The 56,145-nt window shown below is 45.3% G+C and carries 70 protein-coding genes, 1 rRNA gene and 1 other annotated feature (1 of these 72 only partly in view); of the genes, 70 read left to right on the plus strand and 1 reads right to left on the minus strand.

Going from position 1 to position 56,145, the window contains the following annotated elements:
* The first annotated feature begins 224 nt into the window (after positions 1–224).
* The 68 genes from rrf (at position 225) to rpsI (ending at position 54,110) form a co-directional block, all read left to right on the plus strand.
* Positions 225–341, plus strand: a 5S ribosomal RNA gene (gene rrf, locus AC5ELV_RS24805).
* Between the two features lie 164 nt (positions 342–505).
* Entirely contained in the window at positions 506–1,693 is a 1,188-nt protein-coding gene (locus AC5ELV_RS24810; protein WP_493432296.1) for a GNAT family N-acetyltransferase, read from the plus strand.
* Between the two features lie 538 nt (positions 1,694–2,231).
* Complete coding sequence (locus AC5ELV_RS24815) at positions 2,232–2,696, plus strand: CtsR family transcriptional regulator (protein ID WP_274482868.1); 465 nt, start codon at positions 2,232–2,234, stop codon at positions 2,694–2,696.
* An 83-nt stretch (positions 2,697–2,779) separates the two neighbouring features.
* Positions 2,780–3,304, plus strand: a complete 525-nt coding sequence (gene mcsA, locus AC5ELV_RS24820; protein ID WP_493432297.1) for a protein-arginine kinase activator protein McsA — start codon at positions 2,780–2,782, stop codon at positions 3,302–3,304.
* A gap of 28 nt (positions 3,305–3,332) precedes the next feature.
* Complete coding sequence (gene mcsB, locus AC5ELV_RS24825) at positions 3,333–4,397, plus strand: protein-arginine kinase McsB (protein WP_322158412.1); 1,065 nt, start codon at positions 3,333–3,335, stop codon at positions 4,395–4,397.
* 44 nt (positions 4,398–4,441) lie between these two features.
* A complete protein-coding gene (gene clpC, locus AC5ELV_RS24830; protein WP_023990572.1) occupies positions 4,442–6,886 on the plus strand; it encodes an ATP-dependent protease ATP-binding subunit ClpC in 2,445 nt (814 codons plus the stop codon).
* Between the two features lie 240 nt (positions 6,887–7,126).
* On the plus strand, positions 7,127–8,500 hold the full coding sequence (radA, locus tag AC5ELV_RS24835; RefSeq protein WP_013312184.1) for a DNA repair protein RadA: 1,374 nt from the start codon (positions 7,127–7,129) through the stop codon (positions 8,498–8,500).
* Between the two features lie 12 nt (positions 8,501–8,512).
* Positions 8,513–9,589 carry a DNA integrity scanning diadenylate cyclase DisA gene (disA, locus tag AC5ELV_RS24840; RefSeq protein WP_013312183.1) on the plus strand — a complete coding sequence of 359 codons (1,077 nt, stop codon included), beginning with the start codon at positions 8,513–8,515 and terminating at the stop codon, positions 9,587–9,589.
* A gap of 54 nt (positions 9,590–9,643) precedes the next feature.
* Complete coding sequence (gene pssA / locus AC5ELV_RS24845) at positions 9,644–10,390, plus strand: CDP-diacylglycerol--serine O-phosphatidyltransferase (RefSeq protein ID WP_013312182.1); 747 nt, start codon at positions 9,644–9,646, stop codon at positions 10,388–10,390.
* 192 nt (positions 10,391–10,582) lie between these two features.
* On the plus strand, positions 10,583–11,668 hold the full coding sequence (locus AC5ELV_RS24850; protein WP_023990569.1) for a PIN/TRAM domain-containing protein: 1,086 nt from the start codon (positions 10,583–10,585) through the stop codon (positions 11,666–11,668).
* Between the two features lie 70 nt (positions 11,669–11,738).
* Complete coding sequence (ispD, locus tag AC5ELV_RS24855; protein WP_493432298.1) at positions 11,739–12,437, plus strand: 2-C-methyl-D-erythritol 4-phosphate cytidylyltransferase; 699 nt, start codon at positions 11,739–11,741, stop codon at positions 12,435–12,437.
* A complete protein-coding gene (gene ispF / locus AC5ELV_RS24860) occupies positions 12,434–12,910 on the plus strand; it encodes a 2-C-methyl-D-erythritol 2,4-cyclodiphosphate synthase (protein WP_025723806.1) in 477 nt (158 codons plus the stop codon). The genes ispD and ispF overlap by 4 nt, the downstream gene beginning before the upstream one ends.
* 39 nt (positions 12,911–12,949) lie before the next feature.
* The gene (gene gltX, locus AC5ELV_RS24865) at positions 12,950–14,410 is read left to right on the plus strand and encodes a glutamate--tRNA ligase (protein ID WP_493432299.1); all 1,461 of its coding nucleotides are present in this window, start codon (positions 12,950–12,952) and stop codon (positions 14,408–14,410) included.
* A 487-nt stretch (positions 14,411–14,897) separates the two neighbouring features.
* On the plus strand, positions 14,898–15,578 hold the full coding sequence (cysE, locus tag AC5ELV_RS24870) for a serine O-acetyltransferase (protein WP_493432300.1): 681 nt from the start codon (positions 14,898–14,900) through the stop codon (positions 15,576–15,578).
* Between the two features lie 24 nt (positions 15,579–15,602).
* Entirely contained in the window at positions 15,603–17,006 is a 1,404-nt protein-coding gene (gene cysS / locus AC5ELV_RS24875; RefSeq protein ID WP_493432301.1) for a cysteine--tRNA ligase, read from the plus strand.
* The gene (locus AC5ELV_RS24880) at positions 17,003–17,461 is read left to right on the plus strand and encodes a Mini-ribonuclease 3 (RefSeq protein ID WP_493432302.1); all 459 of its coding nucleotides are present in this window, start codon (positions 17,003–17,005) and stop codon (positions 17,459–17,461) included. Before cysS ends, AC5ELV_RS24880 begins: the two co-directional genes overlap by 4 nt.
* Positions 17,462–17,516: 55 nt before the next feature.
* On the plus strand, positions 17,517–18,263 hold the full coding sequence (rlmB, locus tag AC5ELV_RS24885) for a 23S rRNA (guanosine(2251)-2'-O)-methyltransferase RlmB (RefSeq protein ID WP_493432303.1): 747 nt from the start codon (positions 17,517–17,519) through the stop codon (positions 18,261–18,263).
* 4 nt (positions 18,264–18,267) lie between these two features.
* Positions 18,268–18,789, plus strand: coding sequence for an NYN domain-containing protein (locus tag AC5ELV_RS24890; RefSeq protein ID WP_007432599.1), 522 nt, complete (start codon positions 18,268–18,270; stop codon positions 18,787–18,789).
* 162 nt (positions 18,790–18,951) lie between these two features.
* A complete protein-coding gene (gene sigH, locus AC5ELV_RS24895; RefSeq protein WP_016324748.1) occupies positions 18,952–19,596 on the plus strand; it encodes an RNA polymerase sporulation sigma factor SigH in 645 nt (214 codons plus the stop codon).
* A gap of 334 nt (positions 19,597–19,930) precedes the next feature.
* Positions 19,931–20,080 (plus strand): 50S ribosomal protein L33, encoded by a 150-nt coding sequence (rpmG, locus tag AC5ELV_RS24900; protein ID WP_023990562.1) that lies wholly within the window; start codon positions 19,931–19,933, stop codon positions 20,078–20,080.
* A gap of 20 nt (positions 20,081–20,100) precedes the next feature.
* On the plus strand, positions 20,101–20,292 hold the full coding sequence (gene secE, locus AC5ELV_RS24905) for a preprotein translocase subunit SecE (protein WP_013312170.1): 192 nt from the start codon (positions 20,101–20,103) through the stop codon (positions 20,290–20,292).
* A gap of 22 nt (positions 20,293–20,314) precedes the next feature.
* Entirely contained in the window at positions 20,315–20,848 is a 534-nt protein-coding gene (gene nusG, locus AC5ELV_RS24910) for a transcription termination/antitermination protein NusG (protein WP_007432596.1), read from the plus strand.
* A 73-nt stretch (positions 20,849–20,921) separates the two neighbouring features.
* Complete coding sequence (gene rplK / locus AC5ELV_RS24915; protein ID WP_007432595.1) at positions 20,922–21,347, plus strand: 50S ribosomal protein L11; 426 nt, start codon at positions 20,922–20,924, stop codon at positions 21,345–21,347.
* An 87-nt stretch (positions 21,348–21,434) separates the two neighbouring features.
* Positions 21,435–22,127, plus strand: coding sequence for a 50S ribosomal protein L1 (gene rplA, locus AC5ELV_RS24920; RefSeq protein WP_013312169.1), 693 nt, complete (start codon positions 21,435–21,437; stop codon positions 22,125–22,127).
* Between the two features lie 68 nt (positions 22,128–22,195).
* Positions 22,196–22,347, plus strand: a sequence feature (ribosomal protein L10 leader region).
* A 74-nt stretch (positions 22,348–22,421) separates the two neighbouring features.
* A complete protein-coding gene (gene rplJ / locus AC5ELV_RS24925; protein ID WP_013312168.1) occupies positions 22,422–22,925 on the plus strand; it encodes a 50S ribosomal protein L10 in 504 nt (167 codons plus the stop codon).
* A 68-nt stretch (positions 22,926–22,993) separates the two neighbouring features.
* Positions 22,994–23,359, plus strand: coding sequence for a 50S ribosomal protein L7/L12 (gene rplL, locus AC5ELV_RS24930; protein WP_010348819.1), 366 nt, complete (start codon positions 22,994–22,996; stop codon positions 23,357–23,359).
* Positions 23,360–23,507: 148 nt separating this feature from the next.
* Positions 23,508–24,110 carry a class I SAM-dependent methyltransferase gene (locus AC5ELV_RS24935; RefSeq protein ID WP_493432304.1) on the plus strand — a complete coding sequence of 201 codons (603 nt, stop codon included), beginning with the start codon at positions 23,508–23,510 and terminating at the stop codon, positions 24,108–24,110.
* Positions 24,111–24,465: 355 nt separating this feature from the next.
* Complete coding sequence (rpoB, locus tag AC5ELV_RS24940) at positions 24,466–28,011, plus strand: DNA-directed RNA polymerase subunit beta (protein ID WP_061831396.1); 3,546 nt, start codon at positions 24,466–24,468, stop codon at positions 28,009–28,011.
* A gap of 140 nt (positions 28,012–28,151) precedes the next feature.
* Entirely contained in the window at positions 28,152–31,766 is a 3,615-nt protein-coding gene (gene rpoC, locus AC5ELV_RS24945; RefSeq protein WP_013312165.1) for a DNA-directed RNA polymerase subunit beta', read from the plus strand.
* Between the two features lie 218 nt (positions 31,767–31,984).
* Positions 31,985–32,236 (plus strand): ribosomal L7Ae/L30e/S12e/Gadd45 family protein, encoded by a 252-nt coding sequence (locus AC5ELV_RS24950; RefSeq protein ID WP_007432588.1) that lies wholly within the window; start codon positions 31,985–31,987, stop codon positions 32,234–32,236.
* Positions 32,237–32,382: 146 nt separating this feature from the next.
* Entirely contained in the window at positions 32,383–32,805 is a 423-nt protein-coding gene (gene rpsL, locus AC5ELV_RS24955) for a 30S ribosomal protein S12 (protein WP_007432587.1), read from the plus strand.
* 50 nt (positions 32,806–32,855) lie between these two features.
* A complete protein-coding gene (gene rpsG / locus AC5ELV_RS24960; protein ID WP_007432586.1) occupies positions 32,856–33,326 on the plus strand; it encodes a 30S ribosomal protein S7 in 471 nt (156 codons plus the stop codon).
* Between the two features lie 47 nt (positions 33,327–33,373).
* Complete coding sequence (gene fusA, locus AC5ELV_RS24965) at positions 33,374–35,452, plus strand: elongation factor G (RefSeq protein WP_029514491.1); 2,079 nt, start codon at positions 33,374–33,376, stop codon at positions 35,450–35,452.
* Positions 35,453–35,546: 94 nt separating this feature from the next.
* Positions 35,547–36,737 carry an elongation factor Tu gene (gene tuf, locus AC5ELV_RS24970; protein WP_013312162.1) on the plus strand — a complete coding sequence of 397 codons (1,191 nt, stop codon included), beginning with the start codon at positions 35,547–35,549 and terminating at the stop codon, positions 36,735–36,737.
* Between the two features lie 339 nt (positions 36,738–37,076).
* On the plus strand, positions 37,077–37,385 hold the full coding sequence (gene rpsJ / locus AC5ELV_RS24975) for a 30S ribosomal protein S10 (RefSeq protein WP_005544556.1): 309 nt from the start codon (positions 37,077–37,079) through the stop codon (positions 37,383–37,385).
* A gap of 32 nt (positions 37,386–37,417) precedes the next feature.
* Entirely contained in the window at positions 37,418–38,041 is a 624-nt protein-coding gene (rplC, locus tag AC5ELV_RS24980; RefSeq protein WP_013312161.1) for a 50S ribosomal protein L3, read from the plus strand.
* 26 nt (positions 38,042–38,067) lie between these two features.
* Entirely contained in the window at positions 38,068–38,691 is a 624-nt protein-coding gene (rplD, locus tag AC5ELV_RS24985) for a 50S ribosomal protein L4 (protein ID WP_013312160.1), read from the plus strand.
* Positions 38,691–38,981, plus strand: coding sequence for a 50S ribosomal protein L23 (gene rplW / locus AC5ELV_RS24990; RefSeq protein WP_014278314.1), 291 nt, complete (start codon positions 38,691–38,693; stop codon positions 38,979–38,981). The genes rplD and rplW overlap by 1 nt, the downstream gene beginning before the upstream one ends.
* A gap of 30 nt (positions 38,982–39,011) precedes the next feature.
* Positions 39,012–39,842, plus strand: a complete 831-nt coding sequence (gene rplB / locus AC5ELV_RS24995; RefSeq protein WP_013312158.1) for a 50S ribosomal protein L2 — start codon at positions 39,012–39,014, stop codon at positions 39,840–39,842.
* Between the two features lie 72 nt (positions 39,843–39,914).
* Positions 39,915–40,193, plus strand: coding sequence for a 30S ribosomal protein S19 (gene rpsS / locus AC5ELV_RS25000; protein ID WP_007432579.1), 279 nt, complete (start codon positions 39,915–39,917; stop codon positions 40,191–40,193).
* Between the two features lie 36 nt (positions 40,194–40,229).
* The gene (gene rplV / locus AC5ELV_RS25005; RefSeq protein ID WP_013312157.1) at positions 40,230–40,562 is read left to right on the plus strand and encodes a 50S ribosomal protein L22; all 333 of its coding nucleotides are present in this window, start codon (positions 40,230–40,232) and stop codon (positions 40,560–40,562) included.
* 13 nt (positions 40,563–40,575) lie between these two features.
* On the plus strand, positions 40,576–41,241 hold the full coding sequence (rpsC, locus tag AC5ELV_RS25010) for a 30S ribosomal protein S3 (protein WP_013312156.1): 666 nt from the start codon (positions 40,576–40,578) through the stop codon (positions 41,239–41,241).
* 2 nt (positions 41,242–41,243) lie between these two features.
* The gene (gene rplP, locus AC5ELV_RS25015; RefSeq protein WP_007432576.1) at positions 41,244–41,678 is read left to right on the plus strand and encodes a 50S ribosomal protein L16; all 435 of its coding nucleotides are present in this window, start codon (positions 41,244–41,246) and stop codon (positions 41,676–41,678) included.
* Positions 41,668–41,865, plus strand: a complete 198-nt coding sequence (rpmC, locus tag AC5ELV_RS25020) for a 50S ribosomal protein L29 (protein WP_007432575.1) — start codon at positions 41,668–41,670, stop codon at positions 41,863–41,865. Before rplP ends, rpmC begins: the two co-directional genes overlap by 11 nt.
* 50 nt (positions 41,866–41,915) lie before the next feature.
* Positions 41,916–42,179 (plus strand): 30S ribosomal protein S17, encoded by a 264-nt coding sequence (gene rpsQ, locus AC5ELV_RS25025; protein ID WP_007432574.1) that lies wholly within the window; start codon positions 41,916–41,918, stop codon positions 42,177–42,179.
* A gap of 34 nt (positions 42,180–42,213) precedes the next feature.
* A complete protein-coding gene (gene rplN / locus AC5ELV_RS25030) occupies positions 42,214–42,582 on the plus strand; it encodes a 50S ribosomal protein L14 (RefSeq protein WP_007432573.1) in 369 nt (122 codons plus the stop codon).
* 36 nt (positions 42,583–42,618) lie between these two features.
* Positions 42,619–42,972, plus strand: a complete 354-nt coding sequence (gene rplX, locus AC5ELV_RS25035) for a 50S ribosomal protein L24 (protein WP_013312155.1) — start codon at positions 42,619–42,621, stop codon at positions 42,970–42,972.
* Positions 42,973–43,003: 31 nt separating this feature from the next.
* Positions 43,004–43,549 (plus strand): 50S ribosomal protein L5, encoded by a 546-nt coding sequence (gene rplE / locus AC5ELV_RS25040; protein ID WP_007432571.1) that lies wholly within the window; start codon positions 43,004–43,006, stop codon positions 43,547–43,549.
* Positions 43,550–43,625: 76 nt separating this feature from the next.
* Positions 43,626–43,811: a type Z 30S ribosomal protein S14 gene (locus AC5ELV_RS25045; RefSeq protein WP_010348808.1), complete on the plus strand. Its 186-nt coding sequence runs from the start codon at positions 43,626–43,628 to the stop codon at positions 43,809–43,811.
* Between the two features lie 32 nt (positions 43,812–43,843).
* Complete coding sequence (gene rpsH, locus AC5ELV_RS25050) at positions 43,844–44,242, plus strand: 30S ribosomal protein S8 (protein WP_007432570.1); 399 nt, start codon at positions 43,844–43,846, stop codon at positions 44,240–44,242.
* Between the two features lie 33 nt (positions 44,243–44,275).
* Positions 44,276–44,818 carry a 50S ribosomal protein L6 gene (gene rplF, locus AC5ELV_RS25055; RefSeq protein WP_013312152.1) on the plus strand — a complete coding sequence of 181 codons (543 nt, stop codon included), beginning with the start codon at positions 44,276–44,278 and terminating at the stop codon, positions 44,816–44,818.
* Between the two features lie 115 nt (positions 44,819–44,933).
* Positions 44,934–45,302 (plus strand): 50S ribosomal protein L18, encoded by a 369-nt coding sequence (rplR, locus tag AC5ELV_RS25060; RefSeq protein ID WP_007432568.1) that lies wholly within the window; start codon positions 44,934–44,936, stop codon positions 45,300–45,302.
* Between the two features lie 27 nt (positions 45,303–45,329).
* On the plus strand, positions 45,330–45,827 hold the full coding sequence (gene rpsE, locus AC5ELV_RS25065; RefSeq protein ID WP_013312151.1) for a 30S ribosomal protein S5: 498 nt from the start codon (positions 45,330–45,332) through the stop codon (positions 45,825–45,827).
* A gap of 12 nt (positions 45,828–45,839) precedes the next feature.
* Positions 45,840–46,025 carry a 50S ribosomal protein L30 gene (gene rpmD, locus AC5ELV_RS25070; protein ID WP_013312150.1) on the plus strand — a complete coding sequence of 62 codons (186 nt, stop codon included), beginning with the start codon at positions 45,840–45,842 and terminating at the stop codon, positions 46,023–46,025.
* A gap of 43 nt (positions 46,026–46,068) precedes the next feature.
* Positions 46,069–46,509: a 50S ribosomal protein L15 gene (gene rplO / locus AC5ELV_RS25075; protein ID WP_013312149.1), complete on the plus strand. Its 441-nt coding sequence runs from the start codon at positions 46,069–46,071 to the stop codon at positions 46,507–46,509.
* Positions 46,509–47,807 carry a preprotein translocase subunit SecY gene (gene secY, locus AC5ELV_RS25080; protein ID WP_061831397.1) on the plus strand — a complete coding sequence of 433 codons (1,299 nt, stop codon included), beginning with the start codon at positions 46,509–46,511 and terminating at the stop codon, positions 47,805–47,807. Before rplO ends, secY begins: the two co-directional genes overlap by 1 nt.
* A gap of 90 nt (positions 47,808–47,897) precedes the next feature.
* Positions 47,898–48,542, plus strand: a complete 645-nt coding sequence (locus AC5ELV_RS25085) for an adenylate kinase (RefSeq protein ID WP_013312147.1) — start codon at positions 47,898–47,900, stop codon at positions 48,540–48,542.
* A 5-nt stretch (positions 48,543–48,547) separates the two neighbouring features.
* Positions 48,548–49,087: a M24 family metallopeptidase gene (locus tag AC5ELV_RS25090; RefSeq protein WP_493432305.1), complete on the plus strand. Its 540-nt coding sequence runs from the start codon at positions 48,548–48,550 to the stop codon at positions 49,085–49,087.
* A gap of 9 nt (positions 49,088–49,096) precedes the next feature.
* Positions 49,097–49,405 (plus strand): KOW domain-containing RNA-binding protein, encoded by a 309-nt coding sequence (locus AC5ELV_RS25095; RefSeq protein WP_013312145.1) that lies wholly within the window; start codon positions 49,097–49,099, stop codon positions 49,403–49,405.
* Positions 49,406–49,407: 2 nt separating this feature from the next.
* Positions 49,408–49,623 carry a translation initiation factor IF-1 gene (infA, locus tag AC5ELV_RS25100; protein ID WP_006212898.1) on the plus strand — a complete coding sequence of 72 codons (216 nt, stop codon included), beginning with the start codon at positions 49,408–49,410 and terminating at the stop codon, positions 49,621–49,623.
* Between the two features lie 118 nt (positions 49,624–49,741).
* Entirely contained in the window at positions 49,742–49,855 is a 114-nt protein-coding gene (gene rpmJ, locus AC5ELV_RS25105) for a 50S ribosomal protein L36 (protein ID WP_003333770.1), read from the plus strand.
* Positions 49,856–49,876: 21 nt separating this feature from the next.
* Positions 49,877–50,245, plus strand: a complete 369-nt coding sequence (gene rpsM, locus AC5ELV_RS25110; RefSeq protein ID WP_007432560.1) for a 30S ribosomal protein S13 — start codon at positions 49,877–49,879, stop codon at positions 50,243–50,245.
* A 19-nt stretch (positions 50,246–50,264) separates the two neighbouring features.
* A complete protein-coding gene (gene rpsK, locus AC5ELV_RS25115; RefSeq protein ID WP_013312144.1) occupies positions 50,265–50,660 on the plus strand; it encodes a 30S ribosomal protein S11 in 396 nt (131 codons plus the stop codon).
* A 135-nt stretch (positions 50,661–50,795) separates the two neighbouring features.
* Positions 50,796–51,740 (plus strand): DNA-directed RNA polymerase subunit alpha, encoded by a 945-nt coding sequence (locus AC5ELV_RS25120; protein WP_007432558.1) that lies wholly within the window; start codon positions 50,796–50,798, stop codon positions 51,738–51,740.
* Between the two features lie 34 nt (positions 51,741–51,774).
* Positions 51,775–52,140 (plus strand): 50S ribosomal protein L17, encoded by a 366-nt coding sequence (gene rplQ / locus AC5ELV_RS25125; RefSeq protein ID WP_013312143.1) that lies wholly within the window; start codon positions 51,775–51,777, stop codon positions 52,138–52,140.
* Between the two features lie 150 nt (positions 52,141–52,290).
* Positions 52,291–53,076, plus strand: coding sequence for a tRNA pseudouridine(38-40) synthase TruA (gene truA / locus AC5ELV_RS25130; protein ID WP_493432306.1), 786 nt, complete (start codon positions 52,291–52,293; stop codon positions 53,074–53,076).
* A 183-nt stretch (positions 53,077–53,259) separates the two neighbouring features.
* Positions 53,260–53,697 carry a 50S ribosomal protein L13 gene (gene rplM, locus AC5ELV_RS25135; RefSeq protein ID WP_311080126.1) on the plus strand — a complete coding sequence of 146 codons (438 nt, stop codon included), beginning with the start codon at positions 53,260–53,262 and terminating at the stop codon, positions 53,695–53,697.
* Between the two features lie 20 nt (positions 53,698–53,717).
* A complete protein-coding gene (rpsI, locus tag AC5ELV_RS25140; RefSeq protein ID WP_013312140.1) occupies positions 53,718–54,110 on the plus strand; it encodes a 30S ribosomal protein S9 in 393 nt (130 codons plus the stop codon).
* Between the two features lie 473 nt (positions 54,111–54,583).
* Here rpsI and AC5ELV_RS25145 read toward each other — a convergent pair whose 3' ends face one another.
* Positions 54,584–54,823 (minus strand): malic enzyme-like NAD(P)-binding protein, encoded by a 240-nt coding sequence (locus AC5ELV_RS25145; protein ID WP_493432307.1) that lies wholly within the window; start codon positions 54,821–54,823, stop codon positions 54,584–54,586.
* 550 nt (positions 54,824–55,373) lie between these two features.
* On the opposite strand from AC5ELV_RS25145, the gene AC5ELV_RS25150 reads away from it, so the two are divergent.
* Complete coding sequence (locus AC5ELV_RS25150; protein WP_493432308.1) at positions 55,374–56,066, plus strand: phosphoadenylyl-sulfate reductase; 693 nt, start codon at positions 55,374–55,376, stop codon at positions 56,064–56,066.
* 52 nt (positions 56,067–56,118) lie between these two features.
* Positions 56,119–56,145 carry the 5' portion of a sulfate adenylyltransferase gene (gene sat / locus AC5ELV_RS25155; RefSeq protein WP_493432309.1) on the plus strand. 1,143 nt of this gene lie beyond the right edge of the window, so 27 of the gene's 1,170 nt are visible here — the first part of the coding sequence; it begins with the start codon at positions 56,119–56,121; its stop codon lies beyond the right edge, outside the window.

Genomic DNA, 56,145 nt, shown 5'->3' on the forward strand with positions numbered 1-56,145 from the left:
GGTAGATAGGTTGGGGGTGGAAGTGCAGTAATGCATGGAGCTGACCAATACTAATCGGTCGAGGGCTTATCCTAAAAATAAAACGCAAATAAGTTTCGGATCCAGTTTTCAGGGTGTAACCTTGAAGGTATGTAGAAGTACATACGAAATACGCATTGAAATTCATTCACACAGCTGTGATGAACCGAGTTTCAATACGGAAGAATTTGCGTAGCAAATTCATGTTTGGTGGCGATAGCGGAGGGGTTCCACACGTACCCATCCCGAACACGACCGTTAAGCCCTCCAGCGCCGATGGTACTTGGACCGCAGGGTCCTGGGAGAGTAGGACGTCGCCAAGCAAAAGTGAAAAGGATGATAATCTCACTGAGATTATCATCCTTTTTTTATGCGTTTTTGGATGACCAGTTGCTTCGAAGGTTGACAGAGAGACTGGGGTTTGCCACACTCTAAGTGTGTAACCTTTTTTTTGGACGCCCAAGTATACAAGCGAGGTGACGAAGTTATGGAGATCAGACAATTACAACGTGAGGAATTTGAAGCGGCTATTGAATTATCTCAATATGCTTTTCAGTTTACAATGTCCCTAGAGGATCTAGAAAAATCCAAGAAGAAATTCAAACCAGAGCAAACATGGGGAATATTCGACGGACATGAATTAAATGCTAAACTGACTTTGTTACCGCTTCAGGTATACATAAACGGTCAGGTTTTTGATATGGGGGGCATTGCTGGTGTGGCAACATGGCCAGAAAAGCGTCGCGGAGGCATGGTGTCACGTTTGTTGACGCATGCGCTTGAAGAGATGAAGTCTGCGGGACAAAGCCTTTCTTTTTTGCATCCATTCTCCTTTGCCTTCTATCGTAAATTTGGATGGGAAACGTATACAGAGTACAAAAAATACGTCATTTCCATTGATAAATTCCCTACAAAACTTAAAACAGAAGGTACAGTCAAACGCGATATCAAAGATATTTCAGAACTGGACCAAGTGTATCAAGCGTATGCATCTCGTTATAATGGTACGCTGGTACGAGATAAGGAATGGTGGCAAGAGCGGATTTTAAATGAGAATTATCGAACTGCGGTATACTACTCAGAAACAGGTGATCCTCAGGGATATGCACTATACAAAATTGAAGATAAACAGTTGAATTGTGATGAGTTGGTATATGAAAATGAGATGGCTCGTCGGGCTTTATGGACTTATTTTGCAAATCATGACTCAATGATAACCCAAGGTAAATTTATTTACGTTCCAGCAGATGATAATTTGCCATTTTTACTTGATGATCCACGAATTCAACAGGAAACTGTGCCTTATTTTATGGGCCGTATTGTGGATGCAGCTGCTTTTGTAGAAAGATACCCTTTTGAGCAAGTTGGAGAGGAAACACGTTTAAGCTTAAATCTGACAGATCGGTATGCTCCATGGAATGAAGGAGTATGGAGATTAACAATTACTACGGAAGGGAAAGGACATTTGGAGAGAGTGGATACAAGCAATTCATCTGAAAATGCTATGGTAGCTGACTTGAAACTTGGGATTCAGTCACTGACGACTCTGATGCTTGGCTACCAGCAGGCTGATGATCTGTATAAGTGGGGACGTATTGAAGGCAGCAGTGAGTCTGTGTCTGCCCTTAAACGCGTAATACCAGTAAAACAAACATTTTTATTGGATTTTTTCTGATAAAGGCCTATTTAGATCGTCTAAGCTCATCTTTCAGAGAATATAACTTGTGTGGTTATCATTATTTTCAAAACTCTTTCTGTAATGGGAAGAGTTTTTTTATGGTATTGTATAAAACATAATTAGATTGCGAAAAATGGTATTGACCCCTTGGCAAAAATGAATAATGTGCTATAATGTGAATATAGTCAAAGAAAGTCAAAGTCAATCAAACCTAGTGTGATTCTGTAGAAGTATTATGCTGATGGATTGGCCGTATGAAGTAATTTCGATAGCAAAGAAGCAAACGAGGATTGAAATGATTTGCGTATAGTTAGGAGCTGACTCTTATGAACATAAGAGAAGTGTATGATTAATCGCAAATAAAGGCCACACTAGAGACAAAACGGTACAATTCCAATGGATGTAGAACAGGCAATAGCCTGAATACAGCTCAGATTCGTGACTTTACCGTTTGGTTAAGTTCAATATACGGCGGACTCTGTGGAGCGTGAAATGTACTTGAATACTTGCGTTTCCGTTAGTGGAGGATGATGAAATGCGCAATGTTTCCGATATTATTGAACAATATTTGAAGAGTATATTGCTGGAAAGTCCCCAAGGTTTAGTGGAGATTCAGCGCAATGATCTGGCTGACCGCTTTTCCTGCGTACCGTCGCAAATTAATTATGTAATTAGCACCCGGTTTACGCTGGAAAAAGGCTATGTGGTGGAAAGTAAACGCGGTGGCGGGGGTTACATTCGCATTCAGCGAATTCAGCTGCCTGCACAGCATGCCATTCATACACATCTTCATCAGAGCATCGGGGAAGAAATTAGCCAATCGGCAGCAGAAGGACTGATTTATCAGTTAGAGGAAGCTCATTTTTTAAGCAAAAGGGAAGCTAGTCTAATGAAGGCTGCTTTATCGAGGGATACATTATTACTGAAGCTTCCCTATCGTGATCAACTGCGAGCAAGATTGCTTAAGGCTATGCTGATCTCGTTGCTGGCGACCAAATAGCCAATAGCCATTAACCAGTAAATAGAGACTAACGTTTGGATGTAGGGATGGGTATAAATCCTGACATTGAAGGAGGTGCTTTTATGCTGTGCCAAGAATGTAATATGCGGCCGGCAACTTTGCATTTCACCAAAATTGTGAATGGCGAAAAGACAGAGTTTCATATTTGTGAGACGTGTGCCAAGGAAAAAGGGGAGATGATCCCTGGAACACCTAACGGCTTTTCGATTCATAGCTTGTTGTCGGGGATGCTGGATTTTGACTCCAGTACAAAGAGCCAGTCTCCAGGCCACAGTGGTCCGCAGAACCTGCAATGCAAGGATTGTGGCATGACCTATGCACAGTTTAGTAAGTTGGGACGTTTCGGATGCCCGTCGTGCTATCAATATTTTGATAGTCGTCTGGACCCTCTGTTCAAGCGTGTGCATGGCAGTACGAGTCATGTTGGTAAAGTTCCGGTTCGCACTGGAGGCCGACTGAAGGTTAAACGGCAAATTGACGATTTGAAAAAAGAGATGCAACAGCATATTGTACAGGAAGAATTCGAATCAGCTGCTGAGCTTAGGGATCAAATCAGAGAGCTTGAAAAAGAAATGACTGAAGAGTAAAGTTTGTGAAGAGTAGGAGGGATGCGTAATGCCCAATATTCGGTTTACGGAAAAGCCGCTAAGTGACTGGATGCGTGGCGATGCTGCGGATTCGGAGATTGTCATTAGCAGCCGGGTGAGAATTGCGCGTAACTTGCAGCATCTGCCTTTTCCCATGCTTGCTACCAATCAGCAGTCGGAAGAAGCACTTCAACGCTTGACGGATATCCTTCAGTATGATGATTTAGGCGGTTTTGGTACTTTTCATACGTTGAAAATATCCGAGTTGGATGAGATCGACAAGCAGGTGCTGGTTGAGAAGCATTTGATTAGTCCTAATTTGGCGAACGAATCTCGTAACGGTGCTGTCTTAATTAGCGATGATGAATCGGTTAGTGTTATGATAAACGAAGAGGATCATCTGCGTATCCAGTGCTTATATCCGGGATGTCAGGTTAGAGAAGCTTGGGAACGTGCTATGGTTATTGATGATGCATTTGAAGCGCATGTTGATTATGCATTTGATGATCGGAGAGGTTTTCTGACCAGTTGTCCGACGAATGTCGGCACAGGTATGAGAGCTTCGGTGATGATGCATTTGCCTGCATTAGTCATGACTCATCAAATCAATCGTATATTGTCTGCTGTTTCACAGGTAGGTCTTACAGTTCGTGGCATTTACGGTGAAGGCAGCGAAGCGGTCGGAAATTTGTTTCAGGTGTCTAATCAGATTACACTGGGACAAACCGAAGCGGAGATTATTGAGAATCTACATGGCGTGGTGCTACAAATTATTGAGCACGAGCGTTCTGCCAGAGAAAGGCTAATGAATGAATCTATGCTGCGAATTACAGATCGGGTGATGCGTTCATTCGGTATTTTGTCATATGCAGCAGTATTGGATTCCAAGGAGGCTGCACAGCGGCTGTCCGATGTACGTCTTGGCGTAGATTTAGGAATTTTGGAGCGTCCTTCCACCGCAGCGATGAATGAGCTGAATGTGATGACACAACCCGGATTCCTGCAAAAAAGTTTTGGAGATAAAATGAATACCGGTGAGCGCGATATGTACCGGGCGAAGCTGATCCGGCAAAAATTAGGCACAACCCTTTAATATATAGAATGATCTGAAATACACACTGTGGAGGTGCAGGATATATGATGTTTGGAAGATTTACGGAACGTGCACAGAAAGTGCTTGCTTTGGCTCAGGAAGAAGCTGTTCGATTGGGACACAACAACATTGGCACAGAGCACATTTTGCTAGGCCTCATTCGTGAAGGTGAAGGAATAGCAGCGAAAGCCTTAATCGGTTTAGGGCTGGGACTGGAAAAAATCCAGGATGAAGTGGAAACGCTGATTGGACGCGGTCAAGAGCAACCGACGAACATTGCCTATACTCCACGCGCCAAAAAAGTCATTGAACTGTCCATGGATGAAGCCCGCAAACTGGGTCATACCTATGTAGGTACAGAACATATTTTGCTTGGTCTTATTCGTGAAGGCGAAGGCGTAGCAGCACGTGTACTGAACAACCTGGGCATCAGTCTGAATAAAGCGCGTCAGCAAGTGCTTCAATTGCTCGGCAGCAGCGAGGCGGTTTCCAGCCATCACGGTGCTCCAGCTAATGTCAGCACGCCAACCCTGGACAGTCTGGCACGCGATCTGACGGCATCTGCGAAGGAAAACAACCTGGACCCTGTTATTGGGCGTAGCAAGGAAATTGAACGCGTAATTCAGGTGCTCAGCCGCCGTACAAAGAACAATCCGGTTCTGATTGGTGAGCCTGGGGTAGGTAAAACGGCAATTGCTGAAGGATTGGCACAAAAAATCATAGCGAATGAGATTCCCGAAACGTTGCGTGACAAGCGCGTAATGACACTGGATATGGGTTCTGTGGTAGCAGGCACCAAGTATCGTGGTGAATTCGAGGATCGTTTGAAAAAAATTATGGACGAGATTCGTCAAGCGGGAAATATCGTGTTGTTCATTGATGAGCTGCATACGTTGATTGGCGCTGGTGGAGCGGAAGGCGCAATTGATGCGTCCAACATCCTGAAACCTGCTCTGGCACGTGGCGAGCTGCAATGTATCGGTGCGACCACGCTGGATGAATATCGCAAATATATTGAGAAAGATGCTGCCTTGGAGCGTCGTTTTCAACCAATTACAGTGGATCAACCTTCTCCAGAAGAGGCGATTCAAATCTTGTATGGTCTGCGTGATCGTTACGAAGCGCATCACCGTGTAAAGATCACAGATGAGGCTATTGAAGCGGCCGTAAAATTGTCAGATCGTTATATCACCGACCGCTTCCTGCCAGATAAGGCCATTGACCTTATTGATGAAGCGGGCTCCAAAGTAAGGCTGAATTCTTACACTGTACCGCCAAACCTGAAACAGCTGGAAAACCGTCTGGAAGATATCCGTAAGGAAAAGGACTCAGCGGTACAAAGTCAGGAGTTTGAAAAAGCGGCAGCGTTGCGTGATACAGAGCAAAAAATCCGTGAAGAACTAGACGTGACGAAAAACCAATGGAAAGAACAACAGGGTCGTACAGATTCTGAAGTTACGCCAGAGGATATCGCTCAAGTCGTTGCAATCTGGACAGGTGTTCCAGTCAGCAAACTGAAAGAGGAAGAAACACACCGCTTGTTGAATATGGAAGAGTTGCTGCATGAGCGGGTAATTGGACAGGATGAAGCAGTTAAGGCAGTAAGCCGGGCGATTCGCCGGGCACGTGCCGGACTGAAAGATCCGAAGCGTCCAATCGGTTCCTTTATTTTCCTCGGTCCAACTGGGGTCGGTAAAACAGAGTTGGCACGCGCCTTGGCTGAATCCATGTTTGGAGATGAAAATGCGGTTATCCGTATCGATATGTCCGAGTATATGGAGAAGCACTCCACGTCCCGTCTGGTAGGAGCACCTCCAGGGTACGTTGGATATGAAGAAGGCGGTCAACTGACTGAGAAGGTACGTCGTAAGCCATACTCTGTTGTGTTGCTGGATGAAATTGAAAAGGCACACCCAGAAGTATTCAATATTCTTCTGCAAGTGCTGGAAGATGGTCGTCTAACAGATTCCAAAGGGCGTGTCGTCGATTTCCGTAACACACTCATCATCCTAACATCTAATGTTGGTGCACAGGCGATTAAACGTAACTCCACGCTTGGCTTTACAGCTGTAGTGGACGCTGGGGCGGATTACGATAATATGAAGGGCAAAGTGATGGATGAACTGAAGAAAAGCTTCCGTCCTGAGTTCTTGAACCGGATTGATGAAATTATCGTTTTCCATTCTCTCGAAGAAAAACATATTGCCGAAATTGTGTCACTCATGTCTGAGGAGCTGCGTAAGCGCCTAAATGAGTATGAGGTGGACTTCGAGTTGACAGACAACGCTAAAAAATTCCTTGCCAAGGAAGGCTTTGATCCAGCGTATGGTGCGCGTCCATTGCGTCGTGCAATCCAGAAGCATATTGAAGATCGCCTGTCCGAGGAACTGTTGACTGGCAACATTACTAAAGGTGATTCTCTCTTTATTGATGAGGAGAACGGTGCATTGACTGTAACGAAAAAGGATAATGTATCTGCCAAGTCCTAAAGCAGTTTACTAAATAAATAGTAGAAAAGGGTGTCTCGCAGGCTGGAAAGCTATTGCGAAGACACCCTTTTTGTGTATAAAACACGGTGAAAAGGTTGGGTAAATGCTTTGGGAAAGTTTGTGATATTGCTTTACGTCCGCCAAGCTTCAATGGTAAACTTTTATTGTTACAGCTCTTTCTGGGCTGTATGAACATAAATTTGACATCATCGTCGTCAATAAGGAGCCAGGGAACAAAGTATGGCTAAAGTGAAAACTAAATTTTCCTGTACGGAATGTGGTTATGAATCGCCCAAATGGTACGGAAAATGTCCTGGATGCCAGGCATGGAATTCCATGGTCGAAGAAACGGAAAGCGTTGTAAAAACTCAAGGAATGGGGTCTTCCCTTCTTACTCATAGCACAAAAGACAAGCCACTCCCTATTATAGAGGTGGAGAGTGGCAAAGAAACACGAATTTTGACGGGGATTGGCGAATTGAATCGAGTACTCGGTGGAGGTGTGGTGCCGGGTTCACTCGTTTTGGTGGGCGGTGATCCGGGAATCGGTAAATCTACGCTTATGCTGCAAACATCTAATGAGCTGGCTTTAACGGGTTTAAAGGTGCTGTACGTGTCTGGTGAGGAATCTGTCCGTCAAACAAAACTACGTGCAGATCGGCTCGGTGCCTTGTCCCCCAGTCTATACGTATTATGTGAGACGAATTTGGAGACGATTGAAGAAGCGGTGGACAGCCTGAAGCCAGAGTTTCTGGTCATCGACTCGATACAGACCGTATATTTACCTGAGGTGACGAGTGCACCAGGTAGTGTGGCTCAGGTGCGGGAGTGTACTTCACGCTTTATGCGAATTGCCAAGGGACTAGGTATTGCTACGGTATTGGTAGGACATGTGACCAAGGAAGGGGCCATTGCAGGCCCACGTTTGTTGGAACATATGGTTGATTGTGTGCTTTATTTTGAAGGAGAGCGTCATCATACGTATCGGCTTTTGCGTGCAGTTAAAAACCGTTTCGGTTCTACAAATGAAATCGGTATTTTTGAAATGGCTGAAAGCGGTTTGCGTGAGGTGTCAAATCCTTCTGAACTTTTCCTGTCTGAACGACCACTGGGGGTGGCGGGTTCTACTGTTGTCGCCAGTATGGAAGGAACCCGACCTGTATTGGTTGAACTGCAAGCATTGATTGCAGCTACGCATTTTCCATCTCCACGCCGAATGGGCACAGGAGTCGACCATCATCGAATGGGATTAATCATAGCCGTGCTAGAAAAGCGGATGGGCATGTTTTTGCAAAACCAGGACGCTTATCTCAACGTAGCCGGAGGCGTAAAGTTGGATGAACCGGCGGTGGATTTGGCTATAGCTGTGAGCATTGCTTCCAGCTTTAGGGATGCTCCTACAAAGCCGTATGATGTGATTTTTGGCGAGGTGGGACTGACAGGTGAGGTGCGCGCGGTATCCCGAGCAGAACAGCGAGTACGGGAAGCGGAGAAACTAGGTTTCAAACGGGTGATCATGCCGGAGAAAAGCTTGAAGGGCTGGACACATCCGAAAGGGATACAAATTATAGGAGTAGGAACGGTGGCAGATGCACTGGCAGCCGCATTAGATTAGGGGGCATTGAGAATGAAAGAAGCGAGCCAACTGGATAAAATGAACGATTTGCTGCGGCTTGTGGCACCGGGAACTCCCTTTCGCGACGGGTTGGAAAACGTTTTGCGTGCCAAAACGGGTGCTCTTCTGGTCGTTGGTTATAGCCCAGAAGTTATGGAAGTCGTGGATGGCGGTTTTTCCATTAATTGTGATTTTTCGCCGAACTATTTGTATGAGTTGGCTAAAATGGACGGCGCAATCATATTGAGCGAGGATTTAAAACGAATTTTATATGCCAATACGCAATTGATTCCGGACTCCTCCATTTCTTCAATTGAAACAGGAATTCGGCACCGGACAGCAGAACGAGTTGCAAAGCAGACTGGCAAACTAGTGGTGTCTATTTCCCAGCGGCGTAATATTATTACCTTGTATCAGGGGACATTACGGTATGCGCTCAAGGAAATCGGGGTTATTTTAACCAAAGCCAATCAGGCTATTCAGACATTAGAAAAATATAGATCCGTGTTGGGGCAAGCCTCTACGAATTTGACAGCATCTGAATTCGAAGAGCTGGTTACCATGCCGGAGGTCGTTAATGTCATCCAGCGGATCGAAATGGTGCTGCGCATCAAAATGGAAATCAAACGATTTATTAACGAGCTCGGAAATGAGGGCCGTCTGATTAGTATGCAGATGGAAGAGCTTGTCAGCAACATTGAGGAAGAAGCATGGTTGCTGTATAAGGATTATGCCAAAGACGATAGCGACGAGAAGATTCGTGAAATTATATTGGGACTCAAACGTTCTACGGACGACGAATTGTTGGATGTGAATCATATTGTACGTTTACTAGGCTACCCTTCTTCAGCTGCGACATCAGAGGAGTATATTGCTGCACGCGGCTATCGGGTACTGAACAAGATACCGCGTTTGCCGAATGTGATTATTCATAATCTGGTGGAGCGGTTTGGACGTTTTCCACATGTCATCACAGCAACGATAGAAGAACTGGATGAAGTGGATGGTATTGGAGAGGTTCGTGCGCGTACGATTAAAGAAGGTCTTAAACGTTTGCAGGAACAAGTTTTCATTGACAGGCAAATGTAAATGTAATACAGTGAAAGGATTATAATGGAACAATTCATACATTGAGGTGAAGAGATGATTACCAAATCAATTCCGAACATGTGTACCTTAGGTAACTTGTTTCTCGGAATGATCGCCATTTTATTGGCTGTAGACGGAAAATACAGTCTTGCCGCTATTATGGTTATTGTCGCCATGTTGTTGGACGGACTGGATGGAAGAATGGCCCGGGTCCTGAATGCCCAAAGCGAATTCGGTAAAGAACTGGACTCCTTATCAGATATGATATCTTTTGGTGTTGCTCCCGCAGTTATTATGTACATGGTTGCTTTTCATGATGCGAATTCGGCTCTCGCTTGGACGGTTACTGCCATTTTCCCGATGTGCGGAGCGTTGCGTTTGGCTCGATTTAACGTACGTCCTGGTGTACCAGGTTATTTTACGGGTTTGCCAATTCCGGCAGCAGGTGGCGTATTAGCTACTTTGTCCTTATTCCATAACGATATTTCATTGTTATACATGTCGATTGCCATGTTGCTGGTTTCTTATTTGATGGTCAGCTCCATGAAATATCCGAATTTTAAAAAGGTCGGCCTCCCGAAAAAAGCGATCTGGGTTGCTCCATGGGTCGTAATTGCAGCGGTGGTGTTGGCTGTTAAATTCCCTGACCAGCTGTCGAAGCTGATTTTTGTACCGCTGGTGCTGTATGCATTGTATGGTATGAAGCTGAACATTCGTAAGCTGTCACGCAGACGTGGACGTGATCGGGAGCGTTCCAGTCAGGAAGAACAGGACGATCAATATCGCCATTCACAGCGTTAGTATCAAGCAAGAACAAGAATAAGCATTTATTTCCTTGAAGCATTTCAGGGAGATAAATGCTTTTTTTATGCATAAAAAGTGAAAACACAGGGTTAGTTACGTGGGAAATGGATCATACTGGTAAGAGAAATGCTATGTATCCAACAAATAGCAGACTATATGAAAAGAAAATAAAGGAGGTATAGAGACTCAATGTGGAGAAAGGCTATTTTAACTTTTACAGGATTGTGCGGAGCATGGTTTGGCTATACGTTATACCAGCGGGTAGGAGGCATTGTAACGTGGATGCCGCAATGGTTGAGTGATGGGTCTTTACCGGGAATGATTGTTTGGATGATGGCGGGAGCAGTGCTATTTATGGCTGGGTGTTCATTCGCAGGGGCATCCGTGGCGAATCGATTGCAGCAGGGCATTGAAGGCTTGGTACGAATTCCGATGAACGAGATGATGGCAGGTGTGATTGGTTTAGCGGTGGGATTGATACTTTCCTTAGCAGTTTACCCGCTTTTTTCATGGTTGGGGGCCCCGGGTCAACTTATCCAGACCGCTGTTACCGTGATATGCGGATATGTAGGATTAATGGTTGGGCTAGAAAAGCGGGACGAGCTGTCATCCTTTTGGAGTTCTGGTTTTTTTGGTCGGGGAACGGGTGTAGAAGAACGCAAGCTGGAGGAACATAAAATATTGGACACCAGCGTCATTATAGATGGGCGTATTGCGGATATTTGCAAGACAGGTTTTATTGAAGGAACAATTGTGATTCCTGAATTTGTGCTGGAGGAGCTTCAGCATATTGCAGATTCATCAGATTTACTTAAGCGTAATCGTGGACGGCGAGGTCTGGATATTTTGAATAAAATCCAAAAAGAACTGGATGTAAATGTGCTCATTTACGAAGGTGATTTTGAGGAAATTTCAGAGGTCGACAGTAAGTTGGTCAAGCTGGCAAAGGTGTTGCAGGGTAAAGTTGTAACTAATGATTTTAACCTGAATAAAGTATGCGAACTGCAAGGTGTATCAGTGCTGAATATTAACGATTTGGCGAACGCAGTGAAGCCTGTCGTACTGCCTGGTGAGGAAATTATGGTGCAGATTATTAAAGACGGCAAGGAGCATGGGCAGGGTGTAGCCTATCTGGATGATGGCACGATGATTGTTGTAGAAGGCGGACGTGACTATATTGGTTCTCTGATGGAGGTGCTGGTCACGAGTGTACTTCAGACCTCGGCCGGACGTATGATCTTTGCCAAACCGAAATTATTGGAAAAAGCTCAATAAACGCGGTATGATGAAGTAGATGTGTTATCATACGGATCGTCCAAGTGCGATCAAGGCAGGAGTTATTTGAATGAACAATCGGGTAGGAGTTGTCATTGTGGCAGCAGGGCGCGGCTCCCGTATGGGGACGCAGGAGAGCAAGCAATTTCTGCTTTTGCGGGACAAGCCCATCTTCATACATACACTTGAAATATTTGCAGCTATGCCCGAAGTGGATGAAATGGTGATGGTGACTGGGACAGAAGATGTGGAACGCTGCCGAGATTGGATTCATCAATACAAAATCGGTAAAAATGTACGGGTGGTGGCTGGTGGTAGTGAACGTCAGCATTCGGTTTATCGCGGTCTGCGCCACTTACAAGCGGATTGGGTGATGGTGCATGATGGTGTGCGTCCACTCATTCAACCTGAGCTTGTACGTTCATGCCTTGAGGCAGCCCAGCGTACTGGTGCTTCTGTAGCGGCAGTACCTGTAAAGGATACGGTCAAGCAAGTGAACGGGGATGGTATCATTACAGCAACGCCGGATCGCCGAAGTCTGTGGAGTATTCAAACGCCACAGACTTTTCGTCTTTCCGATCTGCTGCAAGCCTATGAGGAAGCGGAGCAGTCGGGATTCTTGGGAACAGATGATTCTATGCTGATAGAGCGGCTAGGAATTCCGGTTACTGTCGTTCAAGGCAGCTACAAGAACATCAAAATTACTACGCCTGAGGATTTGGATATGGCGGCGTTATGGGTAAAAACAGAGGGAGAGGATATCAAATGATCAGAGTGGGACAAGGATTTGACGTCCATCAGCTGGTGGAAGGAAGGCCATGCATCATCGGAGGTGTGAATATTCCGTATGAAAAAGGTTTGTTGGGCCATTCCGATGCAGACGTGCTGCTGCATGCCATTAGCGATGCTATCCTGGGCGCGCTTGGCTTGGGAGACATCGGGAAGCATTTTCCGGATAACGACCCAGAATTTAAGGATGCCGACAGTCTTAAGCTACTGGAGCATGTGTGGGGACTAGCTAAAGAGCGAGGATATCGCTTGGGGAATATTGATTCTACGATTATCGCACAAAAGCCCAAAATGGCATCGTATATTCCGCAGATGAATGAGGTCATCGCACGGGCGCTGGAAGCAGAGGAGCTATCTCAGGTGAACGTCAAGGCGACCACGACAGAGCAACTCGGGTTTCCCGGACGGGGTGAAGGAATCGCGGCTCAATCGGTTGTCTGTCTTATCAAGTAAATGCTATCATCTTGAGTAATTCAATTTGGAGGAGATTATATGAGCACGGAAGTTCGTGTACGCTATGCACCAAGCCCTACAGGGCATCTGCACATTGGAAATGCCAGAACGGCATTATTTAATTATTTGTTTGCCCGCAATCAAGGTGGGAAATTTATTATTCGCATTGAAGACACAGATGTGAAGCGCAATATTGAGGGCGGAGAAGAAAGCCAACTTAAATATTTGAAATGGTTGGGTATGGACTGGGATGAGAGCGTAGACGTGGGAGGCGAGTTTGGACCTTACCGTCAGACTGAACGCTTGGACATATATAAAACATACTGGCAGGATTTGCTGGATCGTGGTTTGGCTTACCGCTGTTACTGCACTGAAGAAGAGCTGGAGCGCGAGCGTGAAGAGCAGACGGAACGTGGGGAGACACCACGCTATTCTGGAAAACATCGTAATCTAACAGAAGAACAGTGCCAGGCATTTGAAGCAGAGGGCCGTGTACCAAGTATTCGTTTTCGCGTACCGGAAGATCGTGAATATACGTTTGACGATATCGTGAAAGGTCAAATTACGTTCAATTCCAAGGAAAGCGGCGATTTTGTAATCGTCAAAAAGGACGGTATTCCGACATATAACTTCGCTGTAGCGGTTGACGATTATTTGATGAAAATATCGCATGTATTACGGGGCGAAGACCATGTTTCTAATACACCGCGGCAGTTGATGATCTTTGAAGCTCTCGGCTGGGAGCCGCCGCGCTTCGGTCATATGACGCTGATTGTAGGCGAGGATCACAAAAAGCTCAGTAAACGTAACGAATCCATTATTCAGTTCATGGAGCAGTATGACAAGTTGGGCTATTTGCCAGAAGCTATATTCAACTTCATTGCACTGCTGGGTTGGTCCCCGGAAGGCGAAGAAGAGATCTATGATCGGGAACAACTGATTTCGATTTTTGATCCTAATCGTTTGTCCAAAAGTCCAGCTGTGTTTGATACAAATAAGCTTGCTTACCTGAACAATCACTATATTAAAAAGGCTGATCCAGAACGAATTGCCAGTATGGCGATTCCACATCTCCAGGCAGCCGGGCTGTTGCCGACTGAACTGTCTGCGGAACAACTGGATTGGGCTAAGGCCCTCGTTCGCTTATACCAGGAACAGATGACTTCTGCGTCCGATATTGTAGCGTTGTCTGAGTTGTTTTTCCGTTCACATCTGGAACTGGATGCTGAAGCAGCAGCTGTATTGGCCGAAGAGCAGGTTCCTGAGGTACTTAGAGCTTTTGCAGGTAAAGTTGAAACGAGCGAGGAATTTACAGCTTCACAAATGGCTAAGCTGATTAAGGAAGTTCAAAAGGAAACCGGTTTTAAAGGAAAACAACTATTCATGCCGATTCGTGTGGCCCTTACAGGCCAAACTCATGGACGGGATCTGAATGAAACCATCTTTTTGCTCGGACGTGACAAGGTACTGGATCGTCTCAAGGCACAAATTAAAGGCTGATATTTCTTGTCAATTTGTTGTCTTTTCGCTATAATGACTCCATTGATACGGATTGATATTTACGTGTAAAGGCTGCGAACAGGAGAAGTACACTGCATATGGGCATCTGCCAGAGAGGACGGTCGAGGGGAAATCCCTGGCTGAGAGCCGTCCAGATGACCTGCGGAGGAAATGCGCCTGGGAGCCGTGCGCCCGAACTCTCATTAGCGTCAAATGCTGATGTGGCAAGGGCGTGCCGAGTCGTTCCCGTTACAGGACGTCAAAGACGAACTGCTCTGCTTTTTATACAGCAGATATGTTCGAAGCAGAGTGGGACCACGTTCATGCGTCTCTGCAGCTTAGGCTGCGGAGGCGCTTTTTCTTTTTTATCAGACTCAGACTCGGTATAGATTGAAAAATGTCGAAGAGTACTGGTGGATGCGGAAATTGGCGAAACGTGAAGTGTTGTGAAGATGCGGCAAGGATATGAAGGGAATAGGAGGGCGACATGTTCAGACATTTCAAATCCGACATTCAGACTGTTTTGGATAATGATCCGGCCGCCCGAAGTAAGCTGGAGGTCATTTTTACGTATTCCGGCGTTCATGCCCTTTGGGCACACCGAATCGCACATTGGTTTTATTTGCGAAACTGGTGTACTCTAGCCCGTGTTATATCCCAGGTATCGAGGTTTATGACAGGTATTGAAATTCATCCTGGCGCTCGTATCGGAGAGAGGCTGTTCATTGACCATGGCATGGGAGTTGTCATCGGTGAAACCTGTGAGATTGGCGACGATGTCGTATTGTATCAGGGGGTCACACTCGGCGGGACTGGGAAAGAGAAAGGGAAGCGCCATCCGACCATTGGGAATAATGTTGTTATCGGCTCGGGTGCGAAGATATTGGGCTCTTTCACGATTGGGGCACAGTCCAACATTGGCTCCAACTCGGTTGTGCTCAAAGAAGTTCCACCAAACAGTACGGTGGTGGGCATCCCGGGACGAGTTGTCAGACAGGATGGTAGGCGTCCAGACCGACTTAGTCATCAATTGCCTGATCCGGTTGTGGACTCTATGCGAGAGCTTCAACGGGAAATAGAACGTTTGCGTGCAGAAATGTCTGATTTGAAGGATGGGGCATCCGCTCAGAAACATCACGCGACCCAAGAGAATAAATTAGAAAAATGATTTTCATGAGGGAGGAACATAACAATGCCGCTTCAAATTTATAATACAATGACCAGGAGTCGGGAGCCTTTTGTGCCACTGGAGCCTGGAAAGGTTAAAATGTATGTATGCGGACCTACCGTGTATGATTACATTCATATTGGCAATGCACGACCTGTAATTGTATTTGACGTGGTGCGCAGCTACCTGGAGTACTTGGGCTATGATGTAAACTACGTGGTGAATTTTACGGATGTCGATGATAAATTAATCCGCAAAGCTCGGGAACTTGATATGGAGGTTTCGGCAGTTGCTGAGAAATTTATTGCTGCCTACCATGAGGATCTTTCAGGATTGAATGTTCCTGCTGCCAGCATGAACCCTCGTGTAACAGAGAGCATGGACCTGATTATTGATTTTATTAAGGAATTGGTAGACAAAGACTATGCCTATGAAAATGATGGCGATGTGTTCTATCGAACCAAAAAGTTCAAAGATTACGGACAACTATCAGGTCAAAATCTGGAAGAACTTCAGTTCGGAATTCGTATCAATGTGGATGAACGCAAGGAAAATGCCGAGGACTTTGTACTCTGGAAGGCAGCGAAGCCGGGCGAAATTCATTGGTCGAGCCCTTGGGGAGATGGACGACCAGGCTGGCATATCGAATGCTCTGCTATGGCTCGCCATTATTTGGGGGATACACTGGATATTCATGGGGGCGGACAGGATCTGCAATTTCCGCATCATGAATGTGAATGCGCACAATCCGAAGTGATTACAGGTAAGCCATTATCTCGCTACTGGATGCATAACGGATATATTCGCATAGATAATGAAAAAATGTCGAAATCACTCGGTAATGGTATTTTGGTTAAAGATTTGCGCGCTCATCACAAGCCGGAGGCTTTACGTTATTTTATGTTGTCGACGCATTACCGAAATCCGTTGAACTACAACCAAGAGACTATGAGTCAGGCGGAGAACAGTGTCGAGCGGATCGCCAATGCAGTTGCCAATGTGAAGCATCGTTTGGCTAATGCGCTGGAAGGTAATGGGGGAGTATCGACGGAACTGCAAACGAAGCTCGACGGAATTTTGCAGCAGTTTGGCGAAAAAATGAATGATGATTTCAATACACCTGATGCGATTACTGCTGTATTTGATTGGGTTAGCGAAGCAAACCATTTGTTGCAGCGAGATGTCGTACATCAGGCGGAACTACAAGCTGTATTGCATACCTTTCATTCGATGAATAGCGTACTTCGCATTTATTCGGAACCGAGTGAAGAGTTGCTGGATGACGAAATTGAGCAGTTAATTGCAGAACGTGTCGAAGCTCGTAAGACCAAAAACTGGGGTAGAGCTGACGAAATTCGCGATCTGTTGGCTTCAAAAGGCATTGTGCTTGAAGATACGGCGCAGGGTATGCGGTGGCGGCGAAAATGAGTGATAAGCCACTGAACTCAGGAGCATCGGAAAGTACGGGGAACTGGTTCCCGTACCCTGCGTCCAAGCCAGCTCGTTTGATGCCCCCTATTGCACTAGCTTATATTGGTGATGCAGTGTATGAGGTAGCTGTCCGGCAATATTTGTTGGCACAGCCTAACCTGCGTCCAAATCATCTGCATCGGCGAGCCACTGGGCTAGTCTCCGCCAAGGCGCAGAGTCGCATGTTGGGGCTATTGGAAAAGGTACTGACGGAAGAAGAACGCGATATTGTTCGACAAGGAAGAAATGCTAAATCAGGAAGTTTGCCCAAAAATGCTGATGTGCTTGAGTATCGGCACGCCACTGCACTGGAAGGGTTGATTGGATCTCTTTATTGTGATGGACATTTGGACAGATTAAGAGAGTTGATTACGTACGGAATTGCACAAATGGAAAATACAGAAAAATTATAAATGGGAACGGACTGGATGGAACAAGCATCAGCCGTTTCCCGGGAGGAAGCTAGAGATGGAAGAAGAATGGATTGCCGGTAAGCATTCGGTAACGGAGGCATTGCGTTCAGGCAGAACGATAAATAAAATCTGGATTGCGGATAATGCACAAAAACATTTGACGCTGCCGATTACAGCTGAGGCGAAAAAAGCAGGAATTATTGTCTTGCAGGTGGACAAGCGCAAGCTGGATCAAATGGTTCCAGGCATTCAGCACCAGGGAGTGGTCGCGCAAGCTGCGCCTTTTGCCTATGTTGAAGTGGAAGAATTGCTCGCCACTGCTCGTGCTAAGGGAGAAGAGCCGTTTTTGATTTTGCTTGATGAGATTGAAGACCCTCATAATCTGGGCTCCATCCTTCGTACAGCGGACTGTACTGGAGCACATGGTGTTATTGTGCCGAAAAGGCGTTCTGCAGCTGTAACTGTAACGGTGTCCAAAACATCGGCAGGTGCTGTGGAGTACGTCCCGGTAGCGCGTGTAAACAATCTGGGACAAACCATTGATCGTCTTAAAGAAGAAGGTGTATGGGTCGTTGGCACGGATGTTACAGCGACAGATCCTGTCTTTGGGAATGGAGTATTCACGGGGCCGGTAGCCATTGTCATTGGTAACGAAAATAAAGGAATGGGCCGTTTGATCCGTGAGAAATGCGATGTACTCGTCAAGCTGCCAATGGCTGGGCAAATTAATTCCCTTAATGCTTCTGTAGCTGCAGGTGTTGTCATGTACGAAGTATTGCGCGGACGACAGGCACGGGGCTAACGATATGGCTGACACGCGGGATGTTCTGCTTGTGGACGGTTACAACATGATTGGAGCCTGGCCCGAACTTTCCGCACTGGTACAATCTGGTATGCAGGAAGCGAGGGACAGACTTCTTGAACGACTGGCGGATCATCAGGCGTATTCCGGCAGAAGAGTCATCGTCGTATTTGATGCTTACAGGGTGCCAGGATTAGGTAAAACTTTTGCTCAGAGCAAAGTCCAGATTTATTTTACCAGAGAAAAAGAAACTGCTGATGAGTGCATCGAGCGATTGGTTCGGGAGCTGAGCAGTAAAAGAAGAAGTATTTACGTAGCGACAAGCGATCAGGTAGAGCAACATGTCGCATTTGGACAAGGTGCACTCAGGGTGTCGGCGCGGGAATTACTGATCGAGATTGAGGAATCCGAAAGGGAAGTGCAGAAGCGAATCCAGCAGGATAGTGCCAAATTGTCCCGTAATTCGCTAGATGCCAAACTGAGCCCGGAGCTTCGAAAGTTGTTTGAACGATGGAGAAGAGAATGACCCAATAATTGGACACTCCTCCATTTTGAAACCATTGACAATTTTGTTAGCGCTCTTCTTTTTTAGGTTGTTGTGGTTGACGGTATCAGGTTACATCGCGTATACTTGTCGTATATTTGAGAGAGTAACGGGTACCTTGCGTTGCAGCCGGAGGGATTGTTAGTGAGTGTGGACCTCAAGGATATCATGTTGTCAAAGTTTGATTACAAAAATGATGAAGACATTGTCGGAGCAGTCCATGAAGGTGATGGGGAAGCGCTGGAGTTTCTGATCAACAAATACCGGAACTTTGTGCGGGCCAAGGCCAGATCCTACTTCCTGATTGGTGCTGATCGCGAGGATATTATTCAGGAGGGCATGATTGGTCTCTACAAATCCATTCGTGATTTTAAGGGAGACAAGCTTGCTTCGTTCAAGGCTTTCGCCGAGTTGTGCATTACACGACAGATTATTACGGCAATTAAGACGGCTACACGACAAAAGCACATTCCTCTGAACTCTTACGTATCTCTGGACAAGCCCATCTATGATGAAGAGTCAGACCGGACGTTGCTCGATGTGATTTGCGGAACACAAGTAAGTGACCCTGAAGAGCTGATAATCAATCAGGAAGAGTTTGTGGGTCTTGAGGACAAGATGTCCGAGATTCTGAGCGAGCTGGAACGCAAGGTACTTATGTTGTATCTGGACGGCCGTTCGTATCAGGAAATTGCAGAGGATCTTGACCGCCATGTGAAATCCATTGATAACGCGCTGCAACGGGTCAAGCGTAAACTTGAAAAGTATCTGGAAGTAAGAGATAGTTGAAAGTAGAGGCTGACAGGGAAAAGGCTCGAGTCCGAGTCTTTTTTTATTCGTTATAGGTAGGCAATGCAGGTTTATAAGTGTTACAAATGATTTATACTAAAAAAGATGAATAATAGATATCGCCTTGATTTTTGAAGCAGCTTTTCAGAGAACAGTTTTAAAGGATGCACAGATGTTAAAATGCACCACAGCCGGGACTGCGAATTGTATGCAAACATTCGTTGACATGGAAAACCCCGTGTGATAAAGTGTTTTAGGTAGGCCTAAATTCGCGGTTTTTTTTAGGATCAATTATGAGACTTCCGGTGTTGGATGTCTTCGGGAGGTGCACATCATGCGGGTAATTATTACTTTGGCTTGTACAACATGCAAACAAAGAAATTACACAACGACGAAAAACAAGCGTAATCACCCCGACCGCATGGAGATGAAGAAATTCTGTAAGTCCTGTAACGAACAGACTTCTCATCGGGAAACCAGATAGTTTTTGGAGGTGTAGTCGGCGTGAAACGCAGTTTCAAGTCTCTGTTTTCCTTTTTCTCTGAAAGCTGGGCTGAACTCAAGAAGGTTCGCTGGCCCAATCGTAAAGAACTGACCAACTATACGCTGATTGTCATAGGGACAATTGCGTTCGTCACGATTTATTTTTGGGTTCTCGATATCGGCATTTCCGCTGTGATCGAAGCGATTATCTAGGAAGGGTTCCAGGTGGCTTGATATGGAAAAAAGATGGTACGTCGTTCATACCTATTCAGGGTATGAGAACAAAGTCAAAGCCAATTTGGAAAAACGCGTTGAGTCCATGGGCATGGAAGACAAGATATTCCGTGTTCTTGTTCCTATGGAAGAAGAACTGGTAACCAAGGACGGTAAGAAAAAAACCGTTATGCGTAAAGTCTACCCTGGTTATGTCTTAGTCGAAATGGTCCAAACCGACGACTCTTGGTATGTTGTACGCAACACACCAGGTGTTACGGGATTTGTAGGGTCGACAGGCTCGGGTTCCAAACCGACGCCATTGCTTCCAGAAGAAGTTGAACAGATTCTGAAGCATATGGGCATGGTAGAGCCGAAACCGAAGATTGAATTCGATGTTAAGGAATCCGTGCGAATTAAAGTTGGTCCTTTTGCGAATTTTGTGGGCTCCGTGGAAGAGATTTTGGTTGAGAAGAGCAAGCTTAAGGTTCACGTCAACATGTTTGGACGGGAAACCCCGCTTGAGTTGGATTATACTCAAGTGGAGAAAATATAGATTTTTCTTACAGGTTTCTTGTGGGAGGATCGATAGGTCCGTCTACCACTATTGAGTCAAGGAGGTGTCATCCATGGCAAAAAAGGTAATTAAAATGGTAAAACTGCAGATTCCTGCAGGGAAAGCTAATCCAGCGCCTCCAGTAGGTCCAGCTTTGGGTCAAGCAGGTGTCAACATCATGGCATTCTGTAAAGAGTTCAATGCTCGTACTGCTGATCAAGCAGGCCTGATTATTCCGGTTGAAATTTCGGTATTTGAGGATCGTTCTTTTACGTTCATCACCAAAACTCCACCGGCTGCTGTTCTGTTGAAAGTTGCTGCTAAAATCGAAAAAGGTTCCGGTGAACCGAATAAAACGAAAGTTGCAACTGTAAATCGCGCTGCTGTTCGTCAAATTGCAGAGCAAAAAATGCCTGACCTTAACGCAGCTTCCGTAGAATCGGCAATGCGTATGGTTGAAGGTACTGCTCGCAGCATGGGTATCACCATCGTAGATTAATTTCATTAATCTACGTGTGCCGGCAGTTTGACTGTCCGGCAAGTGTGGGAGGAATATCCGCTAATACCACATAAGGAGGAAAACATTATGGCTAAACATGGTAAGAAGTACCTGGAAGCTGCTAAGCTGATTGACAGCGAAGCAACTTACGAGCCTTTAGAAGCCGTTGAACTGGTGAAAAAGGCTGCGACTGCTAAATTCGACGAAACCGTTGAAGCAGCAGTTCGTCTGGGCGTAGATTCCCGTAAACAAGACCAGGCTGTTCGTGGTGTTGTTGTCCTGCCACATGGTACGGGTAAAACACAACGCGTTCTGGTATTTGCAAAAGGTGACAAAGTGAAAGAAGCGGAAGCGGCTGGCGCTGATTTTGTTGGTGATCAAGATATGATCAACAAAATCCAACAAGGCTGGTTCGAATTCGACGTCTGCGTTGCGACACCTGATATGATGAGTGAGGTTGGTAAACTGGGTCGTTTGCTCGGTGGTAAAGGTTTGATGCCTAACCCTAAAGCAGGCACAGTTACTTTCGACGTTGCCAAGGCTGTTCAAGAAATTAAAGCCGGTAAAATCGAATACCGCCTCGACAAAGCTGGTCAAATTCATGCGCCAATCGGCAAAGCTTCCTTCAGTGCTGAACAGCTGAACGAGAACCTTAAAGCCTTGGTTGAAGCCTTGAACCGTGCGAAGCCAGCGGCTGCTAAAGGTGTATACCTGAAAAACATCGCTATTTCTTCGACTATGGGACCAAGTGCACGTGTGAACGCATCTGTTTACAGATAATATTTTAATTGACATGTTCAATTAAATTTGTTATTCTATAAAAGTTGTGAGTCCTTGTGACTGACCATTAAAGTTGAATATGCTTACCGTAGACAGTAGGTGCCTTCGGGCTTAATTTCCTACCGAGGTGTTATGATAGAACGTTTCATGTGACGGGCTTGTCCCGTCCATGTAGATTTATCAAGCCTTCGTACTCTACGGAGGCTTTTTTCATGCTTATGAAAGCAAGCTTTGTAAGATCACCAGATCGGGTGCTTCAAACAAAGCGGATAAATTGATCAGGAGGTGTACAGTTTGGCAAATGCAAAGGTGATTCAAGCAAAACAAGAAGCTGTTGAAGTTGTAGCTGCAAAATTGCGCGAGAGCGTAACAACTGTGGTTGCAGACTATCGCGGTCTGAATGTTGCCCAAGTAACTGAGCTGCGTAAGCAGCTTCGCGAAGCCGGAATCGAATTTCAAGTGCTGAAAAACACACTGCTCCGCCGTGCAACTGCGGCAGCAGAATTGACTGAACTGGACGCAGTATTGACAGGTCCTACTGCAATCGCGTTCGGCAAAGATGATGCAGTGTCTGCAGCTAAAATCTTGAACGATTTCGCTAAGAAGAACAATGCACTGGAACTGAAAGGTGCAGTTGTAGAAGGTCGCGTTATCGGTGTTGAGGAAATCAAAGCACTGGCAGAACTGCCATCCCGCGAAGGTCTCCTTTCCATGCTCCTCAGCGTGCTTCAAGCTCCTGTGCGCAACTTCGCGCTTGCAGTTAAAGCTGTTGCAGAAAAAGAAGAGCAAAGCGCATAAGTTAAGGATTAAACCTGCTGTATAGCAGTTGAGAACAAAAAAATACGAATTTAAATGGAGGTTCAACCATGAGTAAAGAGCAAATCTTGGAAGCAATTAAAGGTATGTCCGTATTGGAACTGAACGATCTCGTGAAAGCAATCGAAGAAGAATTCGGCGTAACTGCAGCAGCTCCAGTAGCTGTAGCAGGTGGCGCAGCAGGTGGCGCAGCTGAAGCTGAGCAATCCGAATTCGACGTAATCTTGACGAGCGCTGGCGCTTCCAAAATCAACGTTATCAAAGCAGTTCGCGAAATCACAGGTCTTGGCCTGAAAGAAGCAAAAGAACTGGTTGACAACGCTCCAAAACCATTGAAAGAAAAAATCGCTAAAGAAGAAGCTGAATCCATTAAAGCAAAATTGGAAGAAGCAGGCGCTTCTGTAGAAGTAAAATAATTGACTGCTTTCTAGCAGACAATGAACTAAAACAAACCCCTTGAGGTGATCTTCAAGGGGTTTGTTGCTGTAAAACGGTAGTACCAGCATGTCTGAAAGGTTATTGTAAAGGCTATGCTGGTAGTACAACCGAAAGAGGTGGGCATGAATGGCTGATCATTATTACTCCAAGCGGCCAGAGACGGCGCATGAACGACGGAGCCTGGAAACAGTGCTGCGGGGGCGGTCATACCGTTTTGCTAGCGATTCAGGCGTTTTTTCGAAGCAGGGAATTGATTACGGGAGTCGTGTGCTGATTGAAGCGATGCAGCTTCCTGTACAAGCCTCGGTATTGGATGTAGGATGCGGTTACGGGCCGATCGGTTTGGCGGCAGCCGCGCTTGTCCCAGAGGGACACGTCACAATGGTTGATATTAATGAGCGAGCCGTTCAACTAGCGATAGAGAATGCGGAACGTAATGGGGTTAAGAATGTCACCATTAAGCAAAGCGATTTGTTTGCGGAAGTGAAGAATGAACGTTTTGACGTAATCTTGACGAATCCTCCTATACGTGCAGGAAAAGAAACGGTGCATACCATTTTTGAGCTTGCTTATGAGCATTTAAACGAGGGTGGAGCTTTGTGGGTAGTCATTCAGAAAAAGCAGGGGGCCCCTTCGGCGAGTGCTAAGATAGAGAGCCTTTTCGGTCATGTGGAGGAAGTTACAAAGGATAAAGGTTATCGAATTTTGAAGGCTGAAAAAAGTTTTTGAGAAAATGCAATAGGACCATTGACTTGAATCCTGGTCTGTGATATTATTATAAAATGTCAGTATTAGGATGCCCTCCATGGCTTTAGTTTATTGAAATGTCAATAGATTTATGCGTAGTAGGTATAGTATTTCTCTCTATTACGTATAATACAACCATTTTGGGCAAATCTACAAGTGATGAAGATCTTCCGGTAAGAGGATTCTGCAGATACGGTGCTCTTTTTTCGAATGCATTCGAGTAAGGGCTTTTCTGTATTTGTAAGATTGAATCTTCTGTCTGTGTCTTATTATAAGGTCACAAACAGAGGTTCGCAATGTATTTTTAAAGTGAGTAGACATGAGGGGTGAGTTTAAGTTGGCAGGACATCTTGTTCAATATGGTCGACGCACTCGGCGCAGTTATGCACGTATTAATGAGGTACTCGAGGTTCCGAACCTGATTGAGATCCAACAAAAATCCTATGATTGGTTTTTGGAGGAAGGATTACGGGAAATGTTTCGGGATATTTCTCCAATTCAGGATTTCACTGGAAATCTGATTCTGGAGTTTATCGACTATTCTCTCGGAGAACCCAAATATACCGTTGACGACGCAAAGGAACGCGACGTTACGTATGCAGCACCGCTTCGGGTAAAAGTCCGGCTTATTAATAAAGAAACCGGGGAAGTGAAAGAGCAGGAAGTATTCATGGGAGACTTCCCGCTGATGACTGAAACGGGTACGTTTATTATTAACGGTGCGGAACGGGTTATTGTCAGCCAGTTGGTTCGCTCTCCCAGCGTCTATTTCAGCACAAAAGTCGACAAGAATGCGAAAACAACATACACCGCAACGGTAATTCCTAACCGGGGGGCTTGGCTCGAACTGGAGATGGATGCGAAGGATATTATCTATGTCCGGATTGACCGTACCCGTAAAATTCCGGTTACGGTGTTGCTGCGTGCGCTGGGCTTTGGCACTGATGCTGAGATTCTGGATTTGCTCGGCAATGACGAATATATCCGCAACACACTTGATAAAGACAACACGGATTCCACGGAAAAAGCGCTGATTGAAATTTATGAGCGTCTTCGTCCGGGTGAGCCGCCTACACTGGATAACGCAAAGAGCTTGCTAGTTGCGCGCTTCTTTGATCCAAAACGATATGATCTGGCTAACGTAGGCCGTTACAAAATCAATAAAAAGCTTCACATCAAAAACCGCCTATTCAATCAAAGACTTGCTGAGACTTTGATTGATACAACAACTGGTGAAATCATTGCTGAAGCCGGACAAATGGTGGATCGCCGCCTGTTGGACGAGATTTTGGCCCAACTGGAGGAATCAGTAGGACATCGTACGTATCATGTTGCGAGTGGTGTGCTGGAAAGCAATGATATTCCACTTCAAACGATCGATGTATTCTCACCAATTGAGGATGGTAAAGTAGTAAAACTGATTGCTAACGGAAATATTGATAAATCGGTTAAGAATATTACGCCTGCCGATATTATTTCCTCCATCAGTTATTTTATTAACTTGCTTCACGGAATCGGAAGTACGGACGATATTGACCATTTGGGTAACCGTCGTTTGCGTTCTGTAGGTGAGTTGCTTCAAAACCAGTTCCGTATCGGATTGTCCCGTATGGAACGCGTGGTGCGTGAAAGAATGTCGATTCAGGATGCTAATGTAATTACACCACAAGCGTTGATTAACATACGTCCGGTAATTGCTTCGATTAAAGAGTTCTTTGGTAGCTCGCAGCTGTCTCAGTTTATGGATCAGACGAACCCGCTTGCTGAATTAACGCACAAACGTCGTCTGTCCGCACTCGGACCCGGCGGTTTGACGCGCGAACGCGCGGGCATGGAAGTGCGTGACGTCCATCCGAGTCACTACGGCCGTATGTGTCCTATCGAGACACCAGAGGGACCAAACATTGGTTTGATCAACTCTTTGTCCACTTTTGCACGCATCAATGAATACGGATTTATCGAAGCTCCTTATCGTTGGGTAGATCCAAAAACCGGAAAAGTTACAGACCAGATTGATTACCTGACTGCTGATGAAGAAGATAACTACATCGTAGCTCAGGCGAACGCGGAATTGACGGAGGAAAACACCTTTAAGGATGAGGTCGTCATTGTCCGTTATAACAAACAGTCTGATAACATTATTCCGATGGCTAGTAGCCGTGTCGATTACATGGACGTATCGCCAAAACAGGTCGTATCAGTTGCGACAGCACTGATTCCGTTTCTGGAGAATGATGACTCTAACCGCGCATTGATGGGTTCCAACATGCAGCGTCAGGCTGTCCCGCTTCTGATTCCGAAGTCTCCATTAGTCGGAACAGGAATGGAGCATAAGTCTGCGAAAGATTCCGGTGTTTGCGTTGTATCCAAATACAACGGAGTTATCGAACGTTCTTCGGCTAACGAAATTTGGTTGCGTCGTATCGAAACTGTAGATGGCGCTGAAGTGAAGGGCGACATTGTTAAGTATAAATTACACAAATTTATGCGATCTAACCAAGGAACTTGCATCAACCAACGTCCGATTGTGAACAGAGGAGATATTGTCAAAGTTGGCGATATTCTTGCGGATGGTCCATCTACAGAGATGGGTGAGTTGGCGTTGGGACGTAACGTTGTCGTTGCCTTCATGACTTGGGAAGGTTACAACTACGAGGATGCGATCCTGCTGAGTGAGAAACTGGTTAAGGAAGATGTATACACCTCGATCCATATTGAGGAATACGAATCCGAGGCTCGTGACACGAAACTTGGTCCTGAAGAAATCACCCGCGACATTCCAAATGTCGGTGAAGAAGCGCTTCGCAACTTGGATGAGCGTGGAATCATTCGTATTGGTGCCGAAATCGGTGCAGGTGACATTCTCGTTGGTAAAGTAACACCTAAAGGTGTGACTGAATTGACAGCTGAAGAACGTCTCTTACACGCAATCTTTGGTGAGAAGGCACGCGAGGTTCGCGATACTTCTTTGAGAGTTCCTCACGGAACAGACGGGATTGTTGTAGATGTAAAGGTGTTTACACGTGAAAATGGTGATGAACTGCCACCGGGTGTAAATCAGTTGGTTCGTGTATATATTGCTCAAAAACGTAAAATCTCCGAAGGCGATAAAATGGCTGGACGTCACGGTAACAAGGGTGTCGTTGCTCGTATTTTGCCTGAAGAAGATATGCCGTTCCTGCCAGATGGCACACCAGTACAGGTCGTTCTAAACCCGCTGGGCGTACCTTCACGGATGAACATCGGGCAGGTACTTGAAGTCCATTTGGGTATGGCTGCAATGCGTCTTGGTATTCATGTGGCAACTCCAGTATTCGATGGTGCCAAGGAGTATGACGTATTTGATACGATGGAAGAGGCAGGCATGCAGCGTAATGGTAAGACTGTGTTGTATGACGGACGTACAGGTGACCGTTTTGAACGTGAAGTTACTGTCGGTGTCATGCACATGATCAAACTGGCGCACATGGTCGATGATAAAATCCATGCTCGTTCTACAGGTCCTTACTCTCTCGTTACGCAACAACCATTGGGTGGTAAAGCTCAATTCGGTGGACAACGCTTCGGGGAGATGGAAGTATGGGCATTGGAAGCCTACGGCGCAGCGTACACGCTTCAGGAAATTTTGACTGTGAAGTCTGACGATGTGGTTGGACGTGTTAAAACTTACGAATCCATTGTCAAAGGTGAAAATGTACCTGAACCGGGTGTTCCAGAATCATTTAAGGTCTTGATCAAAGAGCTGCAAAGCTTGGGTATGGACGTGAAGATTCTGTCTGAAGATGAACAAGAGATCGAAATGAGAGAGCTTGATGATGAGGATGACACAACCGGCGATAAGCTGAGTTTGAATCTAGAAGGCTCTGAGGTTGGCGTAGAGTAGTTTGACTGCTGACTGACTCATATCAGCTTTGTTATATACCTTGATCCATTCTAGGATGGATCAGGTTTCTTGATACCGCCCGGTGCTGCTGGGCGGTATCAAACCTAAAAACTCAGGATTTGGTTAAGGAGGGTTGCTCCTTGTTGGACGTTAACAATTTCGAATATATGAAAATCGGGCTTGCTTCCCCCGAAAAGATTCGTTCTTGGTCCCGCGGAGAAGTCAAAAAACCGGAGACGATTAACTATCGTACGCTTAAACCGGAAAAAGAAGGACTATTTTGCGAGAAAATTTTCGGACCTACGAAAGACTGGGAATGTCATTGCGGTAAGTACAAACGTGTACGCTATAAAGGTGTTGTCTGTGACCGTTGTGGAGTAGAAGTTACTCGCGCTAAGGTGCGCCGTGAGCGTATGGGCCATATTGAGTTGGCTGCTCCTGTATCGCACATTTGGTACTTTAAAGGCATTCCAAGTCGTATGGGTCTTGCTCTTGATATGTCTCCAAGATCTCTGGAAGAGATCATTTACTTCGCATCTTATGTTGTAACCGATCCAGGAGATACGCCTTTGGAGAAAAAGCAACTCCTGTCCGAGAAAGAATACCGTAGCTACCGTGAGAAATACGGCTATGGCTTCCAGGCAGGTATGGGTGCTGAAGCAGTTAAAAAGCTTCTTCAAGATTTGGATATAGACAAAGAGTTAGAATTCTTGAAAGAAGAGCTACGTACAGCTCAAGGACAACGTCGTAACCGTGCGATCAAACGCCTTGAAGTTATTGAGGCATTCCGTAACTCCGGCAACCAGCCGGATTGGATGATCATGGACGTACTTCCTGTTATTCCTCCTGAGCTTCGTCCAATGGTACAGTTGGATGGTGGTCGTTTCGCTACCTCTGACCTTAACGACTTGTATCGTCGTGTTATTAACCGTAATAACCGTCTGAAACGTCTGTTAGATCTAGGTGCGCCAGATATTATCGTACAAAATGAAAAACGGATGTTGCAGGAAGCTGTTGACGCCTTGATTGATAATGGTCGTCGTGGTCGTCCTGTTACAGGTCCAGGTAATCGTCCTTTGAAATCCCTCAGCCACATGCTGAAAGGTAAACAGGGACGTTTTCGTCAGAACTTGCTCGGAAAACGTGTTGACTACTCTGGTCGTTCCGTTATCGTTGTAGGTCCGTACTTGAAAATGTATCAATGCGGTTTGCCAAAAGAAATGGCACTGGAACTGTTCAAACCTTTTGTTATGAAAGAACTGGTGAACAAAGGTTTGGCGCACAATATCAAGAGCGCGAAACGTAAAGTAGAGCGTGTAAGTGCAGAAGTATGGGATGTGCTGGAAGAAGTAATCAAGGAGCATCCAGTTCTTTTGAACCGTGCCCCTACGCTGCATAGACTCGGTATCCAGGCGTTTGAACCGATTTTGGTTGAAGGTCGTGCGATTCGTCTGCATCCGCTCGTATGTACTGCATATAATGCCGACTTTGACGGTGACCAAATGGCTGTTCACGTTCCATTGTCTGCTGAAGCTCAAGCTGAAGCTCGTTTGCTTATGCTGGCATCCGGCAACATCTTGAATCCGAAAGACGGCAAGCCAGTTGTTACTCCTTCCCAGGATATGGTTCTTGGTTCCTTCTATCTGACTATGGATAACAAAGAAGAAGAAGGAAGCAATATGATCCTTCGCAACATGAATGAAGCTATATCGGCTTACCAACGTGGTACAGCTGGTCTTCATGCTCGTGTAGCCATTCCGGTTAAAGCTTTGAATAAAACGAGCTTTACGGAAAAACAACAAGAAGCAATGTTGATTACAACGGTTGGTAAAATTATCTTTAATGAAATTTTCCCGGCAAGCTTCCCGTACATCAATGATGCAACCCGTGCGAACCTGCTTTATGGTACTGCGGAGGAGTTCTTTGTTTACGAGAAGGGTGTAAATCTTACAGAAGCTATTCAAAACGCTCCGCAAGCTAACGGGGTAGGCAAGGATTACCTTGGTAATATCATTGCCCGTTGTTTTGAGACTTACCATACAACAGAAACAGCTGTAATTTTGGATAAAATTAAGCAGCTTGGCTTTACGTATTCCACTCGTGCAGGGGTAACTGTTGCAGTATCGGACGTAATCGTGCCGGTGGAAAAACAAGAGATTCTTAAGGGCTCCGAAGATAAAGCGCAAGTTGTGACGAATCAGTACCGTCGTGGTCTGATTACGAATGAAGAACGCTATGACCGGATTATCGACATTTGGTCTAAAGCGAAAGATGATATTACCGAAGTATTGATGAAGTCCATGGATCGCTATAACTCCATCATGATGATGGTTGACTCCAAAGCGCGGGGTAACAAATCACAGATTACTCAGCTCGGCGGTATGCGTGGTCTGATGGCCAATCCATCCGGGCGTATTATCGAACTCCCAATCAAATCAAACTTCCGTGAAGGTCTGACAGTACTCGAGTACTTCATCTCCACTCACGGAGCGCGTAAAGGTTTGGCGGATACAGCCCTTCGTACGGCTGACTCCGGTTACCTGACTCGTCGTCTCGTAGATGTGGCACAGGATGTTATCGTGCGCGAAGAAGACTGCGGAACGGATAAAGGCTTCACAGTAAGTCGTATCCAGGACGGTAAAGAAGTAATTGAGGATCTTTATGACCGTCTGGAAGGTCGCTATTGCTTTGAAACGGTGCGTCATCCTGAGACTGGCGAGATTTTGGCTAGACGTAACGAACTGATTGACTCCGACAAAGCTGAAGCGATTGTTAAGGCTGGTGTACACAAAGTTCAAATTCGTTCTGTATTAAGTTGCCGTGCTAAACATGGCGTCTGCAAGAAATGCTACGGTCGTAATCTGGCTACTGGTAAACACGTTGAGATTGGTGAAGCAGTTGGTATCATCGCTGCACAATCCATTGGTGAGCCAGGAACACAGCTTACTATGCGTACGTTCCACACAGGCGGCGTAGCGGGTGACGATATTACACAAGGTTTGCCTCGTATCCAGGAGCTTTTTGAAGCACGTAATCCTAAAGGTCAGGCAACTATTAGTGAAATTGACGGTACAGTTAAAGAAGTTCGTGAAGGTAAAGATCGCCGTGAGATCGACATTCAGGGTGAAGCCGAAACGAAAACATATTCAGTAACGTATGGTTCCCGCCTACGCGTAAGCGAAGGTATGACTGTTGAAGCTGGGGACGAACTGACAGATGGTTCGATTGATCCTAAAGAAATGCTGCGTATTAAAGGTATTCGAGGGGTGCAGAACTATATCCTTCAGGAAGTTCAACGTGTATACCGGAACCAGGGCGTAGAAATCAACGACAAGCACGTAGAAGTTATGATTCGTCAAATGTTGCGTAAAATCCGTATCATTGATGCGGGCGACACGATCTTACTTCCAGGCTCCTTTGTTGATGTCCATGAGTATGAAAATGCAAACAAGATAGCGATTCTCAGCGGCCAAGAACCAGCGGTAGCCAAGCCGGTACTGCTCGGTATTACCAAGGCATCTCTGGAAACTGACTCCTTCTTGTCAGCAGCATCCTTCCAGGAAACTACCCGTGTCTTGACTGATGCAGCTATTAAAGGCAAGGTCGATCAGTTGCTTGGACTGAAAGAGAATGTAATTATTGGTAAATTGATTCCTGCGGGAACAGGTATGAACCGTTACCGTAGCGTGAAATTTGCTCAACCGGAAGAGGGGCAGTCTCCATCTGAGGAGCTCGAACCAATTTCGGCCGAGTAATATAAAAATAGTATGATTGCCGGAACACCGTAGACATAAGCTTTGCATAAAAGCTACAGCAGACGGTGCTCCGGTGTTTTTTTCAAAAATGAATCGTACTATACTGTTTAAATTAATTATAGTTTATAATTGTCTTGACATTACTTATAGTCAATGCTAATATAGCAAAGGTGCGTGAGCAGCCTATATGCTATTGGGTCTTTTCGGAGGAATGAGATATGTCTAAAGAACAAGGACTGCAAGATGCTCATGTCAAAATCGGTACCAAACAAACCATTCGTATGGTAGAATTGGGCTTTGCCTCAGAAGTATATGTGGCAGAAGACGCAGATCAGCGTCTCACTTCCAACATCATTGCTTTGTGCAACAAGCAAGGAGTCAAGGTGACTCTCGTAGACACAATGAAAAATCTCGGAGCTGCATGTGGGATTGAAGTGGGAGCCGCAATGGCTGCTATCGTAAAACAATAGGGTAAGGAACGTTTTTGTCTAAGGAATATTGTTATTCTTGGCGGCAAAGACTTTTCATTTGTTCTTTTATGAACCGCCTGGGTCTGTGGGCTTAGATAAGGTTTGTAAAGTAACAGCAAAAATTGAGGAAGGGGGTGGCAACCAACATGCCAACTATTAACCAACTGGTTCGTAAAGGACGTCAAGCCAAAATCGAGAAATCGAAATCACCGGCTTTGCAAAAAGGTTTTAATGCCTTGAAACGTGAAGCTACCGACATCAGTGCCCCGCAAAAACGCGGAGTGTGCACTCGTGTAGGTACTATGACTCCGAAAAAACCAAACTCCGCACTTCGTAAATATGCTCGTGTTCGCTTGACGAACCGTGTAGAGGTGACTGCTTACATTCCAGGTATTGGACATAACCTTCAAGAACACAGCGTAGTGCTGATTCGCGGCGGTCGTGTAAAAGACCTTCCGGGTGTGCGTTACCATATCGTTCGCGGTGCTTTGGATACTGCAGGCGTGAACAACCGCATGCAAGCTCGTTCCAAATACGGCGCAAAACGCCCTAAAGCTAAAAAATCCTAATGAATATAAACCGCGTATGTCGGTTTAACATGTAAGAAAGGGGGATATCCATGCCACGCAAAGGTCCAGTTACCAAAAGAGACGTGTTGCCAGATCCGGTATACAACAGCAAGTTGGTTACCCGCTTGATCAACCGCATCATGCTCGACGGAAAACGAGGCGTTGCTCAAAGCATTCTGTACAATGCGTTCAAGCTTATCCAAGAACGTACGGGGAATGACCCGATGGAAGTTTTTGAAGCAGCTATCAAGAATATCATGCCAGTCCTGGAAGTTAAAGCACGCCGTGTCGGCGGTGCCAACTACCAAGTACCAATCGAGGTAAAACCAGAAAGACGTACGTCCCTGGGATTACGTTGGCTCGTAAACTACTCCCGCAACCGCGGTGAGAAAACCATGGAAGAGCGTTTGGCGGCTGAAATTATTGATGCTTCCAACAACACAGGCGCTTCCGTGAAAAAACGTGAAGACACGCACAAAATGGCTGAAGCGAACAAAGCGTTTGCTCACTATCGTTGGTAGGATTCAGCTCAAAAAAATAACTTCAATTTTGAAGGGAGACCCATTTCATGGCAAGAGAGTTCTCCTTGAAAAATACACGTAATATCGGGATCATGGCTCATATTGACGCGGGTAAAACCACAACAACAGAGCGGATCTTGTTCTACACAGGCCGTACGCACAAAATCGGTGAAGTTCACGAAGGCGCTGCGACAATGGACTGGATGGAACAAGAACAAGAGCGCGGAATCACGATTACTTCCGCTGCGACGACCGCTGCCTGGAAAGGTCACCGCGTCAATATCATCGACACCCCGGGGCACGTTGACTTCACTGTTGAAGTTGAACGTTCCCTTCGTGTATTGGACGGAGCAGTTGGTGTTTTCAGTGCGAAAGAAGGCGTTGAGCCTCAGTCCGAAACCGTATGGAGACAGGCTGATCGCTACGGCGTTCCACGGATCGCATATGTAAACAAAATGGATATCATTGGTGCCGACTTCCTGAATGTTGTCTCTGACATGCGTGATCGCCTTCAAGCGAACGCAGTTGCGATTCAATTGCCAATCGGCGCAGAAAATGATTTTACTGGTATTATCGATATCGTTGAACAAAAAGCTCATATGTACAAAGATGATCTTGGTCAAGATATCGAAGAAGTAGAAGTTCCTGCGGAATTCAAAGATCAAGTTGAAGAACTTCGTAATGAATTGATCGAGAAGGTTGCTGAACTGGACGAAGAATTGACAATGAAATACCTGGAAGGCGAAGAAATTTCGGTTGCCGAAATTAAAGCCGCTCTCCGTAAAGGTGTTGTAGAAGTTAAAATCTTCCCAGTTATCTGTGGATCTTCTTACCGCAATAAAGGTGTTCAGCTGATGTTGGATGCTGTTCTAGACTATTTGCCGGCTCCTATTGATGTGCCAAGTATTCAAGGCCATTTGGAAGACGGTACGGAAGTTGAACGTCACTCTTCCGATGAAGAGCCATTCTCCGCATTGGCATTCAAAATCATGACGGATCCTTACGTTGGTAAGTTGACATTCTTCCGCGTATACTCCGGTGTTCTTCAATCCGGTTCTTACGTATTGAATGCAACAAAAGGTAAACGCGAACGTATCGGACGTATTCTTCAAATGCATGCGAACAGTCGTCAAGAAATCACTGTAGTTTACTCTGGTGATATTGCTGCTGCCGTAGGTTTGAAAGATACAGGTACAGGTGATACACTGTGTGATGAGAAGAGTCCTGTTATTCTCGAGTCCATGAACTTCCCTGATCCGGTTATCGAAATCGCGGTTGAGCCTAAAACCAAAGCTGACCAAGACAAAATGTCTGTAGCTCTCGGTAAGTTGACTGAAGAGGATCCAACTCTTCGCGCTCATACTAACGAAGAAACAGGTCAAACCATCTTGGCGGGTATGGGTGAGCTTCACTTGGACATCATCATTGACCGTATGCGTCGTGAGTTCAAGGTAGAAACAAATGTGGGTAAACCACAGGTTGCTTACCGTGAAACGTTCCGTGCTCCAGCACGTGTCGAAGGTAAATTCGTTCGTCAGTCCGGTGGTCGTGGTCAATATGGTCACGTATGGGTTGAGTTCGAACCGCTCGAGCCAGGTACTGGTAGTCAATTCGAAAGTAAGGTAGTCGGCGGCTCTGTTCCTAGAGAGTATATCGCTCCTGCTCTTGCTGGTATTGAGGAACAAATGAAAAACGGCGTTATCGCAGGCTTCCCGCTTGTGGACGTTAAAGCTACAATCGTGGACGGATCATACCATGATGTCGATTCCAATGAAATGGCATTTAAAATTGCCGGATCAATGGCGCTGAAAGCAGCGAAAGACAAATGTAAACCAGTATTGCTCGAGCCGATTATGAAAGTTGAAGTAACGGTTCCTGAGGAATATATGGGTGACGTAATGGGTATGTTGAACTCCCGTCGTGGTCGGATTGAAGGTATGGATTCCCGTAGTGGAGCTCAAATCATTCGTGCGAAGGTGCCTTTGTCCGAAATGTTCGGATACTCGACTACACTTCGTTCCGGTACACAAGGACGCGGCGTGTTCTCCATGGAACTCTCTCATTATGAAGAAGTGCCGAAGAGCATTGCTGAAGAAATCGTTGCCAAAACCAAAGGCGGCGAGTAATACAATGTATCAGCTGACCGGTATGCTTAAGGTTTTATCAAAAAGGCATCCGGCAGCCTAAAATAAAACAAGTTATTGAGGAGGAATTGTTCAAATGGCAAAGGCTAAGTTTGAACGTAACAAACCGCACGTTAATATCGGTACTATTGGTCACGTCGATCATGGTAAAACTACTTTGACTGCTGCAATCACAACTGTATTGTCCAAAACTTACGGTGGTGCTGCTGTAGCATTCGATCAAATCGATAAAGCTCCAGAAGAGCGCGAACGCGGTATCACAATCTCCACTGCACACGTGGAATATGAAACACCTAACCGTCACTATGCACACGTTGACTGCCCAGGTCACGCCGACTATGTTAAAAACATGATCACTGGCGCTGCACAAATGGACGGAGCGATTCTGGTTGTATCCGCAGCTGACGGCCCAATGCCGCAAACTCGCGAGCACATCCTGTTGTCCCGCCAAGTTGGTGTTCCTTACATCGTTGTATTCCTGAACAAATGCGACATGGTTGAAGACGAAGAGTTGTTGGAATTGGTTGAAATGGAAGTTCGCGACTTGCTGAGCGAGTATGACTTCCCAGGCGACGACACTCCAATCATTCGCGGTTCCGCTCGTGAAGCTCTGCAAAATCCAGAGGGCGACTATGCTAAGAAAATCGTTGAAATGTTCGAAATAATCGACACTTACATCCCAACTCCAGAACGCGACACTGACAAGCCTTTCTTGATGCCTGTCGAGGACGTATTCTCCATCACAGGTCGTGGTACAGTTGCTACTGGCCGTGTGGAGCGTGGTACAGTTAAAGTGGGCGACGAAATCGAAATCATCGGTATTCAAGAAGAATCCCGTAAATCCGTAGTAACAGGCGTAGAAATGTTCCGCAAATTGCTTGACTCCGCTCAAGCTGGTGACAACATCGGCGCACTGCTTCGCGGTGTAGATCGTGCACAAATCGAGCGTGGTCAAGTATTGGCTAAGCCAGGTTCTGTTAACCCACATACAGAATTCTCTGCTCAAATCTACGTTTTGACTAAAGAAGAGGGTGGACGTCACAAACCTTTCTTCACTGGATACCGTCCACAGTTCTACTTCCGTACAACTGACGTAACTGGTATCATCACTTTGCCAGAAGGTTCCGAAATGGTAATGCCTGGTGATAACATCACAGTTACTGTTCAACTGATCAATCCAATCGCTATCGAAGAAGGAACTAAGTTCTCTATTCGTGAAGGTGGACGTACAGTTGGCGCTGGTGCGGTAGCAACAATCTCCAAATAAGAAGGCTTTAGCCTTTTAAATAAAGCAACATTGTACTGGAACGAGTAACATTGTATTGGAACGGAGCTAAAGAAGCCCCCGCCCTAGTGCGGGGGCTTTTCTCATGAGTAAATCGCGAGCTGCGAGCACAATTGTATCCTTTGAAAATAAGATGCATTGTTTTTTCGTTTTTGCTTGCAATAGGCAGAACTATTCGATATAATAACTAATGTTGTTTGTGACTGTGCGATGATGTGAGAGGTTACTGACACACCCGGCCCCTTTGCCATGGGAGGGCTGTCGGAAAATTTTCACGGAGTATGTCCGATACCAAATTGGGCGATAGAAGGAGGGACTAAAATGGCAAAGCAAAAAATTCGTATTCGTTTGAAAGCTTACGATCATAGAATTCTTGATCAATCCGCTGAGAAAATTGTTGAAACAGCTAAACGTTCGGGCGCAGGTGTATCCGGGCCAATTCCGCTGCCAACTGAAAAACAAATCATTACTATTCTCCGTGCGGTACACAAGTACAAGGATTCCCGGGAACAGTTCGAAATGCGCACACACAAGCGTTTGATCGACATTGTTAATCCGACTCCACAAACTGTGGATGCCTTGATGCGCTTGGACCTGCCGTCCGGTGTAGATATCGAAATTAAATTGTAATATGTAATTAGGAAAAGAAATGAGGTGTCAACATGAAAGGTATCTTAGGAAAAAAACTCGGAATGACTCAAGTGTTTACCCCTGAAGGTAACGTACTTGCTGTTACGGTTATCGAAGCAGGTCCTTGTGTTGTTCTGCAAAAGAAAGATCTGGAAAACGATGGATACGAAGCTATCCAACTCGGTTTCTCTGATAAAAAAGAAAAAAGATCCAACAAACCTGAAGCAGGACATGCGAAAAAAGCAAATACTGCACCTAAGCGCTACGTTCGTGAACTTCGTGGCATCGACCTTGCTGCGTACGAGGTTGGCCAAGAACTGAAGGCTGATGTCTTCACAGAAGGCGAGTTCGTTGACGTAACAGGTATTTCTAAAGGTAAAGGTTTTGCCGGCGTTATCAAACGTTGGGGACAAAGCCGCGGACCAATGGCACACGGCTCGCGTTACCACAGAGGTCCAGGTTCTATGGGTTCCATTCAAGCTAACCGCGTTCCTAAAGGTAAACATCTGCCAGGACACATGGGACATGAAACGGTAACGATCCAACGTCTTGAAGTTGTTAAGATCGATACAGAACGTAATGTATTGCTCGTGAAAGGTTCCATTCCAGGACCTAAAAATAGCTTCGTTAAAGTATTAGAAACGGTGAAAAAATAAACAACTGAAGAAAGGAGGAACACGAAATGCCAAAAGTAGCACTATTTAATATTAGCGGCAGCCAAGTTGGTGAAATTGAACTGAATGACGCAGTGTTCGGCATCGAGCCGAATAAACACGTTCTTCATGACGCTGTTGTTATGCAATTGGCTTCCCTGCGTCAAGGTACTCACAAAGTAAAAGGACGTTCTGAAGTACGTGGTGGCGGACGTAAACCTTGGAAACAAAAAGGTACTGGCCGCGCTCGTCAAGGTTCGATCCGTGCACCGCAATGGGTTGGTGGCGGTACTGTATTCGGTCCGACTCCACGTAGCTATGCTTACAAATTGCCTAAAAAAGTTCGTCGTCTGGCGATCAAATCGGCGTTGTCATCCAAAGTGATTGAGAATGAAATTATCGTATTGGACGCTCTTACACTGAACGGACCTAAAACGAAAGAATTCGCAGCCATTTTGAATAACCTTAAAGCTGATCGTAAAGCATTGATCGTAGCTCCTAGCTATGATGATAATGTAGCACTTTCCGCTCGTAATATTCCTGGTGTGAAGTTTGTAGCCGCAGATGGCATTAATGTTCTTGATGTGCTCGGACACGACAAACTGATCATTACGAAGGAAGCAGTTCAGAAGGTAGAGGAGGTGCTCGCGTAATGAAGGATCCTCGTGATATTATCAAACGTCCGGTTATCACCGAACGTACGGCTGGTATGATGAATGACTTGAAATACGTTTTCGAGGTTGACATTCGTTCTAACAAAGTCGAAGTTAAAAAAGCAATCGAAGCCATTTTTAACGTGAAAGTAAGTAGCGTAAATACGCTTCGTGTTCCTGCAAAACCAAAACGCTACGGACGTCATTCCGGCTATACGAGCGAGTGGAAGAAAGCGTTCGTAACGCTGAGCAAAGACAGTAAGCCGCTTGAGTTTTTTGAAACGGTATAATTGAATCTGTAAAGTAAGGAGGGAAACTCAGTGCCAATTAAAAAGTATAAACCAACGTCCCCGGCCAGACGTGCTATGTCTGTATCTACTTTCGAGGAGATTACAACTAATCAGCCCGAGAAATCGTTGCTGGCACCTCTGAGCAAGCAAGCTGGACGCAATAACCAAGGTAAAATTACAGTTCGTCATCAAGGCGGCGGACACAAACGTAAATACCGTATTATTGACTTCAAACGTAACAAAGATGGAATACCGGGCCGCGTTGCTACGATCGAATATGATCCAAACCGTACGTCCAACATCGCACTTATCCACTATGTGGATGGTGAAAAACGTTACATCATCGCTCCTAAAGGTCTGAAAGTAGGAGACGAAGTGGTATCCGGTGCAGGTTCCGATATTAAAATCGGTAACTCCTTGCCATTGGAAAACATTCCAGTAGGTACGGTTATCCACAACATCGAATTGAAACCGGGTAAAGGTGGCCAACTCGTTCGTGCTGCTGGTACGGAAGCCCAACTTCTTGGTAAAGAAGAAAAGTATGTTACAATTCGTTTGACTTCTGGTGAAGTTCGCCGCATTCTGAAAGTTTGCCGCGCTACAATCGGTTCTGTAGGTAACGAAGACCACGAACTGGTGAAAATCGGTAAAGCTGGTCGTAGTCGCTGGTTGGGACAACGTCCTGAAGTTCGCGGTGTTGTAATGAACCCTAACGATCACCCACACGGTGGTGGTGAAGGTCGCGCTCCAATCGGACGTAAATCTCCAATGTCTCCATGGGGTAAACCAACCCTTGGTTACAAGACGCGTAAAAAAGGTAAAGCATCTGATAAGTACATCGTTCGTCGTCGTACTAAGTAATAAAACGTGCGCTTAAGTCGCACGTTAACATATTAAGGAACGACTACGTTTTAACGAAGGGAGGATTCATAAATGGGTCGCAGTCTCAAAAAAGGACCATTCATTGATGGTTACCTGTTGAAAAAAGTAGAGGTTTTAAACGAGTCGGACAAAAAAGTGGTAATCAAAACTTGGTCCCGTCGCTCTACGATTTTCCCACAATTTATCGGACATACGTTTGGTGTATACGATGGTCGTAAACACGTACCAGTATACGTAACAGAAGATATGGTCGGACACAAATTGGGCGAATTCGCTCCAACACGTACGTACAAAGGCCATACGGATGACGATAAGAAAACAAGAAGATAATCAACACAGCGTAGTGTTTGAGAGGAGGTAAACTCAATGGAAGCAAAAGCACATGCTAAATCCGTGCGGATTTCTGCTCGCAAAGTGAAACTTGTTATCGATTTGATTCGCGGTAAGCAGGTTGGTGAGGCGATCGCAATTCTTCGTCACACTCCAAAGTCCGCTTCTCCAGTCGTTGAGAAATTGTTGAATTCTGCGATTGCAAATGCAGATCACAACTACTCTTTGGACGTAAATAAGTTGGTAGTATCTCAGGTTTTTGTAAACCAAGGTCCTACAATGAAACGATTCCGCCCGCGTGCAATGGGTCGTGCAAGCCGCATCAACAAACGCACCAGTCATATTACTCTGGTGGTATCTGAAAAATAAGGAGGGAAAACGTGTGGGCCAAAAGGTAAATCCCGTCGGACTCCGAATCGGTATTATCCGTGATTGGGAATCCAAATGGTATGCAGGCAAAGATTTCGGTGATCTTTTGCTGGAAGACGTTAGAATTCGTGAACATCTGAAAAAAAGATTGAAAGACTCCGCTGTATCCCGTGTTGAAATCGAGAGAGCAGCTAACCGTGTCAACGTAACGATTCACACTGCGAAACCAGGTATGGTTATCGGTAAGGGTGGTTCTGAAGTTGAAAATCTGCGTAATGAAATTACTAAAATCGCAGGCGGTAAAAAGGTACACATCAATATTTCTGAAATTAAAAATCCTGAACTGGACGCAATTCTGGTTGCTGAAAGCATTGCACAACAATTGGAACGTCGTGTTTCTTTCCGTCGTGCTTTGAAACAAGCGATTCAAAGAACTATGCGTTCCGGAGCAAAAGGAATTAAAACTCAAGTAGGCGGACGTCTTGGCGGTGCCGAAATCGCTCGTTCCGAAGGGTACAGCGAAGGAACTGTTCCACTGCATACGCTTCGTGCCGACATTGACTATGGTACAGCGGAAGCTCATACTACTTACGGTCGTCTTGGCGTGAAAGTATGGATCTATCGTGGAGAGGTTCTTCCTCCAGCTAAGAAACAAGCTCCTCAGGAAGGAGGCAACTAATCATGTTGGTACCAAAACGCGTAAAACATCGTAAACAACAACGTGGTCATATGAAGGGTCGTGCAAAAGGCGGTACTACACTGAACTTTGGTGAGTACGGTTTGCAAGCTACTGAACCTGCATGGATTACTAACCGTCAAATCGAAGCTGCTCGTATTGCGATGACTCGTTACATCAAACGTGGTGGTAAGGTTTGGATTAAAATTTTCCCTGACAAACCAATTACTCAGAAGCCTCTTGAGGTTCGTATGGGTAGTGGTAAAGGTAACGTAGAAAAATGGGTTGCAGTAGTGAAACCAGGCAAGATTATGTTCGAACTTGCTGGTGTTCCGGAAGAGATTGCTCGTGAAGCAATGCGTCTTGCCGCTCACAAACTGCCAATCAAAACTAAGTTTGTGAAACGTGAAGAATTGGGTGGTGAAGCAAATGAAGGCTAGTGAATTCCGCAACCTAACCACTGCTGAAATCGAACAAAAGATCTCCGGTTTTAAAGAAGAACTTTTCAACCTTCGTTTTCAACTCGCTACCGGTCAGCTTGATAACCCGACTCGGATCGGCGCTGTGCGTAAGGAAATTGCTCGTGCTAAAACTGTGATCCGTGAAAGAGAACTTGGGATTAGCTAAGATATCAGACCGGGTGGAAAATCCGCCTGTAATTAGGAAGGAGGCCAACAATGAGCGAACGTAATGCCCGTAAAGTATTAGTCGGTAAAGTAGTCAGCGACAAAATGGATAAAACGATTGTGATTGCTGTAGAAACTTACAAAAAACATGATCTCTACCATAAACGCATTAAAGTAACTAAGAAATTCAAAGCTCATGATGAAAACAACACTGCACAAATTGGTGATACTGTTAAAATCATGGAAACTCGCCCTTTGTCCAAAGACAAAAACTGGAGACTGGTCGAAATCGTTGAAAAAGCTGTTATAATCTAATGTAGTGTAGTTTTTCCGAAAGGAGGATAAATAAATGATTCAACCATTTACACGTTTGACTGTAGCTGACAATTCCGGCGCGAAGGAACTGATGTGTATCCGTGTGCTCGGTGGTACGGGACGTCGTACAGCTCAAATTGGTGACCTGATCGTTTGTTCCGTAAAACAAGCAACACCAGGCGGCGTTGTCAAAAAGGGTGATGTAGTAAGAGCGGTTGTTGTTCGTACTAAACGTTCTATCCGCCGTAAAGACGGTTCCTACATCGGATTTGACGAGAACGCAGCAGTGGTCGTTAAAGAAGACAAGAGCCCACGTGGTACTCGTATTTTCGGACCAGTTGCTCGCGAACTTCGTGACAAGGACTTCATGAAAATCGTTTCCTTGGCTCCGGAAGTGATCTAAACTCACCTTAAAATGTGCCCGTAGGAGGTGTACGAAATGCCAAAAGTGAAAAAAGTTCTGGAATCCCATAACAACAAGCTGCACGTCAAAAAAGACGACACTGTTCTGGTGATTACAGGTAAAGATAAAGGTAAAAAAGGTCGCGTTATCGCTGCTTACCCTCGTCAAAACCGTGTGCTTGTGGAAGGTGTTAACATGATTAAAAAACACCAAAAGCCTAATCAGCTGAATCCACAAGGCGGCATCATCGAGAAAGAAGCTCCGATTCACGTTTCCAACGTTATGCACATTGATCCGAAGAGCGGAAAAGTAACTCGTGTTGGTTACAAAGTTTTGGACAACGGAAAAAAAGTGCGCATTGCAAAACGTTCTGGCGAAGTGATCGACTAATTATTTTTTGAAGAAAGGAGGTATATGATTCATGGCTACAACAAGAATGAAAGAACGTTTCTTGAAAGAAATCACTCCTGCTTTGATGCAGAAGTTCAACTATACAACAGTGATGCAAGTGCCTAAAATCGAGAAAGTTGTAATCAACATGGGTGTTGGCGACGCAGTCCAAAACTCCAAAGTACTTGATTCAGCTCTCAACGACATGCAGCTGATCGCTGGTCAAAAACCAGTAATCACTCGCGCAAAAAAATCTATTGCAGGTTTTAAATTGCGTGAAAACATGCCGATCGGTGTAAAGGTAACACTTCGTGGCGAGCGTATGTATTATTTCTTGGACAAATTGTTCAACATTACTCTTCCTCGCGTACGTGACTTCCATGGTGTATCGACAAAAGCTTTCGACGGACGTGGTAACTACACGCTTGGTCTGAAAGAACAGTTGATCTTCCCGGAAATCGAGTATGATCAAGTTGATAAAGTTCGTGGTATGGACATCGTTATCGTAACGACTGCCAAAACTGACGAAGAGTCCCGTGAGCTTCTGACTCAGCTGGGCATGCCTTTCGCAAAGTAATGTTGGCATAACGTTTCGGGCGTCTGATTTTAAAGACACCCTGTTCTCCGAAACTATTTAGGAGGTGTCAGGCTAAGTGGCAAAAACTTCAATGAAAGTCAAACAACAACGCGCACCAAAGTTTAAAGTTCGTGCTTACACTCGTTGCGAGCGTTGTGGTCGTCCACATTCGGTACTGCAAAAGTTTAAGATCTGCAGAATTTGCTTCCGTGAATTAGCTTATAAAGGCCAGATTCCTGGCGTGAAAAAAGCAAGCTGGTAAAAAGTCCTGTTTGGGAAGGAGGTTTATACACAATGACTATGTCTGATCCAATTGCAGATATGCTTACTCGTATTCGTAACGCGAACACAGTTCGTCACGAAACAGTAGAAATGCCTGCATCTACAATGAAAAAACAAATCGCCGACATCCTGAAACGTGAAGGATTCATTCGTGATGCGGAATTTGTTGAAGATAGCAAACAAGGGATCATCCGTATTTTCTTGAAATACGGTGCGAACAACGAGCGTGTTATTACAGGTTTGAAAAGAATCAGTAAACCAGGTCTTCGTGTTTACACGAAGAGCAATGAGATTCCACGCGTACTGGGTGGACTCGGGATCGCAATCATTTCAACATCCAAAGGTATCATGACCGACAAAGAAGCACGTCAGTCCAAAGCCGGCGGAGAAGTTGTTTGCTACGTTTGGTAAGATAACGTTTAAAAGATAGGAGGTGCAACAGATATGTCCCGTATTGGTCGTAAACCAATCACAGTACCAAGTGGTGTTGACGTGACTTTGAACAACACAGCGATCACAGTTAAAGGTCCTAAAGGAACATTGACTCGTGAGCTTCATAAAGACATGTCCGTTACTGTGGAAAACAATGAAATTAATGTAGTTCGTCCTTCGGACAACAAACTTCACCGCTCTTTGCATGGAACAACCCGCAGCGTTGTCAACAACATGGTAAGTGGTGTAACTGAAGGGTTTTCAAAATCTCTGGAGCTGGTTGGGGTCGGATATCGTGCAAGCAAATCCGGAGATAAAATCGTTCTGAACGTTGGATACTCTCACCCGGTTGAAATCACACCGGAAGCGGGCATCGAATTCGAAGTTCCTTCGAACACAAAAATCATCGTTCGCGGAATTGATAAAGAGCGTGTAGGTGCCTACGCTGCTAAAATTCGTTCCGTTCGTGAACCTGAACCGTACAAAGGTAAAGGGATTAAATACGAAGGCGAGCGCATCATTCGTAAAGAAGGTAAAGCCGGTAAGAAGAAATAAGTTTCTTACCGACTTTGTGCGGTCTTTCTGCAGGAAAGACTTCGTACTTCTTTTTTACCCAGTGCGTCTTAGTATAAAGTTTTAAAAGGCAAACTGAAGGGAGTGAAAACTTGAGATGATTACAAAACAAGATAAAAATAAAGCACGTGTCAGAAGACATCTGCGTGTACGTAAGAAAATCGAAGGTACGGCTGTACGTCCTCGTTTGAACGTATTCCGCTCTTCCAAGCATATCTACGCACAACTGATTGATGATGTAGCTGGTGTAACATTGGTATCTGCATCCACTATGGATAAAGAACTAAGCAGCGAAATCAAAAACGGCGGTAGTGTAGAAGCAGCTCGTAAAGTTGGCGAACTCGTTGCTAAACGTGCGAAAGAAAAAGGTCATGCTAACATCGTATTTGACCGTGGTGGATACTTGTATCATGGACGGATTCAAGCTTTGGCTGATGCAGCTCGCGAAGCAGGCCTTGAATTCTAAGACATTTCTCAAAAGGAGGTTAACGACTTGCGTGTAGATCCGAATACTTTGGAACTGACTGAAAGAGTAGTAAATATTAATCGTGTAGCTAAAGTTGTCAAAGGCGGACGCCGTTTCAGCTTCAGTGCTCTGGTAGTAGTGGGCGACGGCAACGGCTGGGTAGGCGCTGGAATCGGTAAAGCTGGCGAAGTACCTGATGCAATTCGCAAAGGTATTGAAGATGCTAAGAAAAACCTGGTTCACGTTCCACTCGTAGGAACAACAATTCCTCACCTTGTTACAGGTAAGTTCGGTGCTGGCCGGGTTCTGTTGAAACCGGCATCGGAAGGTACTGGAGTTATCGCTGGTGGTCCGGTTCGTGCTGTACTGGAACTTGCTGGTGTAGGTGATATCTTGACAAAATCTTTGGGTTCTTCGAATTCCATGAATATGGTCAATGCGACTTTGGAAGGTTTGTCCCGCTTGAAACGCGCTGAAGAAGTTGCAAAATTGCGCGGCAAATCCATCGAAGAGCTGCTGGGCTAAGGAGGGAATATCATGGCGAAATTAGAAATTACCCTCGTTCGTTCGTTGATCGGCCGTCCTGGTAATCAGAGAACGACTGTTAAAACGCTCGGCTTGCGTAAAATCAACCATAAAGTAGTTCAACCCGACAATGCAGCTATTCGCGGGATGATTAATCAAGTTAGCCATTTGGTTTCTGTTAAAGAAATTGAGGCTTAAGAAATAAAGTATTTTAACAATAATCAAGGAGGTGCAACGAACGATGAAGTTACATGAGCTTTCCCCAGCTCCAGGCTCCCGCAAAGAACGTAAACGTTTGGGTCGTGGTCCTAGTAGCGGTACGGGTAAAACTTCTGGTCGTGGTCATAAAGGTCAAAACGCTCGTTCCGGCGGTGGTGTACGTCCGGGCTTCGAGGGTGGTCAAAACCCACTGTATCGTCGCTTGCCTAAACGCGGTTTCGTAAATCCTACTCGTAAAGAGTATGCGGTTTTGAATATCGAAGATTTGAACAGTTTTGCAGCGGGTACAGAAGTAAGCCCTGAGTTTTTGCTGAACAATGGCATTGTGAAAAACGCTAAATCCGGAATTAAAATTCTGGGTAACGGTGAAATCACTGTGAAATTGACAGTTAAAGCGAACAAGTTCTCTCAATCTGCGGTAGAGAAAATTGAAGCTGCCGGCGGTAAAACCGAGGTGATCTAATGTTCAAGACCCTGAAAAATATATGGCGGGTTGAGGATCTTAGAACCCGAATCCTGTTCACCCTGTTTATACTCTTTGTATATCGTATTGGCTCCTTCGTGCCGGTTCCCGGCGTGAACAAGCAAGTCTTTACTTCTCAGGATCAGGCAGGAAGCGAGTTGTTTGGACTCCTTAACACCTTCTCAGGGGGCGCATTGTATCAGTTTTCGATCTTCGCCCTTGGGATTATGCCATATATTACAGCGTCCATCATTGTACAGTTGCTGTCAATGGACGTGATTCCGAAACTTGCGGAATGGGCTAAACAAGGAGAGCATGGTAAAAAGAAGTTGGCTCAAATTACGCGTTATGGTACGGTAATACTTGGCCTGATTCAAGCATTTGGAACGTCGATTGGCTTTAATCGACTGTACGGTGCAGCGATGATTCCAGGAGCCACTTTTGCAGATTATCTGGTCATTGCCATTGTGCTTACAGCAGGAACTACGTTCCTTATGTGGCTCGGTGAGCAAATTACCGAAAAGGGAATCGGCAACGGTATCTCTATTGTTATCTTCGCAGGGATTGCGGCGGGTATTCCAAGACATATTCGGACGGTTGTAGAATCTCAGTTTATTCAGGCAGATCAGCTGTTTATGAATATTCTGAAGGCAATTATAATTGCTCTGGTGATTGTTCTGATTATTGTTGGTGTTATCTACATCCAGCAAGGTATTCGGAAAATCCCGGTACAATACGCGAAACGTGTAGTTGGCAACAAAATGTACGGTGGCCAGAATACGCATATTCCGATGAAAATTAATGCGGCAGGCGTTATTCCGGTAATCTTTGCGGTATCATTGCTGCAATTCCCGACAATTATTGCGAGTTTCTGGGCAGATCATGCTTGGGCCAAGTGGATTACCACTTACTTGTATTATGACAAGCCGCTGGGCATGGTTTTGTATGTCGTAATGATTATCGGTTTCACATTCTTCTATACCTTTGTACAGATGAATCCGCAGCAAATGGCCGACAATATGAAGAAAAACGGCGGTTATATTCCGGGAATTCGCCCGGGTAAAGCCACGGAGAAATACTTGACACGAGTAATGTCACGTTTGACAATGACAGGAGCTTTGTTTCTGGCAGTCATATCCGTTTTGCCGGTATTCTTCGGTTCGCTTTCGGGCTTGCCTCGTTCCGTGCAAATTGGCGGTACTTCATTGCTCATCATCATTGGTGTAGCATTGGATACAATGAAGCAAATCGAAAGCCAACTGATCAAACGCCATTACAAAGGCTTCATCAACAAATAGGCAATAGGTACCGGCTTAGGATGTTCGCATGCTTACCGGCACCTTTTGTGCTGTTTCTTGTGTAGGGGTCGTCTTGAGGAGTGACAGATTGTGAATATTTTGATCATGGGCCCTCCGGGGGCTGGTAAAGGTACACAAGCAGATGTCATTGTGAAGGAATTCGGCATTCCTCATATCTCGACAGGTGATGCTTTTCGCCTAGCGATGAAACAGGGAACACCTATTGGCATTAAAGCTAAAGAATATATCGACAAGGGTGAACTTGTTCCGGATGATGTAACAATCGGTATCGTTGAAGAACGGCTACAACAGCCAGATTGCAAGAAAGGGTTCTTGCTGGACGGTTTTCCAAGAACTTTGGCTCAAGCTGAAGCCTTGGATCAAATTTTGGGTCGTTTGAATACGAAGCTAGATGACGTCATCAACCTGAAAGTGGATAGTGACAACTTGTTGGCACGAATCACAGGACGGCGGGTTTGTAAAAGCTGCGGAACTAGCTATCATATTGTCTTTAATCCTCCTAAGGTTGAAGGCATTTGCGATAAAGACGGTGGGGAACTCTATCAGCGTCCTGACGATAATGAAGATAGCGTAAGAACACGACTTGACGAATATAGTAATAAAACAGCACCACTCCTCACGTTTTATGAGAACCAGAATCTTCTGCGTCATATTGACGGAGAACAGGATATTGATGTGGTTTCCCAAAATATCGTGTCCTTGTTGCGGGGTTAGCTGTAATGATCATTTGCAAGTCGGGGACGGAATCAAGCTTTATGAGGAAAGCTAAGAGAATAGATACGGAAACGGATCATCTCTTGGCAGGACACATCGAGCCCGGTATTACGACCGGTGAACTTGATCATTTAGCTGATCGGTATATTCGCAGTCAGGGAGCTGTGCCGTCTTTTAAAGGTTATAACGGTTTTCCTGCTAGCATTTGCGCTTCAGTCAACGAACAACTGGTGCACGGATTTCCCGGCAAACGCAAGTTAAACAAAGGCGATCTCATCGCGAAAACTCGCCAGTTTACAATGTCGCATGCCATTCGGCAATATATTGAGAATCCAAACCGTGGTATTCCTGAGCATGGGTCGAGGCTGAAAACCGGCATTGGGCTGGCTATTGAATCAATGATTCAGATAGGTTCTCACCATGTAGGGACGCTGGAAGACAACTGGACGGTCGTTACGATGAACGTAACCTCATGTGCTCATAACGAGCAAGCGGTGACGTGCCAAACGGGCGGCATGGACATTTTCACGAAACTGAGTGCGTAGGTGATTGGAATGATTCAGCAAGGAAACCTGCAAATCGGTCAGCTGGTGAAGATTCTGAAAGGCAGAGGTGCCGGACAGATTGCGGTTGTCGTTTCAGTAGCAGATAGCAGGTTTGTATATATTGCGGATGGGGATAAACGAAAGTTTGATCAAGCGAAGAAGAAAAATGTTCTTCATTTGGTGCCTCAGCCAAAGATTAGTAGCGAGATTGTAAACAGTTTAAACGAAAGCGGTCGGGTGACGAATGGAAAGCTGCGCCATGCAGTGAAAACTTTCCTGGACTCGTCCGAATACCAAGCTGAAGAGAAAGGAGACTGACTTTGGCCAAAGAAGATGTCATTGAGGTTGAAGGTACGGTAATCGAGCCACTGCCGAACGCTACGTTCAAGGTAGAGCTGGAGAACGGTCATCAAATTCTTGCTCATGTTTCCGGAAAGCTGCGGATGCACTTTATCCGTATTTTGACAGGCGACAAGGTGGTTGTACAGTTATCGCCTTACGATTTAACCAAAGGCCGTATAACGTACCGCAAGTAATTCATGCAGGTTTTTATTAAACGTACGTCATTTAAAAAAACTTGTTTTGCTCGGCAAAACGATGTGAATGTTCACGAAGCGAGTTTTACCAGGGTAAAGCTTGGAGGAGGTAATCAACATGAAGGTAAGACCTTCTGTAAAACCTATTTGCGAAAAGTGCAAAGTCATTCGCCGCAAAGGGAATGTAATGGTTATTTGCGAAAATCCGAAACACAAACAAAAACAAGGTTAATAGAAGGGGGTGTAGCGTAAAATGGCTCGTATAGCTGGTGTGGATTTGCCACGTGACAAACGCGTTGAGATCGCCTTGACTTACATTTTCGGAATCGGTAAAACGACTTCTCAGAAAATCTTGAAGGAAACAGGCATCAGTGCAAACACGCGTGTTCGTGATTTGACTGAAGATGAAGTGAGCAAATTACGTGAAACGATCGACAAAGAAGTTAAAGTAGAAGGCGATCTGCGTCGTGAAATTTCCTTGAATATTAAACGTCTGACTGAGATTGGCTGCTACCGTGGTGTTCGTCACCGTCGTGGGTTGCCTGTTCGCGGACAACGTACTAAAACTAATGCTCGTACCCGTAAAGGTCCTCGTCGGACTGTAGCGAACAAAAAGAAATAAGAAGGGAGGATAACATTCAATGGCTAAACCGAAAAAAGTTGTACGTACAAAACGTCGTGACCGTAAAAATATCGAGACTGGCGTGGCACACATCCGTTCCACGTTCAACAACACGATCGTTACGATCACAGATCCACACGGTAACGCAATCTCTTGGGCCAGCTCAGGCGGCATGGGATTCCGTGGTTCCCGTAAATCTACTCCATTCGCAGCGCAAATGGCCGCAGAAACTGCTGCTAAAGCTGCTATGGAACACGGCATGAAAACTGTCGAAGTCATGGTTAAAGGACCTGGTGCAGGTCGCGAAGCAGCAATCCGCTCTTTGCAAGCTGCTGGTTTGGAAGTTAACCTGATTAAAGACGTAACTCCGGTACCTCATAACGGATGCCGTCCTCCAAAACGTCGTCGCGTCTAATGAGATTTCTCCTCTGCGTGTAGTATAGATCCGGCACAAACTGCCAAGAATGGATGTTTAGGTATACTGCATGATAGACTATGGATAAGGTGAATGTTTCATATAGGAGCGACGTTTTGAAGGAGGGATATTGCAGTGATAGAAATCGAAAAGCCGAAAATTGAGACGGTTGACGTCAATGATGATGGCACCTATGGAAAATTCGTAGTAGAACCGCTGGAGCGCGGATACGGTACGACGCTGGGAAACTCGCTTCGCCGTATTCTGTTATCCTCGTTACCGGGGGCAGCAGTCACATCGGTTCAGATCGATGGGGTTCTGCACGAGTTTGCAACGGTTCCCGGTGTGAAGGAAGACGTAACGGAAATCATTCTGAACTTGAAAGCTTTATCGCTTAAAATCCACTCGGATGAAGAGAAAGTACTCGAAATCGATGCGGAAGGCGAAGGAGTTGTAACGGCAGGAGATATCCGTGCGGATAGTGATGTGGAAATTCTTAATCCGGATCTTCACATTGCTACGCTCGGACCGGGTTCGAGACTTCACATGCGTATTTTTGCCAATCGCGGTCGCGGTTACGTTAAGCAGGATCGGAACAAACGTGATGACCAGCCGATCGGCGTCATTCCCGTCGACTCCATCTACACTCCGATTGCACGCGTGAACTACGGCGTAGAAAATACGCGTGTCGGCCAGGTTACGAATTATGACAAGCTGACACTTGAGGTTTGGACTGACGGAAGTATTCGTCCCGAGGAAGCAGTGAGCCTTGGAGCCAAAATTTTGACCGAGCATGTGATGTTGTTCGTGGGTCTCACGGACGAGGCAAAAGATGCTGAAATTATGGTTGAAAAAGAAGAAGACAAGAAAGAAAAAGTTCTTGAAATGACGATCGAAGAGCTGGATCTCTCCGTCCGTTCCTATAACTGCCTTAAGCGCGCTGGTATCAATACGGTACAAGAACTCACGACTAAATCTGAAGAAGATATGATGAAGGTCCGTAACTTGGGTCGCAAATCTTTGGAAGAAGTACAAGAGAAGCTCGAGGAACTTGGTTTAGGACTTCGTACGGAAGAATAGTACAGCAACGTTTTTGTGAAGGAGGGGAAATTACATGGCATACCAAAAATTGGGCCGTAACTCCAGTGCCCGTAAAGCTTTGTTTCGTGATTTGGTAACCGATCTGTTCTTGTATGAGCGTATCCAAACTACTGAGGCTAAAGCGAAAGAAGTTCGTTCTATTGCTGAAAAACTGATCACCAAAGCGAAAAAAGGAGATCTGCACGCACGTCGTCAAGTGGCTGCGTTCGTTCGCCGTGAAACTTTGGATGGTGAGCAGGATGCAATCCAAAAGCTGTTTAGCGAATTGGCTACACGTTACACTGAGCGTCCAGGTGGATACACTCGTATCTTGAAATTGGGACCTCGTCGTGGCGACGCCGCTCCAATGGTATATCTGGAATTGGTTGACCGCGCGTAAACAGGCGAAGATGAGGGAAGGGTGGACAGAATCGGCTTGATTCTGAACAACCCTTTTTTTCTCTTGGAGGAGTCCTTGAGGGGCTTCTCCTTTGTTATGTTCGGTTATTCCATGTAAGGCCAGAGACTACCCTACAAAGGTGTGAGAAGCATGCGGAACTTGTGCATGAAGGTGAACTATGACGGAACCCACTATGATGGCTTTCAGACGCAGCCTAACGGTAACACCATTCAGGACTGCCTTGAACATGCTATTTACTCCTTGACGGGCGAGCGTCTTAAAATTACAGGCTCAGGCCGTACAGATGCAGGTGTACATGCATACGGGCAGGTATTCAATTTTCACACTGAATCGCCGATTCCGTTACAGCGCTGGTGTCTGGCACTTAATGCCTGGTTGCCTCGTGATATCATCGTTACGGATGCGAGAGAGGTGCCCCTGTCCTTTCATGCACGCCGCATGGCGAAGCGGAAGACATATCGGTACAGTATTAATGCGAACCGGTTTCCGGACATCTTTCACCGTCGTACACAGGCCCATCATCCAACGAGACTGGATATAAGAGCGATGGAGGAAGGGTTGGCTCATTTAGTTGGCACCTTTGATTATACTTCGTTCGCATCTCGACGTTCCCAAAAGACGAATCATGTTCGCACTATTTACGAAGCCTATATGACAGTAGACCATTCCTTTTCACGTCCGGGATCGGATGATCAGGGAATTATCCATACTTATATTACAGGTAGCGGATTTTTGCAGCACATGGTTCGGATTATTATGGGTACTTTGCTGGAAGTGGGAGAAGGCAAAAAATCGGCGGATGATATTCCTTCCATTTTGGAGGCGAAAAATCGTTCAAAGGCTGGACCTACGGCTGTTGGACACGCTTTAACGCTCTGGAATGTAGAGTACGATGAAAACATCAAAAAACATTGATTTTACCCTTGCGGAATTGATGGTTATCCTGTAATATAAAAGTTGTGTTTTCTTAATGGCTTTCCCACAGCCCCAATTAAGATAATCACTTTAAAGTAACATCTAATCCATCAATAATGCAGCAACTTAACGAACGAAGATAAATGATGATTTCTGTTAACGAACTTAAGGAGGATACTTTTCATGCGTACTACGTATATGGCGAAGCCAAATGAAGTTGAGCGCAACTGGCACATCATTGATGCCGAAGGCAAAACGCTCGGCCGTCTGGCAAGCGAAGCGGCTGCGTTGATTCGCGGCAAACACAAGCCACAATTCACACCACATGTGGACACAGGTGATTTTGTTGTTGTAATCAATGCGGAAAAAATCGTATTGACCGGTAAAAAAATGGAGAACAAGAAATACTACCGTCACTCCCTGCATCCGGGTGGTCTGAAAGTAACGGTTGCACAAGAAATGGTTAAGAACAAGCCTGAGCGTATGTTGGAATTGGCTGTTCACGGTATGCTTCCTAAAACTCGTCAAGGCGAGAAAATGAAGCTGAGACTTAAAGCTTACAGAGGCATTGAGCATCCACATGCAGCACAAAAACCTGAAGTTTACGAACTTCGCGGATAATTAAAAGGGAGGACAGTTTCATGGCACAAGTACAATACTATGGGACAGGTCGTCGTAAACATTCGGTAGCTCGTGTTCGTCTCGTACCGGGTGAAGGACGCATTGTCATCAATAAGCGTGATATTAATGAATATTTCGGTTTGGAAACTCTCAAACTGATTGTAAAACAACCACTGAACCTGACAGAAACAGTTGGCAGCTATGACGTACTCGTTATCGCTCATGGTGGTGGTATCTCTGGTCAAGCCGGCGCAATTCGCCACGGTATTTCCCGTGCTCTGTTGAAGGCAGATCCAGAATTCCGCCCAGCTTTGAAAAAAGCAGGCTTCTTGACTCGTGACCCACGTATGAAAGAACGTAAAAAATACGGTCTCAAAGCTGCTCGTCGTGCACCACAGTTCTCGAAACGTTAATATTTCGAATACAGAAGAACCTTTTCCTTATGGAAAGGGTTCTTTTTTAATTTCCTAATCCTTATCCACATGTGGATAAGTAGACCTACTCTAAAAGCTACGGGCTTTAGCATGTTCCTGCGAATACATAAATAACAGCATGCAAATGCAGGAATACGAAAAGTTATCCACAAATACAGTTTTCTATTTCAACGCAGTTTATTCTGTAATGTTTATAACCTGTGGCTAAAATATAATGTTCTGCTATTCAATATAGCTTCATCTTAATATTCTCTGCTAAGTGCTGTTTCATGAGGATACTTTGCTTTCACCTGTTTATGTAAAGGCTCCTTGATATGTTCTGGCTGGCACTGTCTATGCCTCTTGTACAGCTGTTTTGGGCGCAGCTAGGGATACGGCAAGGAATACCTCTTTTTATGTGTGTGCACTGGTAAGAAGGATGCTCAGTAGCCTAGCACTATCCGCTGCCTATGCTACTGCAATTGCAACGGCGATGTACATGTTACTGGTAATGGAAATAGTCTACACAGCAATCGCTCCAAACTATAACCGGGAGCCAATACATTGTACGACTGTTTACCCTCATAAAATTGCTCCTCATTGATGATAGGCTTTAAATAGGCTTCCAGTAGCGATAAGAGTCTTGCTTGTGTGCAGTGGATCATTTCCTCGGGAATTGCCTCTACAAGCGTTTTAGGATTGGATAGAGGCATAATAAGCGTTCAGCGCGCAGTCATTTCTTTTATAAATGAAAGCATCGTTGACGTTAGGGCTCCAGAATAGTGTAGTGGGTTTCTTCTGGCTAAAAAATTCGATAGGGCATATTCCTCCAAGGACCAAACTATTTCCATATGTTTTCATATAAGAAAGGCCTTTGTTTAAAAGCGTACTGGTAGTACATCATTGTCTTCGGAGAGTAGAGAACAAGCCGCCTTTGTTGACGTGAAAAGCCTTCATTCAAGCATACCTTCAGCTAAAATAGTTACTTTTAGTAACCAAAGAGCCTATGGACCATTTTCGAATGTTTGGTATAAGAATATTTTATATAAAGTCAATGAACTTGGTTGGATACGCAAGAAAGCATTAAAGAATGCTGACAGAACAACGTTCCTGCAAATTTGGGTGGATAAATGCTCACATCAGGACTTTTTGCCTTGGATTGACAATGATTATGAAAGTTTTATACTGTATTTAATCTTATTTGTTTAGTCGGCATTGGGATGACACTTTATTTATGAATCTTCATATGGAGGCGCATTGATAATGAATTTATTGGAGAAAGAAGCGTTGATTAGAGTCAAGGCAGTTGAACTGGAAGAGGCTACGCCAGAGGAAATTATCCAGTATGCTGTTCTCACATTTCCCAATCTTACCTTTGCTTGTAGCTTCGGAGCAGAAGATGTAGTACTAGTAGACATGCTTCAAAAAATTAGCCCTTCCACCGACATTTTTTACTTGGACACCGACTTTCATTTTCAAGAAACTTACGATACGCGAGATCAGATGAAAGCCAGATATAACTTGGATTTTGTTAGAGTCTCTCCCTTAATTACTCCTGAAGAGCAAGCGGCTGAGCATGGAGAGGAACTGTGGAAAACAAATCCTAATACATGCTGTGGTATACGCAAAGTTGAGCCGCTGACACGTATTTTGTCACAATATGATGCATGGATTACCGGTATTCGCCGGGATCAGGCCCCTACCCGTGCGAATTCAAAAAAGGTAGAGTATGATGAAAAGTTTGGACTCGTTAAATTTAACCCCTTGGCAAGCTGGACATCCGAGGATGTATGGAACTATATCCGTACTCATGAAGTGCTGTATAATCCATTGCATGACCGCAATTATCCCAGTATCGGTTGTGAGCAATGTACACGTGAAGTCCTACCAGGTGAAGATCCTCGTGCAGGTCGCTGGTCAGGCAATGAGAAAACGGAGTGTGGGCTCCATCAATAAAATGGTATTCAGCTAGCTATAGTCATATTTATGAAGAGAAGGGAAGTGCATTATGACTGCAATTCTTCCGCATGGCGGA

The organism is Paenibacillus sp. NMA1017 (assembly GCF_058895805.1).

Excerpts from the sequence above, each read along its gene's own strand:
- AC5ELV_RS24810 (WP_493432296.1), top strand. The coding sequence starts at position 506 with ATGGAGATCAGACAATTACAACGTGAGGAATTTGAAGCGGCTATTGAA.
- AC5ELV_RS24815 (WP_274482868.1), top strand. The coding sequence starts at position 2,232 with ATGCGCAATGTTTCCGATATTATTGAACAATATTTGAAGAGTATATTG.
- mcsA (WP_493432297.1), top strand. The coding sequence starts at position 2,780 with ATGCTGTGCCAAGAATGTAATATGCGGCCGGCAACTTTGCATTTCACC.
- mcsB (WP_322158412.1), top strand. The coding sequence starts at position 3,333 with ATGCCCAATATTCGGTTTACGGAAAAGCCGCTAAGTGACTGGATGCGT.
- clpC (WP_023990572.1), top strand. The coding sequence starts at position 4,442 with ATGATGTTTGGAAGATTTACGGAACGTGCACAGAAAGTGCTTGCTTTG.
- radA (WP_013312184.1), top strand. The coding sequence starts at position 7,127 with ATGGCTAAAGTGAAAACTAAATTTTCCTGTACGGAATGTGGTTATGAA.
- disA (WP_013312183.1), top strand. The coding sequence starts at position 8,513 with ATGAAAGAAGCGAGCCAACTGGATAAAATGAACGATTTGCTGCGGCTT.
- pssA (WP_013312182.1), top strand. The coding sequence starts at position 9,644 with ATGATTACCAAATCAATTCCGAACATGTGTACCTTAGGTAACTTGTTT.
- AC5ELV_RS24850 (WP_023990569.1), top strand. The coding sequence starts at position 10,583 with ATGTGGAGAAAGGCTATTTTAACTTTTACAGGATTGTGCGGAGCATGG.
- ispD (WP_493432298.1), top strand. The coding sequence starts at position 11,739 with ATGAACAATCGGGTAGGAGTTGTCATTGTGGCAGCAGGGCGCGGCTCC.
- ispF (WP_025723806.1), top strand. The coding sequence starts at position 12,434 with ATGATCAGAGTGGGACAAGGATTTGACGTCCATCAGCTGGTGGAAGGA.
- gltX (WP_493432299.1), top strand. The coding sequence starts at position 12,950 with ATGAGCACGGAAGTTCGTGTACGCTATGCACCAAGCCCTACAGGGCAT.
- cysE (WP_493432300.1), top strand. The coding sequence starts at position 14,898 with ATGTTCAGACATTTCAAATCCGACATTCAGACTGTTTTGGATAATGAT.
- cysS (WP_493432301.1), top strand. The coding sequence starts at position 15,603 with ATGCCGCTTCAAATTTATAATACAATGACCAGGAGTCGGGAGCCTTTT.
- AC5ELV_RS24880 (WP_493432302.1), top strand. The coding sequence starts at position 17,003 with ATGAGTGATAAGCCACTGAACTCAGGAGCATCGGAAAGTACGGGGAAC.
- rlmB (WP_493432303.1), top strand. The coding sequence starts at position 17,517 with ATGGAAGAAGAATGGATTGCCGGTAAGCATTCGGTAACGGAGGCATTG.
- AC5ELV_RS24890 (WP_007432599.1), top strand. The coding sequence starts at position 18,268 with ATGGCTGACACGCGGGATGTTCTGCTTGTGGACGGTTACAACATGATT.
- rpmG (WP_023990562.1), top strand. The coding sequence starts at position 19,931 with ATGCGGGTAATTATTACTTTGGCTTGTACAACATGCAAACAAAGAAAT.
- nusG (WP_007432596.1), top strand. The coding sequence starts at position 20,315 with ATGGAAAAAAGATGGTACGTCGTTCATACCTATTCAGGGTATGAGAAC.
- rplK (WP_007432595.1), top strand. The coding sequence starts at position 20,922 with ATGGCAAAAAAGGTAATTAAAATGGTAAAACTGCAGATTCCTGCAGGG.
- rplA (WP_013312169.1), top strand. The coding sequence starts at position 21,435 with ATGGCTAAACATGGTAAGAAGTACCTGGAAGCTGCTAAGCTGATTGAC.
- rplL (WP_010348819.1), top strand. The coding sequence starts at position 22,994 with ATGAGTAAAGAGCAAATCTTGGAAGCAATTAAAGGTATGTCCGTATTG.
- AC5ELV_RS24935 (WP_493432304.1), top strand. The coding sequence starts at position 23,508 with ATGGCTGATCATTATTACTCCAAGCGGCCAGAGACGGCGCATGAACGA.
- AC5ELV_RS24950 (WP_007432588.1), top strand. The coding sequence starts at position 31,985 with ATGTCTAAAGAACAAGGACTGCAAGATGCTCATGTCAAAATCGGTACC.
- rpsL (WP_007432587.1), top strand. The coding sequence starts at position 32,383 with ATGCCAACTATTAACCAACTGGTTCGTAAAGGACGTCAAGCCAAAATC.
- rpsG (WP_007432586.1), top strand. The coding sequence starts at position 32,856 with ATGCCACGCAAAGGTCCAGTTACCAAAAGAGACGTGTTGCCAGATCCG.
- fusA (WP_029514491.1), top strand. The coding sequence starts at position 33,374 with ATGGCAAGAGAGTTCTCCTTGAAAAATACACGTAATATCGGGATCATG.
- tuf (WP_013312162.1), top strand. The coding sequence starts at position 35,547 with ATGGCAAAGGCTAAGTTTGAACGTAACAAACCGCACGTTAATATCGGT.
- rpsJ (WP_005544556.1), top strand. The coding sequence starts at position 37,077 with ATGGCAAAGCAAAAAATTCGTATTCGTTTGAAAGCTTACGATCATAGA.
- rplC (WP_013312161.1), top strand. The coding sequence starts at position 37,418 with ATGAAAGGTATCTTAGGAAAAAAACTCGGAATGACTCAAGTGTTTACC.
- rplD (WP_013312160.1), top strand. The coding sequence starts at position 38,068 with ATGCCAAAAGTAGCACTATTTAATATTAGCGGCAGCCAAGTTGGTGAA.
- rplW (WP_014278314.1), top strand. The coding sequence starts at position 38,691 with ATGAAGGATCCTCGTGATATTATCAAACGTCCGGTTATCACCGAACGT.
- rpsS (WP_007432579.1), top strand. The coding sequence starts at position 39,915 with ATGGGTCGCAGTCTCAAAAAAGGACCATTCATTGATGGTTACCTGTTG.
- rplV (WP_013312157.1), top strand. The coding sequence starts at position 40,230 with ATGGAAGCAAAAGCACATGCTAAATCCGTGCGGATTTCTGCTCGCAAA.
- rplP (WP_007432576.1), top strand. The coding sequence starts at position 41,244 with ATGTTGGTACCAAAACGCGTAAAACATCGTAAACAACAACGTGGTCAT.
- rpmC (WP_007432575.1), top strand. The coding sequence starts at position 41,668 with ATGAAGGCTAGTGAATTCCGCAACCTAACCACTGCTGAAATCGAACAA.
- rpsQ (WP_007432574.1), top strand. The coding sequence starts at position 41,916 with ATGAGCGAACGTAATGCCCGTAAAGTATTAGTCGGTAAAGTAGTCAGC.
- rplN (WP_007432573.1), top strand. The coding sequence starts at position 42,214 with ATGATTCAACCATTTACACGTTTGACTGTAGCTGACAATTCCGGCGCG.
- rplX (WP_013312155.1), top strand. The coding sequence starts at position 42,619 with ATGCCAAAAGTGAAAAAAGTTCTGGAATCCCATAACAACAAGCTGCAC.
- rplE (WP_007432571.1), top strand. The coding sequence starts at position 43,004 with ATGGCTACAACAAGAATGAAAGAACGTTTCTTGAAAGAAATCACTCCT.
- rpsH (WP_007432570.1), top strand. The coding sequence starts at position 43,844 with ATGACTATGTCTGATCCAATTGCAGATATGCTTACTCGTATTCGTAAC.
- rplF (WP_013312152.1), top strand. The coding sequence starts at position 44,276 with ATGTCCCGTATTGGTCGTAAACCAATCACAGTACCAAGTGGTGTTGAC.
- rplR (WP_007432568.1), top strand. The coding sequence starts at position 44,934 with ATGATTACAAAACAAGATAAAAATAAAGCACGTGTCAGAAGACATCTG.
- rpmD (WP_013312150.1), top strand. The coding sequence starts at position 45,840 with ATGGCGAAATTAGAAATTACCCTCGTTCGTTCGTTGATCGGCCGTCCT.
- rplO (WP_013312149.1), top strand. The coding sequence starts at position 46,069 with ATGAAGTTACATGAGCTTTCCCCAGCTCCAGGCTCCCGCAAAGAACGT.
- secY (WP_061831397.1), top strand. The coding sequence starts at position 46,509 with ATGTTCAAGACCCTGAAAAATATATGGCGGGTTGAGGATCTTAGAACC.
- AC5ELV_RS25090 (WP_493432305.1), top strand. The coding sequence starts at position 48,548 with ATGATCATTTGCAAGTCGGGGACGGAATCAAGCTTTATGAGGAAAGCT.
- AC5ELV_RS25095 (WP_013312145.1), top strand. The coding sequence starts at position 49,097 with ATGATTCAGCAAGGAAACCTGCAAATCGGTCAGCTGGTGAAGATTCTG.
- rpmJ (WP_003333770.1), top strand. The coding sequence starts at position 49,742 with ATGAAGGTAAGACCTTCTGTAAAACCTATTTGCGAAAAGTGCAAAGTC.
- rpsM (WP_007432560.1), top strand. The coding sequence starts at position 49,877 with ATGGCTCGTATAGCTGGTGTGGATTTGCCACGTGACAAACGCGTTGAG.
- rpsK (WP_013312144.1), top strand. The coding sequence starts at position 50,265 with ATGGCTAAACCGAAAAAAGTTGTACGTACAAAACGTCGTGACCGTAAA.
- rplQ (WP_013312143.1), top strand. The coding sequence starts at position 51,775 with ATGGCATACCAAAAATTGGGCCGTAACTCCAGTGCCCGTAAAGCTTTG.
- truA (WP_493432306.1), top strand. The coding sequence starts at position 52,291 with ATGCGGAACTTGTGCATGAAGGTGAACTATGACGGAACCCACTATGAT.
- rplM (WP_311080126.1), top strand. The coding sequence starts at position 53,260 with ATGCGTACTACGTATATGGCGAAGCCAAATGAAGTTGAGCGCAACTGG.
- rpsI (WP_013312140.1), top strand. The coding sequence starts at position 53,718 with ATGGCACAAGTACAATACTATGGGACAGGTCGTCGTAAACATTCGGTA.
- AC5ELV_RS25145 (WP_493432307.1), bottom strand. The coding sequence starts at position 54,823 with ATGCCTCTATCCAATCCTAAAACGCTTGTAGAGGCAATTCCCGAGGAA.
- AC5ELV_RS25150 (WP_493432308.1), top strand. The coding sequence starts at position 55,374 with ATGAATTTATTGGAGAAAGAAGCGTTGATTAGAGTCAAGGCAGTTGAA.